Genomic DNA, 54937 nt, shown 5'->3' on the forward strand with positions numbered 1-54937 from the left:
CCCGGTAACGACCCTCGGCGTGAATCTGCTCAAGAGCGGTGCTGAACGCGGCCTTGTAATCCATCGACTTGAATTCCGGCCGCGCGCTCGACCATCTCGCGCCGCAACCGGTCCCCTTAGCTTCGCCGGGCTTATCGCGCCGCCCGACCCCGTTGTCTACAATCCGTCATGTCGCAAGACCGCACATTTCGTGAGCGTGCAGTCAGAGTTCGTGAACGGCGATAACCCGCCTCAGGGTAGATTGCCCCGGAAGAGCTGGAGGATCGCGCTGAAATCCTTGGCGCCGCCCCCCAGGCGATCGAACAGGGCGTACATCCCCTCGGCCTGAGCCCCCATCGGCGTAGCGGCCCCCGACCTGGCCGCAGCCTCCTGCGCCAGCTTCAAATCCTTCAACATCATCGCGGTGGCGAAACCGCCCTCGTAGTCGCGATTCGAAGGCGCCGCCGGCACCTGGCCGGGCCAAGGACTGTAGTTGGACAGGGACCAGCACTGACCTGACGACTTGGTGGCGATCTCGAAGAACCGGTCGGGGTCCAGGCCCAGTTTCTCGGCCAGGGCGAAGGCCTCGCACACCCCGATCATCGAGATGCCCAGGACCATGTTGTTGCAGATCTTGGCCGCCTGCCCCGCCCCGTGGTCGCCGGCCCGGATCACGGCGCGAGCCATGGGGGCCAGCGCCCCCTCCACCGCGGCGAAGTCGGCCTCGTCGCACCCCACCATGAAGGCGAGCGTTCCGCCCTCGGCCGCCGCTGTGCCGCCCGAGACCGGCGCGTCGGCGAACCGGAAGCCCAGGGCCTTGGCGTCGGCCGCCACGCCGCGCGCGCTTTCCACATCGATGGTGGAGCAGTCGATCAGCAGGGCGCTCTTGGGCGCCTTGGTCAGCACCTCGTCGACATAGACCGCCCGCACGTGGGGTCCGGCCGGCAGCATGGTGATCACGACCTCCGCGTCGCCGACGGCCTCCGCCGCGGAACCGGCCGCGCGGCAACCCGCCGCCACGGCCTTCTCCAGCGCCTGGGCCGACAGGTCGAAGGCCGCCACCTCGTGGCCCGCCTGCGCCTGGTTGGCGGCCATGCCGCCGCCCATGTTTCCCAGACCGATGAACGCGATCCGCGTCATGGGCGAAGCTCCCTTACTTGGGCCTGCGGAACTTGTAGATGAACTGGTCGGTGTGGCCGCGCAGGGTCGGATCGAAGACGCCCTTGGTGTGGTCGTCGGTGGTGTTGCGCAGCAGGGTGCTCTCGCCTTCGTAGACAAAGCCAGCCGCCGCCAGTTCGCTCTTCACGATGGCCGGATCGATGCGGTGCAGCTTGTCGGCGGTGTCCAGGGGGGCGCCCGCGACGGCGGCGTGGTCCAGCACGACATAGACGCCGCCCGGCTTCAGGGCCGCATAGACGGCCTTGTTGACCGCCGCCACGTCCAGGTTGAAACGGGCCAGATGCAGGTCGTGATAGTTCTGCGCCGTCCAGATCACGTCGGCCTGGGTCGGCAGGGCCAGGGTCTGGAAGCTGGCCTGCACCACCTTGATGTTCCCGTAGGCGGGATCAGCGGCCACCGCGAGGATGGGGTTGGGCTTGGCGTCGGGCGCCGGGTTCGGCGGCGGCGCGTTGATCACCGCATAGACCACGCCCGTGGGCCCGACGGCCTTGGAAAAGATGCGCGTGAAATAGCCGCCGCCTGGCAGGAAATCGGCCACGGTCTGGCCGGCCTTCACCCCGGCGAACTCCAGCATCTCGGCAGGCTTGCGGTCGGCGTCGCGCTTGGTGTCGGCCTCGGGGCGAGCCTTGTCGGCCACTGCGGCGGCGACCTCGCTGGAGGGCGCGGCCTGGGCGGCGCCGGCGGAAAGCGCCAGGACCGCGACGGCGGCCAGCAACAGATTGCGTGTCATCGGTTCTCTCCCAAGTTTCGTTGTCTTTCGGAACGCCATTCGGCGACCCAAGGCGTCTCGTTACAGTGGAGGTAGGGGCGACCAGGTCTCATCGGAAGGCAGGGGGGAGAAGATATCGTCCAGCATGGCCTCGGTGACCCCCTCCAGGGTGGCGGGGCTCCACTTGGGCGCGTTGTCCTTCTCGACGATGACGGCGCGCACGCCCTCAATGAAGTCGTGGCGCTGCACGACGCGGGCGCCGATCCGGTATTCCATCTCCATGTTCTCGGCGAAGCTCGCGGCCTTGCGGCCCAGCGCCAGTTGCCGGAAGGCCACCTTCAGGGTCTGGGGAGACTTCGAGGCCAGGGCCTTGAGCTGGTCGTCCGACCAGTCGGTGTCGGAGTGCTGCAACGCCTCGACGATGGCCTCGACGCTGGCCAATCCGAAGATGCGCTCGATCTCGTCCTGATGCTCCGCCAGGCGGGGCCTGCCCGCGTCGCCTTCGAACTCCGTCAGCAGGGTCTCGACGGCGGCGGGGTCGGCGATCAGGGCGCTCTTGAAAGCCTCGATCTGATCGCTCGGGATGTAGTCGGTGGCGATCCCCACCAGTTCGCAGTCGGCCGCCTTCAGACGCGCGCCGGTGAGCGCCAGCCACAGGCCGATGTGGCCGGGCATGCGCGACAGGAACCAGCCCCCGCCGACGTCGGGGAACAGGCCGATCCCGGTTTCAGGCATGGCGAAGGTGGTCCGCTCGGTAGCCACCCGGTACTGGGAGGGCGCGGCCAGGCCGACGCCACCGCCCATGGTCACCCCGTCCATGATCGCCACCACCGGCTTGGCGTAGCTGAACAGCAGGTGGTTCAGCCGGTACTCCTTGAAGAAGAACTCCCGGGCCGCCTTGCCGTCCGCCGCCCCGCTTTCGGCCAGCATGCGAATGTCGCCGCCGGCGCAGAAGCCGCGCTCGCCGGAATGATCCAGCAGCACCAGGGCTACGGCCGGATCATCCTTCCAGGCCAGCAGGGCCTCGGTGAGGATTTCGCACATCCGGGTGGTCAGGGCGTGCAGCGCCTGGGGCCGGTTCAATGTCAGGCGGCCGACGCGGCCCTCGATGCGGACCACAACTTCGTCATCACTCATTGGCGCAGCAGCTCCCGGGCGATGATCACCCGCATGATTTCGTTCGTGCCTTCCAGGATCTGGTGGACTCGCAGGTCGCGCACGATCTGTTCCAGGCGATAGTCTTTCAGATAGCCGTAGCCACCATGCAGTTGCAGGGCCTGGTTGGCGACCTCGAAACCGGTGTCGGTGGCGATCCGCTTGGCCATGGCGCAGTACTGGGTGGCCTTGGGATCGCGGTCGTCGAGGGCGGCGGCGGCCCGTCGGACCATCAGGCGGGCGGCGTCCAGCTCGGTGGCCATGTCCGCCAGCCGGAACTGCAGGGCCTGAAAGTCGGCCAGGGCCTGGCCGAATTGTTTGCGGGTGAGCAGGTATTCCCGCGCCGTATCAAGGGCGAGCTGCGCGCCGCCGAGCGAGCAGGAGGCGATGTTGATGCGCCCGCCGTCCAGGCCGGCCATGGCGAAGCGAAAGCCCTCCCCCTCCCCGCCGAGGCGGTTGGCTTCCGGCACGCGGACCCCGTCGAGGTTCACCTGAGCCGTGGGCTGGGCGTTCCAGCCCATCTTGCGCTCCTGGGCTCCGAACGAGACGCCCGCCTGGTCCTTCTCCACCACGAAGGCCGAAACACCCTTGGCGCCCGCCGCCCCGGTGCGGGCCATCACCAGATAGAGGTCGGAGCTCCCGGCGCCCGAGATGAAGGCCTTCGAGCCCGCCAGGACGTAGCTGTCGCCGTCCTTCTTCGCCGTGGTCCCCAGCGCCGCGGCGTCCGACCCAGAGCCGGGCTCCGTCAGGCAGTAGGAGGCGATCAGCTCCATGCTGGTCAGACGCGGCAGGTATCGCTGGCGCAGGTCGTCGGACCCGAACCGATCGATCATCCATGAGACCATGTTGTGGATTGAAAGGAAGGCCGCGGTCGGCACGTCGCCATAGCTCAGCTGTTCGAAGACGATGGAGGCGTCCAGTCGGCTCAGGGCCGAGCCGCCGACGTCCTCCCGCACATAGAGCCCGGCGAAACCGAGCCCCGCCGCCCTGCGCAGGACATCGACCGGAAAGTGCTTGTCCTCGTCCCAGCGGGCCGAGTGCGGAGCCAACTCCTCGGCCGCGAAGACACGGGCGGCGTCCTCGATCGCGCGCTGGTCTTCGTTGAGGGTGAAATCCATGATCTTGGCGGCCTTCGGAAGGGGTTAGCTTGAGGAACTCGCTCCGTAGGCGCAACCTGTCAACGACGCGCGGGGAGTCGGACGATGACGGATCAATTGATGGGACGAGGGCCAGAGGCGGCGCGAAACCTCGCCCTGGTCAACTATGGCCTGCTGTTCGCGTCGATCTTCTTCGCCGGCATCCCGGCCCTGATCGCTGTGATCATCGCCTATTCGCAGCGGGACGAAGCGCCGGTGGCCATCCGCTCGCATCACGATTTCCAGATCAGGATCTTCTGGGTGGCCTTTGGCCTGACCATGGCCGCCGGGGCGTGCGGACTTGGGGCGCTCATCAGCGGAGTCGGTGAACTGTTGGAGTTCACCCGGGTCAACGGTTGGGACGGCTTTTCCACCATCAATATCGACCTCTCCCGCATGGTTCTCGACGGGCGGATCGTCAGCCTCCTGGTGGCGGCCGTGGTGCTGTCGCTGCTGGCCGGGCTGTGGCTGATCGCGGCCCCGGCCATAGGCTTTATCCGGCTGGTCTCGGCGCGAGGGATTGGCCTGACCTCCCACCCGGCCTAGATAGCGGCCCATGAAAAACACCCATCTCGCCGCCTACCCCGCCCTGCGCCTGCGCCGTCTGCGTCAGGCTGACTGGGTCCGCCGACTGGTCCGCGAAAGCGTGCTGACTCCGGCCGACCTGATCTGGTCGATGGTGGTGCATGAGGGCGAGGGCGAGGTTCCAGTGGGCTCCATGCCTGGCGTGTCACGCCTCTCGGTGAAGGACTGCGCCAAGGCCGCGGTGGAGGCCCGCAGGCTTGGCATCCCCGCCATCGCGGTCTTCCCCCACATCGACGGGGCTAAGAAGGACGCCACCGGCAGCCTGGCCCACGATCCCAACGGACTGGTGGCCACGGCGGTCAAGGCCATGAAGGACGCCGCCCCCGAGGTCGGGATCATGTGCGACGTGGCGCTGGATCCCTTCACCGACCACGGCCATGACGGGCTGATCGAGAACGGCCGCATCCTCAATGACCCGACCATCGAGACCCTGGTCCGCCAGGGGATCATGCAGGCCGAGGCCGGAGCTGACATCCTGGCGCCCTCCGACATGATGGACGGCCGCTGCGGGGCCTTAAGGAAGGCCCTGGAAAGCGCGGGACTTCAGGATGTTATGATCATGTCCTACGCCGCTAAGTACGCCTCGGCCTTCTATGGCCCTTACCGCGAGGCGATCGGTTCCGGGAAGCTCGGAACCGGCTCGGTGGACAACCCGGGCGACAAGAAGACCTACCAGATGGACTTCGCCAATTCGGACGAGGCCCTGCGCGAGGTGGCCCTCGACATCGCCGAGGGCGCCGACATGGTCATGGTCAAGCCGGGCATGCCCTATCTCGATATCGTGCAGCGCGTGGTGGAGACCTTCGCCATGCCCACCTTCGCTTTCCAGGTCTCGGGCGAGTACGCGATGATCAAGGCCGCCACCCAGAACGGCTGGCTGGACGAGGAACGCGCCATCCTGGAGAGCCTGGGCGCCTTCAAGCGCGCGGGGGCCGCCGGCGTGATCACCTATTTCGCACCGGTCGCCGCCCGGCTCATGGGCGCGTGACCCAGCCGCTGATCCGCATCGTCGCGGCCGTGATCCGCGACGGAGCGGGGCGGCTGCTTACGGTTCGCAAGGCCGACACAACCGCCTTCATGCTGCCTGGCGGCAAGCGCGCTCCCGGCGAGGACGACACCGCTGCGCTGGCCCGCGAACTTGCCGAGGAACTGGGATGCATCCTGGTCGAGAGCCGCCCGCTCGGCGTCTTCAGCGCGCCGGCCGCCAACGAGCCCGACACCCAGGTGGAGGGCGCGATCTATCACGCGACGATCCGCGGCGAGGTCGCGGCCCAGGCTGAGATCGCCGAACTATTGTGGATCGATCCGACCACGCCGCCCGCGGTGCGCCTCGCTCCCCTACTGGAAACCCAGGTCCTGCCGCGGTTATTCTAGGCCCAGAGCCCCGATGGAGACGACCATGTCCAAATCCCTCGTCCGCGCCGTCATCGGCGCCTCACTGGCCCTGTCGTTCGCCGGCTCCGCCGCCGCCAGCTCCGACGACGCCTGGTTGGCGTTCCAGAAGGAGGTCGCCACCCGCTGCAAGGCGGCCGCCACAAAGGATTCGGGCGTGAAGACCTGGACCGTGGCGGTCTCGGCGTTCGGCAGCCAGAATTTCGGCATGGCCATCCTCACCGGCAAGGCCCAGGGCGGGGCCCCGGTGAAGTACGCCTGCGCCATGGACAAGAAGACCAAGGCCGCGGAAGTCGCCGGCGGCGAACCCTCCGGCTGGGCGCCAAACTAAGCGTCGGAGACGAAGTAGCGGCTCTCTCCGCCGTGGTCGGGCAGGTTGACCATCCCATCAAACGTCAGGCCGATCTTCTCCAGCACCCGGATCGACCCGTCGTTGTCAGGCTTGGTGATCGCCACGATCCGGCCCAGGCCGAGCGCCCTGCGGCCATAGGCCAGCACCGCCGCGCCAGCCTCCGAGGCGAACCCCTGGCCTGAGAACCGCGCCAGGAAAGCGTAGCCGATGTCGGGGTGATCGAGCACCTCGCGCTTGATCAGGCCGCAGATGCCGACCGGCTCGGCGGTGGCCTTCAGCCCCGCCCACCAGAGGCCGAAGCCGTGCCGGGCATAGCTGACCACTGGTCCTTCGGCGACATAGCGCCGGGCGCCCTCCAGGTCGCGCACCTGCCGGTCGCCGATGTTCTCCAGGAACCCAGGCTCGTTCAGCAGTTCGAGGATAAAGGCGTCGTCGTCGGGCGTCAGCTGGCGCAGAAACAGCCGCTCGGTCTGAAGCACCATCACCGACACCACGATCCTCCCCGCACTGTCGTTCTCCGCTTTGGGAACGCCCGACTGTACCTAGACGGCGCGGCTGAAGAACAGAGCAAACTCCCCCTCCGAGGGGGTGGCGTCATAGAGGGTGAGGTCCAGGCCAGTTAGGGAGAAGCCCAGGGCCTGATAGGCCGCAACACCTAGCTGATTCTGGTTGCTGGTCTCCAACCAGACATGACGCGCGCCCAGGGACCGCGCGTGGTTCAGCACCGCCTCCATCAGCCGCCGGCCGAGGCCCTGGCCGCGCCGGCCAGCGTCCACATAGAAGTGCCAGAGCACCAGCCGCTGGTTCCAGGCCTGGAAGCCCACGGCGGCGAACCCGATAATCTGCGACCCGTCGGTGGCCACCCAGGCGACGTCCCATGGGCGATCGGGATCCTCCAGGTCCTCCAGGGGGAAGACCTTCGTCACGGTCTGCGGAACTGAGCGCAGGACGATCCCCTCCGGTCCGGCGTTCGCCGCCAGGACACTGGTGCTCTGCACGGCCGTGTCGATCGCTGCGATCCTCTCCACGTCCCGCGGCAGGACGGCGGGCCGTATCACGGTCACGGCTTTTCAAGCCGCGCGACGAGGCTTGAGGTGTCCCAGCGGCGGCCGCCCATCGCCTGGACCTCGCGGTAGAAGCCGTCGATCAGGGCCGTGGCCTCAAGGGTCGCGCCGTTCGACGCCGCCTCGTCCAGCACCAGGCCTAGGTCTTTGCGCATCCAGTCCACTGCGAATCCGAAGTCGAACTTCCCCTCGGCCATGGTCTTCCAGCGGTTGTCCATCTGCCAGGATTGGGCCGCGCCCTTGGAGATCGCCTCATAGACTTCGAGCGGATCGAGCCCCGCCCGCTTGGCGAAGTGCATCCCCTCGGCCAGGCCCTGGACCAGGCCGGCGATCGCGATCTGGTTGACCATCTTGGTGAGCTGGCCTGCGCCGGCCTCGCCCATAAGCCGCACGGCCTTGGCGAACGCCATGATCACCGGCTCGGCCCGGGCATAGGCGGGCGGATCGCCGCCGCACATGACGGTCAGGTGACCGTTCTCCGCGCCGGCCTGCCCCCCCGACACCGGCGCATCTACGAAGAACCGGCCGTCCCGCGCCGCCAAGTCCGCCATCTCGCGAGCCACCTTCGCCGAGGTGGTGGTGTGGTCGACGATGATTCCCCCGGCCGCCATCGCCGGGAGGGCCTGGGACACGACGCCGCGGACGTCATCGTCATTCCCTACGCAAAGGAAGGCGATCTCGGCGTCGTGGGCGGCCTCGGCGACGGACGCTCCGGCGCGGCCGGCGTGGGCCTGAGCCCAGCGCTGCGCCTTCTCCGGGCTACGGTTGAACACCGCGATCTCGTGGCCGGCCTTGGCCAGGTGTCCGGCCATCGGGAAGCCCATCACTCCCAAGCCCACGAACGCGACCTTCATGTCCCCACCCTTCTGAACAAACTCAACGCCATCTTAACGAGCCTCACCGCACCTTGCGCTGGAATCAGCGTTAACCGGATTTGAATCATGGCCGTCGGCGAAGCCCCTATCCTGATCAAGAAAATCAAGAAGGGCGGCGGTCATGGACACCATGGTGGCGCATGGAAGGTGGCCTACGCCGACTTCGTCACCGCGATGATGGCCTTCTTCCTGCTGATGTGGCTGATCAACACCACCAGCCCGGAACAGAAGCGCGGCATCGCCGACTACTTCGCCCCCGCCAGCGTTTCAGAAACCACCTCCGGCGCCGGCGGTATCCTGGCCGGCACCGCCCTGGGCGAAGACGGGGCCAAGGGCGCGGGCTCCATGGCGATCATCGAGGAGATGTCTCCGGAGTCCAAGAATCCTGACGACGGCAAGGCCTCCGACGCTGCCAAGGCGATCGACTCCCAGGCCTCCAGCGAGGCCATGAAGGAGGCGCTGGAGAAGCGCGAGGAAGCCGCCTTCCAGTCGGCCGCCCAGTCCCTGCGCCAGTCGCTGCAGGACATGCCTGAGCTCGCCGAGCTCTCGAAGAACATCATCATCGACCAGACCCCCGAGGGTCTGCGCATCCAGCTCGTCGACCAGGAAGGTCGTTCCCTGTTCAACGAGGGACAGGTGCAACCCAATGACCGGGCGAAGCTGCTGCTGCGAGCTGTGGGTAAGATCGTCAACCAGCTGCCCAACCGGATCAGCATTTCCGGCCACACCTCGGCCAGCATGAACGGCCGCAAGGCCGACACTGACTGGGCCCTGTCCTCGGCCCGCGCCGACGCTTCGCGCCGCCTTCTACAGACCACCGGCGTGGATCCCGACCGGGTCTATCAGGTGGCTGGCAAGGCCAATTCCGAACCGCTGTATCCGGACGATCCAACCCTGCCCGGCAACCGGCGGATCGCCATCGTCCTGCTGCGCGAAGCCCCGGTGCTGCCGCCGAATAACGGGTTCTAGGCTGTGACTCTCGGAACACTTGCGCAACCCACCGGCATGACGCCTAATCGGGTTAGGCGCAGTGGTTCGAGAGCGATCGCAAGTCCGTGACGCAACATTTTCCGACCCGACAGCTCAGGTTCTTCCTGACGGCGCCGAGCCCCTGCCCCTATCTGCCGGAACGTCATGAGCGCAAGGTCTTCGCTCACCTGCCCCTGTCGGACGGCGCCACGGTCAACGACTCCCTGACCCAGGTGGGCTTCCGCCGCTCCCAGAACATCGCCTATCGCCCCGCTTGTGAGTCCTGCTCGGCCTGCGTCTCGGCCCGGATCCCGGCCGTGGACTACGTGTTCTCGCGTTCGGAGCGCAAGACCCTGGCCCGCAACGAGGACATCGAGCGCCACCTGGTGGAGGCCGAGGCCACCATGGAGCAGTTCGACCTGCTCCGGCGCTACCTGCTGACCCGGCACGCCGACGGCGGCATGGCCGAGATGACCTGGCCCGACTACGTGGCCATGGTCGAGGACACCGCGGTCCGCACCCACATCATCGAGTATCGCCTGCGCTCCAGGGATGGCGGCCCCGGCGACCTGGTGGCCTGCGCTCTCGTCGACCTGATGAGCGACGGTCTCTCCCTGGTGTACAGCTTCTACGATCCCACCGTGACCCGGCGCAGCCTGGGCTCCTTCGTGATCCTGGACCACGTGGTCCAGGCCGGCCTCACCGGCATGCCCTACGTCTATCTCGGCTACTGGGTCCGAGGCTCGGAGAAGATGGACTACAAGGTCCGCTTCTCCCCCATAGAGCTGCTTCGCCCCGAGGGCTGGCGCCTGATATCCGCCCGCGACCGGGTCGCCGAGGCGATCTGACCTGCTGGCTTCGGGCGCGCTGCGCCGGCAAGTTCGACGCCGCCGTGGGATGAGCCACGGCGGCGCGTACGCCTAGAACTCCGCTGAGATCGTGAACTGGATGGTCCGCCGGGGCCCCGGCCGGAAGCTCGCAGGCGTGTTGGTCGTGGTGTTGACCGTGCCCAGGTAGTCCTCGTCCAGGATGTTGTCGATATTGACCCGGGCCTTGATCTGCTCGAACGGCCCGGCCCCGAACCCGTCGCCCAGATCGACATAGGCGTTGTAGATCGTGTAGCCGTCGGTCTTCTCGCTGTTCACGAAGTTGGTGAAGCGCGAGCTGATGTGACGCGCCGAGATGTTGATCACAGCGCCCTCCACCGGCTCGAGGGTGACACCGCCGGTCCACAGCCATTCGGGGAAGTCAGGGACCCGCTTGCCGGCGATGGCGAAGGTGGCGAAGTTGTCCTGGAACTCGGCGATATTGTAGCTGAGGTTGGTGTTGAAATAGACCTTCCCGCCCAGGAACTCCGGCTTCCACTGTCCGCTGAACTCCGCGCCGTGGGCTTCCACGCCGCCGACGTTCTGGAAGAAGGTCTCGGTGGTCGTTGACCCTGGCACCACTGAGGCGAAGGACTGCAGCCGGTTCTCGAAGGTCGTCTTGTAGGCCACGATCGAGGCGTTGAAGGTCGGGCGGTTGGCGCGGTAGCCGATCTCCCAGTTCTTGGAGGTCTCGGCCTCCGGTCCCGGCGCCAGCGGACTGGCGGCCGAAAAGATGTCGTCGGCGCCGCGAGGCAGGGCCATGTTCTCCGAGTAGGACGCGAAGATCTGGTCGCGGCCGTTGACGTCCAGCACCGCGCCTACCTGCGGCAGGAAGTTGTCCTCCCAGGTCTTGGAGACCGAGGGCTGGCGGCGCGCGATGAAGTCGGCCGGATTGCGGTAGCCCGCGATGTTGTAGTCGACGCTCAGGCTCTTGAAACCCAGGTCGATCTTCAGCCGGTCGTCGAGCAGGCCGATAGTGTCCTTCAGGAAGAACTCCACGGTGTCACGGGTCGAGACGTAGTTGCGCTGCAGGTGGACCGGCTGGCTCAGCAGCGGCGCGCCATCCGGGCTGCCGCCCACCTGGTTATAGCGCTGCTGGGTGCGGTGATAATCGTCGTTCTCCACCCAGACGCCGCCGGAGATGTCGTGGTTGGCGATGCTCCAGGTCAGCTTTCCGGTCGCCCCCTGTCGCGTCCCGTCCACCGTCGACAGGCCGTACTGCAGGCCCAGGGGCGCGAACAGCCCAGGCACGATCAGCCGTTCGGCGTTGTAGTTGGTGAGTGAAGTCGCATAGGCCTCCGGCGAAACGCCATAGCCCTCCTTGGACTCGTAGTAGGCCCCAACTGTCAGCTTCAGGCTCTCGCCGATCGGGGTGTCGTAGGTCAGGCCGTAGAGGTGGTCCTGCCGGCTGTTGATGGCCTGCTTGTAGTACTGGTTATAGGCGGTGTTGGAGTAGGTGATCCCCGCCGCCGTCACCGGCAGCACCGGCACATAGCCCAGATAGGCGAAGCTGCGCCCCGAGCGACCGAAGATGTCGCCCGCCGTGCCGGCGTACTGGGCCTTGGTGATCGAGGGCGAGTCGAAGTCGAAATAGTCGTTGTGGACGGTCTGGAAGGTGATGGCGCCCTCGCCCACCTCGTAACGCAGCTTGGCCTCGTAGTGGGTGCGCTCGATGTCACCCGGCCCGCGCCACAGGTCGCCCTTGATCCACGAGCCGCTCACATAGCCCGAGAGGCCGCCATGCTCGCCCAGGTCGATGCGGGCGAAGGTGCGGCGCAGGTTGTCGCTGCCGAGGCTCTGGCTCACCACCCCGCCGAATTCCTCATCGGGGACCTGGGTCAGGTAGCTGACGATGGGGCCGAGGGAGGCGTAGCTGGGCAGGCTGACATCGCCTGAGCCCGCCGAGGCCGTGACCCGCAGCAGGTTCTCGTTGTCGACGTAACGATAGATCGGGCTGCCGCCGAACTGGTCGCTGCGGCCCATGGGGATGTTGTCCAGCAGGAAGCCGATCTGCTGGAAATTGAAGGCCCGGACCGAGACCGAGTTGCCGAACTCGTACATGCCCAGCGCGTCATTGGCCTGCACGTTGAACCCCGGCAGGGACTCCAGCATCTTCAGGCCGGTCACCCCCGCCGGCGCCGAAAGCAACGCCTCCCGGGTGATGGCGACGGTGGCGGTGGCCTGGTCGGTGCCGATGGCCACCGAGGCCTCCGAGACCCGGCTGCCGGTCACCACCAGCTCCTCCACGGTCCCCGGCCCCTGGGCCAGCGCCCAGGTCGGCGCGCTCAGGACCGTGGCCACCGCCGCGCCGGACAACAGCGCCGTGCGGCGCAGGTTCAGAATGTTCATCGAGCTATCCCCAGCTCACCGTTCTTGGTGCGGAGGAAAGCTGGCCTACCGTCCCGGCTGAAGACAGCGACAACTGGTCAAGCTCCGCATTATGCGGGCGATCGCCGGATCGGCGCGCAGACAGGCAGCTGGCTGCTCCCCAACGCGGCGCCGACCCGCGCCACGCGCGCCCCGCGGCGCCTCCCCTTGCAGCGACGCACCGTTCATCCCCAACTGCGCGCCCTGTTCACATCGACCCCGTGCGGCGCGGCAGGTAAGGTCGGCCCGTGACCGACACCGCCCCGAGAGACGCATAGTGCGACAGCTGCGCCTGAGCCTCAGGCGACCCGTGTCCTACGCGCGCCGCGAATTCAGCCAGGGCCCTTCCAACGCGCAGGCGATCGCGGCCCTGGATGCCTGGCCGGCATGGCATGGCGGCTGCCTGGTGCTGCTGGGTGCGCCCGGCAGCGGCAAGACCCACCTGGCCCAGGGCTGGGCCGCTCAGTCCCGGGCTCTGGTCCTGGACCGCGAGGCCACCGACATCGCCGCCGCCAATGGACGTCCGGTCCTGGTGGAGGATGTCGATCAGGGCATGGACGCCGAGACCCTGTTCCACCTGATCAACATGGCCGGCCACGATGGCGGCAGCCTGCTGCTCACCGCGCGCCTGGCCCCCTCCGCCTGGCCTGCCCAGCTCCCCGACCTACGCTCGCGTCTGAACGCCCTGCCTGTCGCCCTCATCGAGGAGCCGGACGACCAGGTTCTGGAAGGTGTATTGAGAAAATTCTTCCGAGAGCGGAGCATTCGGCCGCCCAAGGAGGTTTTCCCTTATCTGCTGCGGCGCATGGAAAGGTCGATCCCCGCGGCCCGCGAGATCGTCAGGAAGCTGGATGAGGCGGCCGACGAGGAACAGCGGCCCATATCGCGCGCGCTCGCGCGACAGATCCTTGAAGAGGATACGGACAATCTTGACCTTTTCGATGGATAACTTGAAGCCTCAAGTCGGTTGGGTCAGAAGAGGCTCGATCTCCAGCCTCGGGAATGCCCACCGATGACCTATGCTGCGCCCCTGCGATCCGACGGTGTCGAAATCGGGCGCGAACCGCTCACCCTGGACGCCGAATTGCTGAAGTCGCAAAGCCGGTTCTTCAATCGCGAGCTGTCCTGGCTGGCCTTCAACAAGCGCGTGCTGGGCGAGAGCCAGAACACGCGGCACCCCCTGCTGGAACGCCTGCGCTTCCTGTCGATCTCGGCCAACAACCTCGACGAGTTCTACATGGTCCGCGTGGCCGGCCTGAAGGCCCAGGTCCGCGAAGGCGTGCGGGTTGTCAGCCAGGACGGCCTGACCCCGGCCGAGCAGCTTGAACGGGTCAATTCCGAAGCCGCCGACCTCATGGCCGGCCAGCAGACCCGTTGGCGCGAACTGTGCGTCGAGCTGACCGGCGAGGGTCTGCATGTCGTGGGTCCGCAGGATGTGACCGCCGCCGAGAAGGAAGCCCTCAAGGACACCTTCGCCAGCCGCCTGTTCCCCGTCTTGACCCCTCTGGCTATCGACCCCGCGCACCCCTTCCCCTTCATTCCGAACCTGGCCTTCTCCCTGGCCCTGAAGCTGCGGCGCCAGTCGGACGGCCGGCGGCTCTACGCCCTGGTGCCGATCCCGGCGCAGGTGGCGCGGTTCTGGCCCCTGCCGGCGGTTCCATCGCGCCGGCGCAAGCCCGAGCGGCGGTTCATCTCGCTGGAGAACATGGTCTCCCTATTCCTCGACCATCTGTTCCCCGACTGCGAGATCGAGGCCCAGGGTGTCTTCCGGCTGATCCGCGACAGCGACATCGAGATCGAGGAAGAGGCCGAGGACCTGATGCGGGAGTTCGAGGCGCGCCTGAAGCAGCGCCGCCTGGGCTCGGTCGTCCGGGTCGAGATTGAACAGGCGATGCCCGAGGAGCTGCGGGTCTTCATCGTCAGCAACCTGCACGCCCGCGAAGACGACATCCTGATGGTCGACGGCCTGCTGGGGCTCGACGAACTTTCCCAGCTGATTCCGCCCGACCGCCCCGACCTGAAGTTCAAGGCTTTCGAACCCCGCTTCCCGGAGCGGATCCGCGACCATGCCGGGGACTGCTTCGCCGCCATCCGCGAGAAGGACATCCTCGTCCACCACCCCTTCGAGAGCTTTGATGTGGTGGTGCAGTTCCTGCGCCAGGCCGCCCGCGACCCCAATGTCCTGGCGATCAAGCAGACCCTCTATCGGACCTCGTCCGACAGCCCCATCGTGGCCGCCCTGATCGAGGCCGCCGAGAACGGCAAGAACGTCACCGCCCTGGTGGAGATCAAGGCCCGCTTCGACGAAGAGGCGAACCTGAAGTGGGCGCGCGATCTCGAACGCGCCGGGGTCCACGTCGTCTTCGGCTTCGTGGAGTACAAGACCCACGCCAAGCTCTCGATCGTGGTCCGCAAGGAAGGCGACACCCTGCGCACCTACTGCCACTTCGGCACCGGCAACTACCACCCGATCACGGCGCGCATCTATACCGACCTGTCGCTGTTCACCACCGACCCGGCCCTGGCCCGCGATAGCGCCCGGCTGTTCAACTACATCACCGGCTACGCCACGCCTGACCGGCTGGAGAAGCTCTCCTTTTCGCCGATCACCATGAAGACCGACCTGCTGACCCTGATCGGCCGCGAGGTGAAAAACGCCCGGGCCGGCAAGCCCTCCGGCATCTGGTGCAAGCTCAACTCCATCGTCGACCCCGTGCTGATCGATGCGCTCTACGAGGCCAGCCAGGCCGGGGTCGCCATCGAGCTGGTGATTCGCGGCATCTGCTGCCTGCGCCCCGGTGTGCCGGGCCTGTCGGAGAATATCCGCGTCAAGTCCATCGTCGGCCGCTTCCTGGAGCACTCTCGCATCGTGGCCTTCGCCAACGGTGCGGCCATGCCCTCGGCGGAGACCCGGGTGTTCATCTCCTCGGCCGACTGGATGCCGCGCAACCTGGACCGCCGGGTGGAGTGCCTGACGCCGGTGGAAAATCCCACGGTGCACCAGCAGGTACTCCAGCAGATCATGGTCGCCAACCTGAAAGACGAGGCGCAAAGCTGGACGCTGGACGCCGAGGGCCGCTATACCCGCGATCCTTCGTGGGACCACCCGGGCGCCTTCTCCGCGCACGAGTATTTCATGACCAATCCCAGCCTGTCTGGCCGGGGACAGAAGGTTAAGGACATGCCGCGCGCGATCGATCATGTGGCCACGCACGGATAGTTCGCCCGGTCGCCAGGCCGCCGTCATCGACCTGGGCTCCAACTCCGTACGTCTCGTCATCTACCGGCTGGAAGGCCGGGCGATCTGGACCATCTTCAACGAAAAGGCCCTGGCTGGCCTTGGCCGCGACCTGCCGACCACGGGCCGGCTATCGCCAGACGGCATAGAGACCGCCATCGCCGCCATGCGCCGCTTCCGCGCGGTGCTGGACGGGCTGCACGCCTCGGAAATCATGGTGGTGGCCACGGCCGCCGCCCGCGACGCCGTCGATGGCCGGGACTTCCTGGCTCGGGTTCAGGAAGAGACGGGCCTGCAGGTCCGCATCCTGACCGGCGAACAGGAGGCGCGTTACGCCGCCCTTGGCGTGATCGCCGGACAGCCCGACGCCAAGGGCGTGGTGGGCGACCTGGGCGGGTCCAGCCTGGAACTGATCCGCCTGCAGGAGGGACGGTCCGGCGACGGCGTCACCCTGCCCCTGGGCCCCTTCTCCCTCGGCGCCCCACGGCCGCTGGACGTCGACAAGACCCGCAAGCGGATCGACGCGGCCCTGGCCCCCATGGGGGAGCGCTTCGCCACGTCGCAGTTCCAGGCCGTCGGCGGCGCCTGGCGCAACTTGGCGCTGCTGCACATGATCATGGCCGACTACCCCCTGCGCGTCGCTCACCAGTATGAGATGACCCGCGCGGACGCCCAGGACGTGGCCCGCTTCGTCAGCCGACAGTCCCGCGGTTCGCTCGAACGTATCCAGGGCCTGTCGAAGAAGCGTTTCGACACCCTGCCCTATTCGGCCCTGGTCCTGGACGCCCTGATCGAACGGCTGGGGGTCGAGAAGGTCGTGATCTCGGCCTATGGCCTGCGCGAGGGCCTGCTGCTGGAGGCCATGTCCCCGGAGGAACGCGCGCGAGACCCGCTGATCGAAGGCTGTGAGGCCCTCACCGCCGTTCGCGGCCTTTCCCAGGACCTGGGCCTCGCCCTGGAGACCTGGCTGACCCGGGCCTTCGCTACCCTGCCGCCGGTGTTCGGCGAGCGCGACGCCGTCCTCACCGCGGCCGCCTGCCGGCTGGCGGACCTCGGGGCCCGATTGCACCCCGATCACCGGGCCGATCTGGCCTTCGACCAGGTCCTGCGGGCTCCCATCGCCGGCATGACCCACGCCGAGCGCGCCTTCCTCGCCTGCGTCGCCTTCGCGCGCCACTCGAGCGCGCCTGTCACGCCCGAGCCCGAGACCGTGGCCAAGGTGCTCTCGCCCGAGCGCCGCCAGAGGGCCCGCGCCCTGGGGGCCGCCGTCCGCCTGGGCTGCGACCTCTCCGGCCGCAACGCCACCCTGCTGCCCCACGCCAGCCTGGTGATCAGCGGCGGCCGCCTCACCCTGGGCGCCGAGCCGGACTGGTGCGACATGCTGCTGGGCGAACAGACCGCCAAGCGCGCCACCACCCTGGCCCAGGCGCTGAAACTCAAACTCGAAATGGTCTGACCGATGCAGCTGCTGCTCTCCGCCACCGCCTATGAGCGCGTAAAGGCCCGTATCGCCCCCTTCGTCGGCGAGCTGGACATCGTCACCGTGACCGGGCCCGACAGCTTCCAGCGCAACGGCCAGGATATCAGCGTTGAAGAGGTCGATCCCGAGATCGTCTGGACCACACTGGACGCCTATGGCGGCGGCCTGCTGCCCACTCTCATGGGCCGCATTCTCAAGGGCTCGAAGACCCAGTGGATGCAGACCTTCAACGCCGGCCTCGACGCGCCCATCTTCAAATCGGTGATGGCCAAGGGCGTGCGGCTGTCCAAGAGCAACGCCCAGGCCGTGGCCATTGCGGAATACGTCCTTGCCCATGCGCTCGCCCTCATCGCGCCGATCGCCGCTCAGCGCGACCTGCAGGCGAGGAAAGAGTGGAAGTCGACGCCCTATCGGGAGATCAGCCAGACCCGCTGGACCCTGGTGGGCGCGGGCGCCATCGGCACGGAGATCGCCCGGCGCGCCAAGGCCTTCGGCGTCCACCTGACCGTCGTGCGCCATAGCGACAAGCCGGCCGAGATGGCCGACGACACCATCACCATGGCCGGCCTGCCCCAGGCGTTGCCGCAGAGTGACGTGGTGGTCCTGGCCTGCGCCCTGAACGACGACACCCGCGACATGGCTGACGACGCCTTCTTCGAGGCCATGAAGCCTGGAGCCATCCTGATCAATATCGGCCGCGGCGGCCTGGTGGACGAGGACGCCCTCAAGCGCGGCCTCGACACCGACAAGCCTGGCTATGCGGTGCTGGACGTCTTCCAGGTGGAGCCCCTGCCGGCCGACAGCTGGATGTGGGACCACCCCAATGTCCGGATCAGCGCCCACACCTCCAACTCCGGCCAGGGGACGCCCGCGCGGGGCGACCAACTGTTCGTCGACAATCTGCAACGCTTCCTGGCCGGCGAGCCGCTGATCAACGAAGCCTCGCCCAGCGAGGTGGGGCTCTAGAGGTAGGCCAGCAGCCGCGCGACCAACTCCGGTTGCCGGCGGACCCCAGCCTTGGCCATCACGCTCTTGACCTGGTTGCGGACCGTGGCGACCGCTGCGCCCCGCGCGGCGGCGATATCCCGCAGATTGGCGCCGGTGCAGAGCATGGCGCCAACCGCAGCCTCGGCGGTGGTGAGCCCGAACTCATCGGCCAACACCCGGGTGACCGCCGCCTGCCGCAGCTCCTGCGCGCCTAGCACGCTTTCGCTCAGGGCCCGCATGATCGGATCGTCGCCATCCAGCGCCAAGAACAGACGTTCGGCGGCGTCCGGATAGATCTTGCTGTAGGCCGCGACGGCGCCGTCGCCGATAACAAGTTGTCTGAGCCGATCCTTGTCCGCCATAGTGAAGCTAATGGCATCGGTGGCGTTGTTTGAACAGTCCCGCGCGGGACGCGTGCGTACGGAAGTCGTGGCGAGCCGCGGCGACGCCAGGGCGTGGTCTTTGACCGCCCAGACGATCAAGAACCGCTTCTTTCAATGGGCCTTCGACCGCGGCATAGCCCGCGAGGTTCATCTGGTGGAGGGCGGCGGCGAGCGCTTGCGGCGGTCGGTCGAGCGCCTGCGCCGCGCCTATCTGCGCCACGACCGGCCGGTCGGCCCGTTGGCCCGGGTCGAGGCCGAGGCCTGGAGCGGGCCGCCTTCACCGCCCTCGCCGGCCCCCATCGCGGCGACCTGGTTCCGACCCTCCAAGGGAGAGGACCGCGGCTTCGTCTTCTACGTGCATGGCGGATCCTTCGTCTGCGAGAAGAGCCCCCGGGTCACCCGCATGATCGCCAAGCTGGCCGCCGCGGCCGGCGCCAGGGTGTTCTCCCCCGACTATCGACTGGCGCCCGAGCATCCATGCCCCGCCGCCATTGAGGACGTCGTGGCCGCCTGGGACTGGCTGGCGGCGACCTATCCTGATGAACCGCTGATCGCGGTGGCGGAGTCCTCCGGCGCGGCGATCCTGCTGGCGGCCCTGTGCCAGGTGCGCGACCAGGGCGGTCGTCTGCCGGAAGGGGTGCTGCTGTTCTCGCCCTGGGTGGACCTGTCGCTGCAGAGTTGGTCGGTGACGGCGGCCTCGCTGGCGGGGTCCACGCCCTACAGCATGGCCTCGCTTGGCGTGATGAGTCGCCTTTACCTGCAGGGACGACCCGCCACCCATCCGGTGGCCTCGCCCATCTTCGGCGACCTCTCGGGCCTGCCGCCAATCCTGGTGCACGCCAGCCAGACCGACATCGTCTTCGATGACGCCAAACGCCTGGCCGACGCCGTCGAGGCCACGGGCGGTGAACTGACCCTGCGGGTGTGGCGCGGCCAGACCCACGTGTGGGAGCGCACCGAGAGCGCAGAGGCCCGCCAGTCCCTGGAGCTGGCGGCCGCCTTCATCGAGGCCCACGTGAGCGCCGCGGCATAGTCCATAGCAAGAGGGCGACACGTCGGTCGCCCGACATGCCGCCCTCTCATCCAGATCCCTTGCGGGAGCTGCGCTTCTAAGGTCAGTCGCCGCGTCGGTTTGCAGGTCGCCCTGCGCCGCTTCGCCTTCGACCGGTGTCGCCCGGGCTGGTTGCTGACAGGTCGCCCCGTCAGCCCCTTGCCTGGAACCTCCTGCCCGCCTGGTGGTCCGGTTTCCCGGGCCGCCCGCGCCGCAGTCCCTCTCGGCCTCATGAGGGTCCGCCCATCGCGCCAAACCCGCAAGCGCCGTTTGGCCGCCACCGGTGGGTCAGCGGTGCATAAACGGTGCGTGACGGGTGGACGGCGGCTCGCAACCCGCATCGCCCTAAGGCGCACGAACTATCCACCGCTTTGTGAGGGGGTCAGACCTCGACGACCTGTTTGCCGACCGGGGCCAGGGAGATCAGGGCCAGTTTCACGTGCTGCAGGGCGAAGGGGATGCCGATGATGGTGACCGCCAGGCCAAAGGCCATGATCAGGTGGCTGAGCGCCAGATACCAGCCCCCCAGGACGAACCAGACCACGTTCATCACGAAGCCCAGCGGACCAGTGCCCAGATCCTCGCGGCCGGTGTGCAGGTCGCGTGACACCACCTGGCGCCCGAACGGCCAGGCGCTGAATCCGGCGATGCGGAAGGCTGCGAACGCCCAGGGCAGGCCGACGATGGTGATGGCCAGCAACACCCCAGACAGCAGCCACAGCAAGCCTGCGACGAACCCGCCCAGCACGAACCAGAGGATGTTGAGGAGCAGGCGCAACATCACTCCGCCGCGTTCGCCTTAGGCGCGCGTCGCACCTCGACCACCCGCACGCGCGTGCCGTCCAGCACCAGGGCCAGTTCGCCGCGCTTCAGCTTCAGGGCGTCCTCGCCGAACGCCTCGCGGCGCCAGCCCACCAGGGCCGGGGTCTTGGCGTTGTCGTCATTGGCGATCTGCTCCAGGTCCGAGACCGTGGCGATCAGCTTGGACGCCACGCCGGAATCCTCGGCTCGCGCCTTGAGCAGCACCTTCAGCAGCTCCACCACTGCGCCCGCGGCCGGCGAGGCGGCGATCTTGCTGCGCTCGATGACCGGCGCGTAGGCGTCGGGGTCCTTGAGAGCTTCCTTGATGGCGTCCAGCAGGTCGGGTCCGAACCGCGAGCCCGAGAACCCCTTCGGAACCGACCGCAGGCGATCGACCGCGGCGGCGTCGGTGGGCGCCTGGGTCGCCAACTCGTCGATGGCCTCGTCCTTCAGGATGCGGCCGCGCGGCTGGTCACGCTGCTGGGCGGTGCGTTCGCGCCAGGCGGCGACGGCCTTGTAGACCGCGAGATATTTCGACGTATGCCGGCGCGGCTTGAGCCGCTTCCAGGCGTTCTCCGGCTCCACGTCGTAGACGGCGGGATCGCAGAGGTTCTGCATCTCGTCGTGCACCCAGCCCAATCGGCCTTCTTTTTCCAACCGCGCCTTCAGCATCGGATAGAGGGCCGCCAGGTGGGTCACGTCGGCCAGCGCATAGGTCAGTTGGGCCTCGGAAAGCGGCCGCCGGGCCCAGTCGGTGAAGCGGCTGGACTTGTCCAACTCGATCTTCAGCATCTGGCGCACAAGGGCGTCATAGGCGATCTGCTCGCCATAGCCGGCCGCCATCCCCGCCACCTGGGTGTCGAAGAGAGGCTTGGGCATCGCCTTGAGATTGTTGAAGATTTCAACATCCTGACGGGCGGCGTGGAACACCTTCTCGATGCTCTCGTCGCGCAGAATCTCCAGGAACGGCTCGAGGTCCAGGCCCTCGGCCAGGGGATCGATAACGCACTCGGCGTTGGGGGCGGCGGCCTGGATCAGACAGAGCTTGGGCCAGTAGGTCGTCTCGCGCATGAACTCGGTGTCCACGGCGACGAAAGGCTGGCCTTTGATTTTGTCACAGTACGCCGCCAGTTCGGCGGTGGTTGTAATCGGCGTCATCAATTAGCTATAGCCCCGCGCACGCCCGAGTCTGCAACCCCGGCGGCGAATTTCTTGAGGCCTATTTCTCCATGACCGACCGTCCGAACGGCCTCACCTATGCTCAAGCCGGTGTCGACATCGACGCGGGCAACGCCCTGATCGAAGCCATCAAGCCCCTGGCCAAGGCCACCCGCCGCCCCGGCGCGGACGCGGCGCTCGGTGGGTTCGGGGCCCTCTTCGACCTGAAGGCCGCCGGCTACGCCGATCCTTTGCTGGTCTCCACCACCGATGGTGTCGGCACCAAGCTCAAGGTAGCCATCGACACCGGCATGCACGACACCGTCGGCATCGATCTGGTGGCCATGTGCGTCAACGACCTCCTGGCCCAGGGCGCCGAGCCCCTGCTGTTCCTGGACTACTTCGCCACCGGCAAGCTCAACGTCGAGGAAGCCACCCGCGTCGTCGGCGGCATCGCCGAGGGCTGCCGCCAGGCCGGCGCGGCCCTGGTGGGCGGTGAGACCGCCGAAATGCCGGGCATGTACCGCGAGGGCGACTATGACCTGGCCGGCTTCTCCGTCGGCGCGGTTGAGCGTGGCGCGGTGCTGCCGCGCCTGGACGACCAGCGGGCCGGCGACCTGATCATCGGCCTCGGGTCCAGCGGTCCGCACTCCAACGGCTACTCCCTGGTCCGCCGCATCGTCGAGCGCTCGGGCCTGGCCTGGGCCGACCCGGCGCCCTTCGCCGAGGGGCAGACCTTGGCTCAGGCATTGATGGCCCCGACCCGCATCTACATCAAGAGCGTCCTGCCTCAGATCAAGGCCGGCCTCGTTAAGGGATGCGCCCACATCACCGGCGGCGGGCTCATCGAGAATCCGCCCCGCGCCGTCGCCGAGGGCCTGACGGCCAATTTCGACTGGAACGCCTGGACCCTGCCCCCGGTGTTCGCCTGGATGCAGCAGGTGGGTGGCGTGTCGGACCACGAACTGCGCCGCACCTTCAACTGTGGCGTGGGCCTGATCCTGATCGTGGCGCCCGGCGACGCGCCCGCCGTGCTGGAAGCCCTGCTGGCGGCCGGCGAGGACGCCTTCGTGTGCGGGCAGCTCGCCGCCGCATAGCGCCCATCTTCGGCCACACAACCGCCGGATCAAGGCCAAGCTACCGAAAATAAAGGAAGTTTTTTCGGAACGGCCCTTCGCCTCGCGCCTTTTCCACCTGGAATTGAGGATGCGATGACCCGGGAGCAACAGATCGAGCAGGAGGCGCGCGACCTCTGGAAGGCCATGAAGGAAGGGTCCCCACCCTGTGGCCTGCACGGATCAGACTTGATCGACGCCCTGGTGAGGGGATCGGAGGCGCCCCCCTACGAACGCCTCCACTCGCCCTTCCTCCGCGACAGCCAGATCCGCCGCCCGCGCTAGAGACCTCGGAAGTTGGGCGTCCGCTTCTGGTTGAAGGACGCCACGCCCTCCCGGCGATCCTGCGTGGTGAAGAGCTGGTTGTAAGCGTCGAGCTCAAGAGCCATCGCCTCATCCAGCGGCAGCACCGCCCCTCCCCGCACCACCCGCTTCAGCGCCCGCACCGAGAGCGGCGCCTTGGACGCGATGAGGTCGGCGCGCTCGAGAACCCTCGGCAGAAGATCCTCCGCCCCGCACACCCGATTGACGATCCCGATCGCCAGGGCCTCGGCCGCATCGATGGGCGCGCCCGACATCAACAGCTCCGACGCCCGCCTTTCCCCGACCGCCCGGGTCAGCAGCTGGGTGCCGCCCAGGCCGGGAATGATCCCAAGCCCCGCCTCCGGCAAACCGATCCGCGCGGTCTCCGAAGCCCAGGCGAAATCGCAGGCCAGGGCCATCTCCGCCCCGCCGCCCATGGCCGCGCCGTTCACCGCCGCGATCACCGGGAAGGGACAGGCCAGCTGGGCGCGGATCATGTCCTCGAACAGTCGATGCTGCTCGGACCAGGCCGCGTCGGACATGCCGTCGCGTTCCTTCAGGTCGGCGCCAGCGCAGAAGAACCGCCCCGCCCCGGTCAGGACCACGGCGCGCACCTGTTCGTCGTCGGCGATCCGCATCCACAGGGCCAGCAGTTCGCGCCCCATGGCGGTGTTCAGGGAATTGGCGGCCTCAGGTCGCGACAGGGTGACGACCAGCAGGCCGGGGCCCGTCTCCTCGACGGCGATGGTCTGGTTCATTTGCTCTCCGGTCCGGCGATGATCTTGGCGTCGTGCAGCCTGGCGATCTCGACCCCGGACATGTCCAGGAGTTCCGCCAGCACCTCGTCGGTATGCTGGCCCAGCTTCGGCGCAGGACGCACGTCGCCGCGGTCGTCCTGGGGAATGGTGGCCATGGCGCCCGGCGCCGGATAGTTCAGCCCGCTCGGGTGGCGCACATCCTGGAACACCGGGTTGGCCTTGAAGAGACGCGGGTCCTCCAGCGCCGCCTCCAGGGTCTGGTAGGCGCCCCAGGTCACCCCGCCGGCGTCGAAGGCCGGGGTCAGCTCGGCGGCGGTCCTGGCCGCGAACGCCCGCTCGAACAGCGGATAGAGCCGCGCGCGGTGGGTGAACCTCAAGCCCTCGTCGGTGGCGAAGGAGACACCCAGCTCGGCCTCGACGGCGGCGGCCTCGGCGACGATCCCGAGCGTCTCCAGGGCCTTGCTCCACTGCTTGGGCGTGATCGCCAGCAGCATCAGCTTCTGGCCGTCCTTGGTGGTGAAGTCGCGACCGAAGGCGCCGTAGATGTCGTTGCCCATGCGCGGCCGCTGGTGGCCCGCCAGCAGGGTCTCTGCGGTGAATCCCAGATTGGCCATGGTCGCCGCCCCGATGTCCGACAGCGGCGCGCGGATCTCCCGCCCCCCCTGGCCGCGCATCCGCGCCAGCAAGGCTGAGACCAGGGCGAAGGCGCAATAGGCTCCGGTCAGCAGGTCCCAGGCCGCCAGGACATGATTCACCGGCCGATCGTCGCCCACCGGCCCGGTCATCAACGGCAGGCCGAGCGCCGAGTTGATCGTGTAGTCCATGCCCTGGGAGCCGTCGGCCCAGCCCATCACCCGAACGCAGATCAGATCGGCCCGGATGGCGCTGAGCTTTTCGTAAGAAAGGAAGCCGTCCACCGGGAAGTTGGTGACGAACAGCCCGCCGTCCTCGCCCGGCGCGGCAGCCAGCCGCTGGGCCAACTCCCGGCCCTCGGGGCGGGCCAGGTCCAGGGCCACCGACTTCTTGCCCTTGTTCAGCCCCTCCCAATAGAGGCTGTCGCCCCCCTCGGAGAGCGGCCAGCGCCGAAAGTCGGGCCCGCCGCCGATATTGTCGAAGCGGATCACCTGGGCGCCCATCTGGGCCAGGTAAAGCCCACAGGTCGGCCCCGCCACGAAGGCCGAGCCCTCGACGACGCGAAGGCCTTTCAGCAGGTCATACATTCAGTGCTCCTGGCCGGAGGCCGAAGGGATATTGAACCACGAACCTCACGAACCCACTCAAACGCTTTCCGGGAAGGCTCGGCCAGCTCCGCCCGTTCGTGTGGGGTCGTGAGGTTCGTGGTTCAATATCTTGATAGCTCCGCGGTCCGATCGTCTAAGGCCTTCGCCGGGTCAGAAACTCTTTGGCATGCCGAGCACGTGGGTGCCCACGTGGCTCAGGATCAGGTTCGTGGAAATCGGCGCCACCTGGTAGAGCCGCGTCTCGCGGAACTTGCGCTCGATGTCGTACTCCTCGGCGAAGCCGAAGCCGCCGTGGGTCTGCAGGCAGGTGTCGGCGGCGAACCAGGAGGCCTCGGAGGCGACAAGCTTCGCCATATTGGCCTCGGTCCCGCAGGGCTCGCTGGCGTCGAACATCATCGCGGCCTTGTCCACCATCAGAGAGGCCGCGGTCATCTGGACGTAGGCCCGGGCGATGGGGAACTGCACCCCCTGGTTCTGGCCGATGGGCCGTCCGAACACCTCCCGCTCGGTAGCATAGGCGCTGGCCCGGTCGATGAAGAACTTGGCGTCGCCGATGCACTCGGCAGCGATCAGGATCCGCTCGGCGTTCATGCCGTCCAGAATGTAGCCAAAGCCCTTGCCCTCCTCACCGATCAGGTTGGCGGCGGGCACTTCCAGATTGTCGAAGAACAGCTCGGTGGTGGCGTGGTTCAGCATGGTGCGGACCGGGTTGATGGTCAGGCCGCGCCCGACCGCCTCGCGCATGTCCACCAGCAGGACGCTCATCCCGGCCGTCGGCTTGGCGGCATCTTCCCGCGCGGTGGTCCGGCACAACAGGATCATCAGATCGGAATGCTCGGCGCGGCTGATCCACAGCTTCTGGCCAGTAACGAAATAGCTGTCCCCCTCACGCCGAGCGAAGGTCGAGATGCGGGTGGTGTCGGTGCCCGCGGTGGGCTCGGTCACCCCGAAGGCCTGCAGGCGCAGGTCCCCGCTGGCGATCTTCGGCAGATAGGCCTGCTTCTGCGCCTCGCTCCCGTGCCGCAGCAGGGCGCCCATGGTGTACATCTGGGCGTGACAGGCGCCCCCGTTGCAGCCCGAACGGTGGATCTCCTCCAGCACCGCCGTGGCCGCCGCCAGGCCCAGCCCGGACCCGCCATAGGCCTCGGGGATCAGCACCGACAGGAAGCCGGCCTCCGTCAGGGCCGTCACGAACTCGGTGGGATAGATGCGGTCGCGGTCCAGCGCCCGCCAATAGGCTCCCGGGAACTGGGCGCAGAGGCGGCGCACCGCCTCGCGGATCTCGGGGAAGGTCTCACCCGCTGCTGCGCCCACGAAAAAACCCTCCCTGCGACCAGCCTTGGCTAGCGCATGGAGGGCTCCTTGGAAACGGTGACGCGGCGTCCGGCGAGTGGGATGAGGAAAAGTGGGAACCGGTTTTCCGCCCGCATCCCGCTCCACTCAAACCTGGATCACCCAGGGTGATCTAGACGCCAGGCCGCTTAGCCAACGATGTCTTCGTCCTTGAAGAACTGGGCGATCTCGATCTTGGCGTTGTCGACGGAGTCCGAACCGTGCACCGAGTTCTCGCCGACGTTAAGGGCGAACAGCTTGCGGATGGTGCCCTCGGCGGCTTGCTCGGGATTGGTGGCGCCCATGACTTCGCGATAGCGGGCCATGGCATTGTCGCCTTCCAGGACCTGCACGACCACGGGGGCCGAGGTCATGGTCTCCACGAGTTCGCCGTAGAAGGGACGCTCGGCGTGCACTTCGTAGAACTTCTTGGCTTGGGCTTCGGTCATCTGGATCCGGCGCTGGGCGACGATGCGCAGGCCCGCGTCTTCGATCACCGCGTTGATCTTGCCGGTCAGGTTCCGCTTGGTGGCGTCCGGCTTGATGATCGAGAAGGTGCGTTCAGTCATGGTCTTTGGCTTGTTCTTTGTATTCGGGGCGCGGCCGTCCGCGCCGAAGGGTGCGGGCTTATAGCCGCCGGAGGTGACAGCGCCAAGGCAGGTTACGCGCGACTGCGGCGCCGACCTCTGTTATGGAGCCCGCGTCATCGAGAGACGGGCTCCTAGTCAACGCCGCGAGCGACGACATCTGCGGCGGCCGCACGGCGACGCTTTTCTCTCATCCTGCTTTGTAAGTTCGACTCCCATGCTTCAGATCCACGAACTCGTCTTTGACTCCTGGGGCCGTCGCTTCTTCGACGACGCCACCATCAGCCTGCCCGTGGGCTCAAAGGTCGGCCTGGTGGGCCGCAACGGCGTGGGCAAGTCGACCCTGTTCAAGCTGATCCTGGGTCAGCTTCACCAGGGTTCAGGCGAGATCGGCTATCCGAAGGCCGCCCGCATCGCCTCGGTGGACCAGGAGCACCCGGCCACCCCGGTGACCCTGATGGACACCGTGCTGGCCGCCGACGTCGAACGCGAGACCCTGATGGCCTCGCTGGACACCGCCGAGCCCGAGCACCTGGGCGAGATCTACGCCCGGCTCAGCGACATCGGGGCTGACCGCGCCCCCAGCCGGGCGGCGGAAATCCTGTCCGGCCTGGGCTTCTCCCACGCCGACCTGGCCCGCCCGATGGCGGAGTTCTCAGGCGGCTGGCGGATGCGCGTGGCCCTAGCCGCGGCCCTGTTCGCCGAACCCGACCTGCTGCTGCTGGACGAACCCACCAACTATCTCGACCTGGAAGGCGCGCTCTGGCTTGAGGCGCGGCTGAAGAAATATCCCAACAGCGCCATCATCATCAGCCACGACCGCGAGATCCTGAACAATTCGGTGGACCACATCCTCCACCTGCATTCGGGTAAGCTCGACCTGTATCCGGGCAACTACGACAACTTCGAAACCCAACGCGCCGAGCGCGCCCGCCTGCTGGAATCCAACAAGTCCAAGATCGACGCCCAGCGCGCCCACCTGCAGGCCTTCGTCGACCGCTTCCGGGCCACCGCATCCAAGGCCACCCAGGCCCAGTCCCGCCTGAAGCAGCTGGCCAAGCTGCCGCCGGTCTCGGTCGTCGCGGCCGAGCGCACCGCCCCCTTCATCCTGCCCTCCCCCGAGCGCCCCGTGCCGCCGCCCCTGATCCGCCTGGAAGGCGCCTCGGCGGGCTATGACGGCTCTCCGATCCTGCGCAACATGGACCTGCGGCTCGACTTGGACGACCGGATTGGCCTGTTGGGCGTCAACGGCGCCGGCAAGTCCACCTTCGCCAAGCTGATCGCCGGCGCCCTGCCGGTCATGCACGGTGACCTGCGCCGCGACCGCCGCCTGAAGGTGGGCTGGTTCCACCAGCATCAGATCGAGGCGCTCGACCCCTCCGACACCCCGCTGGAGATCATCCGCCGGGCCATGCCCGAGGCCAGCGACGCGGCGCGCCGCTCGCGCCTGGCCCAGTTCGGCATGGGCGTGCAGAAGGTCGAGACCACGGTCGCCAACCTGTCGGGCGGCGAACGGGCCCGCCTGCTGTTGAACATGGTGGCCATGGAGGCTCCTCACCTCCTGATCCTCGATGAGCCCACCAACCACCTGGACATCGACAGCCGCCGCGCCCTGCTGGACGCGCTGAACGAATATGCCGGGGCGGTCATCCTGATCACCCACGACCGCTCGCTGATGGAGCTGGTGGCCGACCGTCTGTGGCTGGCCGCCGACGGCACCATCGCGCCCTTCAACGGCGACATGGACGACTACGCCAAGCTGGTGATCGACCGCGCCCGCCAGGCCGCCAAAGGTCCGTCGCAGGTTCCGCAGGCCGCAGCGCCCCCGCCGGCCAAGGCCGCCCCCAAGGCCAAGGTCCCCACCGGCACTGCACGCCGCCGCGCCGAGCAGGCCGAAGCCGCGCTGGGCCGCGCCACCGCGGCCGTCGCCGACCTCGACAAGGCTCTCACCGATCCCACGGTCTTCACCAAGGATCCCGGCAAGGCCGCCCGCCTGGGCGCCGACCGCGCCAAGGCCCAGGCCGCCCTCGACGCGGCCGAGCAGGAGTGGATGGCGGCCGTGGAGGCCTACGAGGCGTTGAAGGCCGACGCCTGAGGCCGCTCGCGAGTTCGGCAACCGGACGGGAAGCCCGAGCGTCAACGGAAACTGCGCGGTTAGGGTTTACATCCGCTCACCTTCTTTATTGTCCCTATCGCAAGGGGGCCTGCCCATAACTGGCTGATAGTTCGAAGCTATTAGCACCAGAGGCGGGGCATGCGGCTCGTTACAATCGGCAGTCTTGGCGCCTCGGTCGCCCTTGGCCTCGGCGCCATCATCGTGGCCCGCGTCGCCTTGCCGGACACCGGAAAGGTGCAGGCGGCGCAGGTTGTCGTCTCCCCCATGGCCAACGCGGTTTCGGTGGTCGTGGCGTCCCGCGACATCGCCTATGGCGAACGCCTGGAGGCCGGTCACCTGAAGCTGATCCGCATCCCCAAGGACGGCGCCCCGGTTAACGCCTTCGGGTCCGTGGCCCAGGTCCTGGCGCAGGATCACGGGGGCGCCCCGGTCGCCCTGACCCTGATCGCGGCCCGCGAGCCCCTGCTGCCGGCCAAGCTATCCGGACCGGGGGCCCGCCCCTCGGTGGCCGCCGAGCTGGAACCTGGCATGCGCGCCTACGCCATCGGCGTGAACGACATCTCCGGCGTCGGCGGCCACGCCCTGCCCGGCGACCGCGTGGACGTGGTGATGATGCGCAACCTGACCCCCAACGGCCCGAACAAGGTGCTGACCTCCCAGCTGGTGGTCCAGAACGTCCGCGTCCTCGGGGTTGATCTCAACGCCGACCCCACCTCCACAAAGGCCGAGAAGCCCTCGACCACGACCCTGGAGGTCAGCGTCAAGGACGCCCAGAAGCTCGCCATGGCCGCAGAGCTGGGCTCCCTCTCGCTCGCGCTGCGCCCGCTCGGCGCCTCGGATGTCGAACCCGTGGCCGAGCTCTCGGCGGCGGCGGCGCCCCGCGCCCGGGCCCCTGCCCGCCGCGCCTCGGCGTCCGGCGCCGCCTCGGGCGGCCGCATCACCATCGTCGAAGGCGAGAATTCCGCCCCGGCCGCCAGCCCCAAGCCCGCGGCCTAAGGACACCACAGCCATGCTCCGATCCCCCCTCATCGGCGCCCTCGCCGGCGCCCTGGTTCTCGGCGCCGCCTTGCCCGTCGCGGCCGAACAGTTCTCCAGCGAGGCCGCCCGGTCTCGCGTCATCAGCGTGCCGCGCAACAAGTCGGCCTCCTTCCGGCTGGACAGCCCCGCGAGCAAGATCGTGGTGGCCCAGCCCGAGACCGCCCAGATCGTCGCCACCACCGACCGCAGCTTCTATGTGCGCGGCAAGGCCCTGGGCTCCACCAACCTGCTGATCTACGGCGCGGGCGGCGCCCTGCAGGAGGTGGTGGACGTCCGGGTCGGCTACGACGCCGAAGCCTTGCAGGAAGACCTAACTGCCGCCCTCCCCGGCGAGATGATCCAGGTCCGCAATCTCGGCGAAGGCCTGCTGCTGGCGGGCGACGTCTCCACCACCGCCGCGGCGGCCAAGGCAAAGGGCCTGGCGGAGAAGTTCGCGCCTGGCTCGGTCACTTCGGCCCTGACCGTGCGGGCCTCCCAGCAGGTGATCCTGGAGGTCCGGGTCCTGGAGGCCAGCCGCTCCTCGCTGAAGGACATCGGCTTCAACATCAACGCCAGCAACGGCTCCACCTTCGCCCTGCAGACCGGCACGGGCCTGATCGGCAACACCGCGCCCCAGGGCGGCCTGTCACTCCGGGGCTCGATCGGCAGCGCCACCATTGACGTGGTCCTGCGCGCGCTGGAGGAGAAAGGCGTCATCCGCACCCTCGCCAAGCCGAATCTGGTGGCGCTGTCTGGCGAAAAGGCCAGCTTCCTGGCCGGCGGCGAATTCCCCTTCCCGGTCCCCAACGGCCGCGACAGCGTCACTATCGAGTTCCGCCCCTTCGGCGTGACCTTGGACTTCCAGCCCACCGTGCAGGACAACGGCCTGATCCGGCTGCAGGTGGCCCCGGAGGTCAGCCAGCTCGACAGCCGCACGCCCCTGAAGCTGAACGGCATCGAGATCCCCAGCCTGGTGGTCCGCCGCGCCAACACCACCGTGGAGCTGCGCTCAGGCGAGAGCTTCGCGATCGCAGGCCTGTTCCAGCAGGACTACTCCAACGCCGTGCGCCAGCTGCCTGGGGTCGGCGACGTCCCGGTCCTGGGCAGCCTGTTCCGCTCCTCGCGCTGGAAGAAGGCCGAGACCGAGCTGGTGATCATCGTCACCCCACGCATGGCCGGCGAGGAGGACTATCGCGCCACCTCAACCATCATGGCCGGCAATGAGGCCACCGCCATCGACCTGATCCTCAATGGCCTAGCCCTCGACAAGCCCCTGGCCAAGGTCGAGGGCTCGGCCAAGACCGGGGCGCCCACATGAGCAACTGGAGCCTTCTGGGCCGCCGGGTCCTGGCGATCGGCGACAGCCTCGCCCCCCTGGCGCGCGGCCCCCTGTTCGGCGCGGCCATGGAAGTCGCGGGCCTCAACCGTCTCTCCGACCTTCGCCCCGGGATGACCGACCTCATCCTGATCGACGCCGACAACGCCGAGCCGGCAGCCCTGGCGGCCGCGGTGGGGACCCTGTCTCAGGTCGTCGACCTGCCGCCGACCCTCTTCCTCGGCGGACACCTGCCGGCCGGCCTGGTGCGCGCCCTGATGCGCCTGCCCCACGCCGACGTGGTGGAGACCCCCTTCACCCACGAACAGTTGCAGAACGCCATCTACGCCCTGCTCGACCAGGCCGCCGCCCAGGCGCCGAGCGCCCAGGGGCACCACTCCCGGTGCTGGTCGGTGATGGGTGCGGTCGGCGGCGCCGGCGCCACCATGGCCGCCATCGAGATCGCCAGCGCGCTCGCGGCCAGGTCCTCTCGCGCAAACAGCGTCTGCCTCATCGACCTGCACCTGGCCGACGGCGCCTGCGCCCCCTATCTCGGCGCCACGCCCTCCATGGGCCTGGCCGAGTTCGGTCCCGCCGCCGAGCGCATGGACGCCGCCCTGCTGGCCGCCTTCGCCACCCCGGTCGGCAAGGGCCTGGACCTGCTGGCCTGCCCCCGTGATCCCACCGCCTTCAACGCCATCTCCCGCGAAGCTGTCCTGCGCATCCTGGAAATCGCCTGCGAAGCCTACGACCACGTGGTCCTCGACATGCCCCGGCACCGCCATTCCTGGACCCTGGACGCCCTGGCCGGCTCCGACGAGGTGGTCGTGGTCTCCGAGCTGACCGTTCCGGCGCTGCTGGCCGCCCGCGCTCTGTCCGACGAGGTGGAGGCCGCCGCGGGTCTGCGCCCCCGCATCGTGCTCAACCGGCTCGCCAACCGCATGTTCGGCCCCGCCCCCTCCACCGCCGAAGCCGAGAAGGCTCTGCAACGTAAGGCCGATGGCGCCATCGCGTCCGACTGGGACGCCGCGGCGGCCTCGGTGAACCTCGGCGGCGCCATCAGCCAGCACCGGCCCAAGTCGAAGATCGTTCGCGATATCGCGTCCCTGGTGGACCGTATGCTTGCCGACCGCGGCCGCCGCGCGCCCCAGCCGGTTCCCGCCGCCACCTCCTCGCGAGCCGCCTGATGGGACGCTTCAGCCCCGCCAAGCCCCTCGCCTTGGAAGTCATCGAGACGCAAGAGCCAGGGCCCGCGCCGGAACGCGCCCCGCCACCGCCCGCCGCCAGCGCGATGGCCGAGAGCCAGATGCTCGACATCAAGCTCAAGTTGCACGCTCAACTGATTGAAGAGCTTGATCTATCCAAGCTTGAATCGGTTGGCGAGAAGGAACTACGCCGCCAGGTGATGGTGCTGGTGGGCGACTTCGCCCGCGCCGAGCGCCTGGTGCTCAACACCGCCGAACTCGAGGACCTGGGTTCCTCAGTCTATGACGAGATGATGGGTCTGGGCCCCCTTGAGCCCCTGCTCAAGGATGACAGCATCAATGACATCCTGATCAACGGACCCTTCCAGGTCTATGTCGAGCGCCGCGGCGAGCTGGAGCCCACGGCCGTCCGCTTCCGCGACAACGATCACCTGCTGCGCATCGTCAACCGCATCGTCGCCGGAGTCGGCCGCCGCATCGATGAGAGCCAGCCCATGGTCGACGCCCGCCTGCCCGACGGCAGCCGGGTCAACGCCGCCATCGCCCCCATCGCCATCGACGGGGCCTGCGTCTCGATCCGCAAGTTCTCCAAGAAGCCCTACACCCTGGAAAAGCTGGTGGACGTGGGCGCCATGCCCCAGTGCGTCGCCGACTTCCTGCACGGCGCCATCAAGGCTCGGGTCTCCACCGTGATCTCCGGCGGCACCGGCTCAGGCAAGACCACCCTGCTCAACGCGCTCTCGGCGGCCATCAGCCACAAGGAGCGGCTGATCACCATCGAGGACGCCGCCGAGCTCCAGATGCAGCAGCCGCACATCGTGCGCCTGGAGACCAGGCCCCCCAATATCGAGGGCAAGGGCGAGATCCGTCAGCGGGAGCTGGTGAAGAACGCCCTGCGCATGCGCCCCGACCGGGTGATCCTGGGCGAAGTCCGGGGCGAGGAAGCCTTCGACATGCTCCAGGCCATGAACACCGGCCATGAGGGCTCCATGGCCACCATCCACGCCAATACCCCCCGCGACGCCATCACCCGCCTGGAGCAGATGGTGGCCATGTCGGGGATGAAGCTGTCGCCTGAGGCGGTGCGCGGCCAGATCGCCTCGGCGGTGGGCCTGATCATCCAGATCATGCGTCTCTCGGACGGCAAGCGGAAGCTGATGAGCGTCACCGAGATCACTGGCATGGAAGGCCAGGTGGTGCAGATGCAGGAGATCTTCTTCTTCAACCGCCTGCACACCACCGCTGACGGCGTGGTGCACGGCGAATTCCGCGCCAGCGGCCTGCGGGCCCGCTGCCTGGACGAGATGACCCGTCGCGGCATCGCCTATGACACCGCCAACTTCGACCCGTCGCGGGTGCTGGGTTGATGGGGTTCGACGCCAAGAGCGCCTATCTGGTCCTGGTCTTCGCGACCGTCTTCGCCGCCGGCCAGGCCTGTTTCGGCCTGCTGGGAACCGCCAAGGTCAAGCGCAAGGTCAATCAGCGCCTGAAGGTCTCCGAGCGTATCGGCGGCATCCAGGAACTGGTGGTGGAGTTGCGCAAGCAACGCGGGCTCACCGCCGCAGGCGACCTGCGAGCCGGGGTGAAGTGGCTAGCCGAGCTGATCGTCCGGTCCGGCGTGCCCTATGACCCCAGGAAGTGGCTGATGGCGGTGATCGCTGCGGCGGTCGCAGGCGCCGTCCTCCTGGCCTTCTTCACCCACAGCCTGCTGATGGCGCCGGTGGGCGCGATCGTGTTCGGCGGCGCGGGGCCCATCTTCTTCCTGAGGTTCATGGCCGGCCGCCGGTCCAAGGCCCTGGGTCACCAGCTGCCCCAGGGCCTGGAGATCATTGTCCGCAGCCTTGAGGCCGGCCATCCGGTCCCCACCGCCATCCAGCTGGTGGGCCGCGAGATGGCTGATCCCATCGGCTCGGAGTTCGGCATGGCCGCCGACGAGATCGCCTATGGCGCCACCCTCGAACAGGCCATCGGCCGGATGTCCCAGCGCTGCCAGCACCCCGATGTCGACCTGTTCGCCGCCACCGTGCGGCTGCAGGAACGGGCCGGCGGCAACCTGACCGGCCTGCTGAAGCTCAACGCCGCCACCGTGCGCGAGCGCCACCGCATGCGCCTGAAGATCAAGGCCGCTTCGGCCGAGGGGCGCATCTCGGCCCTCATCCTCACCGCCGCCCCCTTCATCGCCGGCGGCGCCATCCACCTGATGTCGCCCGACTTCTATGGCGAGGTCCTGGGGGAGCCCTTCATCCAGACCGGCCTGATCGCCATGGGCATATGGATCGCCATCGGCAACCTGATCATGCGCCGCATGGTCGATATGCGGATCTAGGCCATGGATTTGCAGACCCTCATCCTCTGGTTCGGCCTGGCCTTGGTCGGCCTCGGCGTGGCCGGCGGCGGCGTGCTGGTCATGGGCGAGCTTCGCGTGCGCGCCCTGCGCAAGGCCCGCTTCCAGGACCCAGCCGGCCCTGCGATCGAGGCGAACCGGGGCGACGTGCGCATCCTGGGCCAGGTCACCGCCAGCGTGCGCCGTCTGGGCCAGCAGGCCGCCGTCCGCGATCCGTCCAAGGTCTCGGACGTCCGCATGCGCCTGGTCCGCGCCGGCTTCTTCGGCCGTGAAGCCGCCATCTACTATCTAGGCGCCCGCGCCGCCGCCTTGGCCGCCGCCACCCTGGGGACCATTGTCCTGCTGCCCTTCGCCCTGAAGCCGGGCCACGGCATGGCCCCGGTGCTGCTGGCCGCGATCCTGGCCCTCATCGCCCTGCTCGGCCCCGACCAGGTCCTCTCCATGCGCCAGAAGGACCGGGAGCGGGAATATGCCGACGGCTTCCCCGACCTGCTGGACCTGCTGGTGGCCTCCGTCGAGGCGGGCCTCTCCCTCGACGCCGCCGTCGGCCGGGTCACCGACGAGCTGGCCCGCCGCTATCCGCGCCTGACCATCCACCTGCGCATGCTGACCCTGGAACTCCGCGCCGGCAAATCTCGCAAGGAGGCCTGGACCGCCTTCGCCGACCGCCTGGGCATCGACGACGCGCGCGCCTTCGCCACCATGCTGCGCCAGGCCGAGGACATGGGCACCAGCCTGGGCGAGACCCTGTCGGTCTTCTCCCAGGACATGCGCCAGAAGCGGATGCTGCGGGCCGAGGAAAAGGCTCTGGCCCTGCCGGTGAAGCTCACCGTCCCCCTGATCCTGTTCATCTTCCCCTGCCTGCTGGGGGTGCTGCTGCTGCCCGCCGCCTTCCGGCTGACCCAGGTCTTCAACTAGGCGCAGGAACCTTGGCCGCCTCGTCCAGCAACCAGTCCCGGAACGCCGAGGCCGCCGGCCGCGCGGGCCCGGGCGGAAGGATCAGGTAGAACTGGGCGGGCGTCCGCACGAAGCCCACCGGCGCCGCCAGCCGCCCCGCCTCGATGTCCGCCGCCACATAGACGAAGGGGCTAAGCCCCACGCCCAGGCCCGCCACCGCCGCCTCCAGCATGTAGAACAGGTGCTCGAACTCCCGGTTCTGCGCCACCTCGGGCAGGGAGAGCCCGGTGTGGCTTTCCCACTCCGACCAGGCCTGCAGGTGGGGCCGGGTGTGCAGTCGCGGCAGGCTGGCGAAGGCCTTTACCCCCGGCGTCGCGCCGGTCAGCTGCGGCGCGGCCACCGGGCCGTGGAAGTTGTCCAGAAAGGCGATGGCCTCCCCGCCGTGGGCCGGCACGTGTTCGGTCAACCTTATGGCGGCGTCATAGCGCTCGCGGGCGAAATCGGCCGGCGCGAAGCTCTCGGTCACCCGCACCCGCAAGCCCGGATGCCGGTCATGGAACGACCCGAGCCGCGGGATCAGCCAGCGCATGGCGAAGGTGCCCAGGCAGGACAGGTGCAGCTCGGTGTCGGCCGCTGACGTCAGGTCCGCCAGGGTCCGCTCAACCCGGTCAAAGGCCCCCGACAGCGACGCCGCCAGCCGCTCGCCGGCGTCGGTCAGCTTCAGCCGGTGCCGCGGCCCTTCGGTGAGCGCCAGGCCCACCGACTCCTCCAGGCTGCGGATCTGCCGGCTGATCGCACCGTGGGTGACGCACAGCTCGTCGGCCGCCGTGGTCATCTTGCCCAGCCGCGCGAACGCCTCGAAGGCGCGCAGGGCGGTCAGGGGCGGAAGCGAACGTCGTGTCATCGCCGGCTCTGTGATCTCAGCTCACAAGAATAGCACCGTTATATCGTTTGTTGCGATGCATCAATTTCTCCCATCCTGGCGCGAGGTCACCGACCGAGGGACAGGCTGATGAGCGACACCGCCACATTCGATTGGACCCCGGCGCCCCCCGCCCCTTTCCGACCGGCCATGCCTGAGCGCCCCGAGGACTGGCTGCCGGTGTGGCGGATCTTCGTGGACAGGGAGGCTCAGAACGCTCTCAACGGCTGGCCGAAACAGGCCTTCGACGACCACTACAAGGCCCGCAAGGTCCTCACCCTGAACTACCACTTCATCAGCGACCCGGCCGCCATCCAGCACGTCCTGATGGACAAGCTCGGCAATTATCAGAAGCCACCGCTGGTCAATAAGATGCTCAGCGTCGCCCTGGGCCAGGGGCTGCTCACCACCGACGGGGAGGCCTGGCGCGAGCAGAGGCGGATGATGGCCCCAGTCTTCACCCCGCACATGGTCACCGAGTTCACCCCGACCTTCGTCGCCATCGCCCAACAGACCGGCGACCGCTGGGCCACCGGCGACAGTGACGTCATCGACGTGGCGGCCGAAAGCCTGCGCACCACCTTCGACATCATCAACGCCACCCTCTTCTCGTCGGCCGCCGGCTTCACGGCGCAGGAGGCGTCCGGCCACATGGCTGCGGTGATGAAGGCCCTGACTCAGTACCGCATCGGCCCGATCGTCGGCATGCCCTGGCTCGACCAGAACCCCGTCCAGTGGCGCGGCGCGGCGGGCCGGCGCTTCATCATCGACCGGCTGGCGGCGTTCATCGCCCGGCGGCAGGCCGACCCAGTCCCGCCCCAGGACTTCATGACCCGGGTGATCGACGCCTTCAGCGCCACCCATCCGCCCAAGGAGGCCGCCAGGCTGGCCCTCGATAACGCCGTCACCTTCCTGGGGGCCGGCCACGAGACCACCGCCAACGCCCTGACCTGGGCCCTCTACCTGCTCAGTCGCGACCGTCAGGCCCAGGAATGGGCCGGCGAGGAGGCGCGCGCCGCCTGGGACGCCGGGGGAACCCCCGAGGAGGTCCTGGCCCGCCTGCCCTATCTGAAGATGGTCTGGGAGGAGACCCTGCGCCTCTACCCGCCGGCCGTGCGCATCGACCGCGAGGCCCTGGTCGACGATGAACTCTGCGGCCACCGGGTGCGCAAGGGCGACCAGATTTCGATCTGGCCCTGGATCGTCCACCGCCACCGCCGGCTATGGAACGACCCCGACGCCTTCAATCCGGAGAACTTCCACCCGGAGGCCAAGGCCGCGCACCACCGCTTCCAGTACATCCCCTTCGGCGCCGGCCCGCGGATCTGCATCGGAGCGGCCTTCGCCCAGGCCGAGGGCCTGCTGGTGCTCTCCCACTGGCTGGCTCGCTTCCGCTTCCGCCCCGTCGCCGGCCACACCGTCGAACCGACCGGCGACATCGCAATCCGCCCGAAGGGCGGCCTGCCGCTGATCGTGGAGCGGGTGTAGCTCTCCGTCATCCCGGCCGCAGCGAAGCGGAGAGCCGGGACCCAGGGGCGGAGCGCTCGGCCCCTGGGTCCCGGCTCGGCCTGACGGCCGTCCGGGATGACGTGGAAATGGGATCACCTCCCGCTAGATATCCGCCCTGAAACAACAAACTCCGCTGTTCTCCGGGTTTGGTCCTAGTCCTTTCCGCCGCTGGCGCGTTAAGAACATCGGCGATGCTGAAAACACCTTCTCCTCCTGTGGGCGTCTCCGAGACGCGCGTCCGCTCCGGGACGCTCGATCAGCCGCCGCTGCGCATCGCCTTCCTCTCCTACCGGTCCGATCCCCGCGTTGGCGGCCAGGGCGTCTATCTCAGCCAGGCCGCCGCGGCCCTCGCCCGCCGGGGCCACCAGGTCGATATCCTGTCGGGCCCGCCCTACCCCGACGTGCCCGAAGGCGTGCGCCTGATCACCCTGCCGTCGCTGGACCTCTACAATCAGCCGCACAACGGCCACCGCGCCCTGCGCTGGAAACACCTGCTGAGCTGGACCGACACCGCCGAATATTTTGGCCACTGGGCCGGCAAGTTCATGGAACCCTGGACCTTCGGACGCCGCGCGGCGAAGTACCTGCGCGCCCACCGCCGCGACTATGACGTGGTGCTGGACAACCAGTCCCTCAGCTCCGGCCTGCTGGCCATCGAGCGCGCCGGCCTGCCCGTGGTCGGCGTCATTCACCACCCGATCCGCCGCGACCTGGAACTGGCGCTGGCCGCCGAGCCCCAGTGGGGCATGCGCCTGCTGACCCGCCAGTGGTATTCGTTCCTGAAGATGCAGGAGAAGGTCGCCCCGCGCCTGGCCGAAGTGATCCTCGTCTCCGAGGCGGCCGCCACCGATGTCACCGCCTGCCTCAAGGTCGACCGCCGGGCCATGAGCGTGATCCACCTGGGCATCGACCAGGACACCTTCAAACCCCAGCCCGACATCCGCCGCCGCGACAATCGCCTGCTCACCACCGCCAGCGCCGACGTGCCGCTGAAGGGTCTGAAGCACCTGATCGAGGCCTATTCCAGCCTGCTGGAGCGCTATCCGCGTCTCGAACTCGTGGTCATTGGCAAGCTGCGCGAGGGCCCCACCGCCGAGCTGCTGGACGACCTCAACCTGCTGGACCGGGTGAGCTTCATCCACGATCTCAGCAATGACGAGATGGCCGAGCAATATGCCCGGGCCACCATCTGCGTGACCCCGTCCCTCTACGAAGGCTTCGGCCTGCCCGCCGCCGAGGCCATGAGCTGCGGCGCCCCCGTGGTGGTCACCGATGGCGGCTCCCTGCCCGAGGTCGTCGGCGACGCCGGCGTCGTCGTGCCCAAGGGCGACAGCGCCGCCCTGGCCCGCGCCATCGCCGCCCTGCTGGACGATCCGGCCCGCCGCGCCGACCTGGGCGCCGCCGCCCGCCATCGCGCCCGCAAGGCCTTCTCCTGGGACCGCGCCGCCGAAACCTATGAAGCGGTCCTGCGCCGCGCCATCGCCCGCAAATGCTGACCGTCCGGCTGGAGACCCTGGGCCTCAAGGCCGGCGACTGGGTGCTGGACCTGGGCTGCGGCGAGGGCCGCCACGTCCACGGCGTCCACATGATCCCCGGCGTCAATGTCGTGGGCCTGGATCTCGACATCCCCAGCCTGGTGAAGGCCCGCGAGGGCCTTGACCACCTGCCGCCCGTGACCGACGGCGCCGCCACGGGGTTCCTGTCCGGCGACGCCTACCGCCTGCCCTTCGCCGACAACGCCTTCGACGTGGTGATCTGCTCCGAAGTGCTGGAGCATCTGCACGAATACGACCGGGCGCTCGCCGAAATCCGCCGCGTGCTGAAGCCCGGCGGCCGCTTCGTCCCCACCGTGCCCCGCGCCTGGCCCGAGCGCATCTGCTGGGCCCTGGCGCCCGGCAAGGACGGCTATGCCGACCAGCCCGGCGGCCACGTCCGAATCTTCCATGAGCCGGACCTGCGCAAGTCCATCAGCGACCTCGGCTTCTCCTATCGCGGCAAGCACTATGCCCACGCCCTGCACAGCCCCTACTGGTGGCTGAAGTGCGCCTTCTGGGACCGCCGTGACGACCATCCGCTGGTGAAGCTCTACCACCGCTTCCTGGTCTGGGACCTGATGGACCGTCCCGCCCTCACCCGCGTGCTGGAGGCCATCGCCAATCCCTTGGCCGGCAAGAGCGTGGCGCTCTATTTCCGTAAAGGCCTCGCATGAGCCTGGCCTTCGACCGCGTCGGCGGCCCCCTCGCGCCCTTCACCGGGGCCCTGGACGTCATCCTGGCGCAGCAGACGCAGAACGGCGCCATCCCCTGGTTCGACAAGGGCCCCTGGGACCCTTGGAACCACGCCGAATGCCTGATGGCGCTCGGCGCCATGGGCGAGTTCGAGGCGGCCGATCGCGGCTTTGAATACCTCGCCTGGTCTCAGGAAGCCTCGGGCGCCTGGCTCGGCGAATACGGCAACACCCTGCCCATGGCCGATCGCCTGCACATGGCCCGCACCCCGGCCGCCGCCTTCCGAGACTCCAACTTCGCGGCCTATCCCGCCGTGGCCCTGTGGCACCGCTACCGGCTCGACAACGACCTGACCTTCGCCCGCCGCTACTGGCCGATGGTGAAGTCAGCCATCGACTTCGTCCTGACCCTGCAGCACCCGGAGGGCGATATCTCCTGGAGCCAGGAAGCCTTCGGGACCGGCGCCGACGACGCGGTCCTGGCCGGCAACGCCTCGATCTTCAAGAGCCTCGACTGCGGCCTTAAGCTGGCCGACCTGCTGGGCGAACCCCAGCCCGCCTGGCGCCTGGCCAAGGACCGGCTCAGCTGCGCCATCCGCAACGCCCCACACCGCTTCGACCGGCTGCAGGACCGCTCCGACTTCGCCATGGACTGGTACTATCCGGCCCTGGCCGGGGTGCTGTCGCCGGGCGCGTCCTTCGCCCGCCTGGAGGCCCGCGCCCCGCGCTTCGCCGTCCTGGGCCGCGGCTGCCGCTGCGTGGCCAGCGAGCCCTGGGTGACGGTGGCGGAGTCCTGCGAACTGGCCATGGCCCTGCTCAGCCTCGGCGCCCGGGCCGCCGCCTGCGCCCTGCTCGACAGTCAGCTCAATCACCGCGACGGCGACGGCGCCTTCTGGATGGGCTGGCAGTTCGCAGAACAGATCGTCTGGCCCCGCGAACGCCCCACCTGGACCCAGGCCGCCGCCATCCTGGCCTTCGACGCACGGCTTGGGGCGTCAGCGGCGTCGGACGTGTTGATCTCGCGCACCTAAGTCGAGCGAGTTGGCCAACCATGCGGACGCTTCCGGTTGATGTCTTGGCGGGCGACTTGGTGATCGGCGCAGCCAATCTCACGCCTGTTGATCCGTCGATGGGTGTCGTCGGCGCAGTCTTCCAACCCAACAGCGCTTACATTCCATCGCGCCACTCCAGATCGATGGAAGATACCGCTCCTCCCACCGAATTGAGCGTGCGCGAGACGAATGGGCGGCTTCTCCGTTGCGCGGGTGTTGACCTGATCGATCTATCGAGTGAGGTCGGCGACGAAGGCCGGGAGCTACATGTCCTTGGGCTTGAAGACTACGGACGCTACTTTGACGAGAGACAACTGTAGCCTTCGGGCAGCCTGCCTAGCTCCGTCGAGCCTAGTTCAAACCCGCCGCAAAACCCGCAAACTCTTCACCGCCGCCACCTCTTCGAACAGGTCCGACGCCAGGGCCCGCTGGTAGATCTCGAAGGGCGGCCGGCCACCGTCCGCCGGATCGGGAAACACGTCGTGGATCGCCAGGGTCCCGCCCGCCATCAGGTGCGGGGTCCAGTGCCGCCAGTCGCCGAGCGCGTGCTCCATGGTGTGGCCGCCGTCGATGAACAGGAAGCTCAGCGGGGTCGCCCAGGCCTTGGCGATCAGGGCCGAGCGGCCCACCACCGGGAACACCACATCCTCCAGCCCCGCGCGGCGCAAGGTCGTGCGCAGGAAGGGCAGGGTGTCCATGGCGTTCGCCGCGTCATCCCACAGCTCGGCGTCGTGATACTCCCAACCCGGCTGGTTCTCCTCCGAGCCCCGATGGTGATCGACCGAGAACAGCACCCCGCCCGCCGCCTGGCAGGCGCTCCCCAGATAGACCGCCGACTTGCCGCAATAGGCGCCGATCTCCAGGCACGGCCCACGCGGCGCGCAGGCCAGGGCCGCCTCGTAGAGGGCCGCGCCCTCGGCCGGATCCATGAAGCCTTTGACGCTGTCGATATCGATCGGGAGTTTCATGGCCGCTCTCCTAGCAGAGGCGGGGCGGCTGGCGTAACAATCGACACAGGTTTTCGAAGGTCCCCCATGCGCCCCATCCTGCTGACCGCCCTCCTCGCCTTCCCCCTGCTCACCGCCGCCGCCAAGCCGCAGCCCGAGCTGGTCCAGATCGCCAAGGGGGTCCAGCAGTCGCGTCTCCACGCCACGGTGGCCAAGCTGGTCAGCTTCGGCACCCGCCACACCCTGTCGGACCGCACCTCCGAGACCCGCGGCATCGGGGCCGCCGAGCGCTGGACCGCCGCGGAGTTCGAGGCGATCTCGAAAGAATGCGGCGGCTGCCTGACGGTGGCCGTCCCCAAGCAGACCTTCACCGGCCGCCGTGTGCCCAACCCCACCGAGATCGGCGCCATCCTCGCCATCCAGAAAGGGACCACCGATCCGGATCGGGTGATCGTCATCTCCGGCCATATTGACAGCCGGGTCTCCGATGTCATGGACGCGACCTCCGACGCCCCCGGCGCCAATGACGACGGCTCCGGCGTGGCCGCCGTCATCGAGGCCGCCCGCGTGCTCTCCAAGCACAAGTTCCCCGCCACCCTGGTCTTCGCGGTGCTGGAGGGGGAGGAACAGGGCCTCTACGGCGGCAAGGTGCTGGCCGCCTACGCCAAGGCGCAGGGCTGGCGGGTCGAGGCCGACCTGAACAACGACATCATCGGCAACACCCGCGGCGCCAGCGGCGTCCACAACGATCGCCAGGTCCGCGTCTTCTCCGAGGGCACCAAGGCGGTGGAGACCCAGGAACAGGCCAACAGCCGCCGCTATAACGGCGGTGAGGTGGACTCGCCGTCGCGCAACCTGGCCCGCTTCGCCGACGGCCTGGCCGACACCTATCTGAAGACCCTCGACGTGGTGATGGTCTACCGCACGGACCGCTATGGCCGTGGCGGCGACCAGGTGGAGATGCTCAACGCCGGCATCCCCGCCATCCGCGTCACCGAGGCCGCCGAGCACTATGACCGCCAGCACCAGGACCTGCGCACCGAGAACGGCCGGGTCTATGGCGACACCATAGAGGGCGTGGACTTCCCCTACCTGGCCAAGGTCACCCGGCTGAACGTGATCATGATGGCGGCGCTGGCCAACGCGCCGGCCCCGCCCGAGGGCGTGAAGATCGAGGGCGCGGTCTCCCCTGACACCAAGCTATCCTGGACCGCCAGCCCCGGCGCGGCGCGCTACCGGGTCCACTGGCGCGAGACCACGGCCCCGCGCTGGCAGCACGCCAAGGACACCACGGCCACGGCGGAAACCCTGAAGAATGTCGTCATCGACGACTGGTTCTTCGGGGTCTCGGCGATCTCCGCCGACGGCTACGAGAGCCCGGTGGTGTTCCCCGGCGCCGCCGGATCCTTCAGCGTCACCAAGTAGGACCGCTCTACGGCGCGTAGCTCGACCGCGCCTTAACGCCCCAGTGGCCGTCTTCGCGCGTGATCACATAGATCGAATCGAACCCGCCGATCACGCCGCCGTCCTTGCGATAGCGGGTGAAGCGGGTGTCGATGTGCACCTTGTCCGCGCCCGCGTGGATCACCTCGCGCCGTTCCCAGGCCGAGTGATCCCACTCCGCCAGGGCGCCCTTGTCGAACATGCCCGGCTTGTGGTCGCCCGCCTGCAGGATCACCAGGGTCCCTGAGGCCAGCCTCACGCTCGGGAAGTTGAAGGTGGCGTCCCAGCGCGCCACGTCGCGGGCGTTGAACCCGGCCATGAACTCGTCCAGCACGCCCTGGGCGGCGGCGATCTCGGCGGTGAAGTCAGCCATCGTCTTCTCCCTCTTTGCTGCTAGCATCGCCCTGAAATCCAGGGAGGCAAGCATGAACCGGTTGATCCTCGCCGGCGCCGCGGCGCTCGTCGCCACGGGCGCACTCACCACCACGGCGGTCGTGGCCAAGGAGAAGTCCAAGACCACCTTCTTCATCACCAGCGTGGGCCCCGGCAAGGGCGGCGACCTGGGGGGCCTGAAGGGCGCCGACGCCTGGTGCCAGAAGCTGGCGACGCAGGCCGGGATCGGCGACCATGCCTGGCGCGCCTACCTCTCGGCCACCGACGCCAAGGGCAAGGCGATCCACGCCCGCGACCGCATCGGCAAGGGCCCGTGGTTCAACGCCAAGGGCGTGCAGATCGCCTCCAGCCTGGATGACCTGCACAGCGAAGGGGCGCTCACAAGCAAGGCCAATTCCCTTGATGAGAAGGGAAACCCCGTCAAGGGCCGCGGCGACAGCCCCAACCAGCATGACATCATGACCGGCTCGCTGGCCGACGGCCGCCTGGCCCCGCCGGTGGCCTCGCCCCTGCCCGCCAACGCGCCCGCCGGAACCCCGGCCCCGGTCGCCCCGCCGAACCTGACCTGCAACAACTGGACGTCCTCGGGCGAGAGCCGGACCATGGTCGGCCACCACGACCGCATCGGCGGCGGCCAGAACCCCACCTCCTGGAACTCCGCCCACCAGACCCGCAGCTGTTCGCAGCCCGACCTGGTGTCGACGGGCGGCGCGGGCCTCTTCTACTGCTTCGCGGCTAAGTAGGCGGCAGGCTCGCGAGGAACGCCTTCAGATCGGCCGCCGAGCGGTCCGGGATCTGCTCCATCGGCACGTGGCCGACGCCAGGATAGGTGATGAGCTTGGCGCCCGGGATGGCGCTGGCCAACCCACGTCCGGCGGCCACGTCGATCACCGTGTCGGCCTCGCCGTGCATCACCAGGGTCGGGGTCTTGATGGTGGCGAAGACCGACCGGTCGACCCTCCGCTGCGGGCCGTCGCGGCCCGACGTCAGGATCGCCCGGTGACCCGGCGCGAGCGCCAGCTCCACGTAACGGTCGACCACGGCCGGCGTCACGACGGCCTCGTCCACATAGGCCGACTTCAGCCCCCGCGTGGCCAGCGGCCGAGGGTTGATGTTGCGCAGCAGGGCGCGGCCGGCCGGATTGCCCAGCAGCTTGAACACCACCGGCGGCTTCTCATTTCCCTTGTCCTCACGCGGCCAGCCGGCGGCGTCCACCAGCACCAGCCCGTTCAGCCGCTCGGGATGGGCCAGCGCATAGGCCCAGGACACCCCGCCCCCCATGGAGTTTCCGACGATCACGAACCGGTCGGCCTTCAGGCGCCGCGTCAGTTCGTCCACCACCGCCACATTGGTCGCCTGGGCCGCCACATAGCCCTCCGGCGCCCGCGTCAGTCCGTGGCCGGGCAGGTCCAGGCTGATGACCCGGTAGTCGGGCGCCAGTCGCGTCACCCACGGCTCCCAGGTGTGAAGCGAGGCCGCGAACCCATGCACCAGCACCACGGCCGGCCCATCGGCCCTGCCCTGGTCGCGGTAGTGGACGCGCAGCTCACCGGGCAGGTCCATGTAGTGCGAGGCTGGCCCGCCATACTTGGCCTCCAGCACCGGATAGGGGATGTCCTTGGCGGTCAGGGCGCATCCGGCCAGGGTCAGGCCTGCCGCGACCACCACCAGTATTCCGACAACCCACTTCATGCCTGCCTCCCCGTTTCGGGCAGCAGGCCAGATTGACCCCTGGTCAGGTCAACGCCCCTAGAGCGCGTCGGGGTTAAGTGGACGCCGGTTAACCCGTCCGACGCGCTCTATCTTTGGATTAGAGCCCTTTTTGAACGGGTCAGATGATTCCATCTGACCCTAAATGGCTCTAGCCGCACCTAACCTCTTTCACGATGCCGGTCTGGGCGTCGTAGTAGAAGTTCAGCCGCCGGGCGCTGTAGTCCATGGTCACCGGGCAGGTGGTGCAGGCCACCCGCTGCAGGGCCGGCAGCACCGGGATCGGAATCTCGCTGCGCGGACGCCCGACATACTTCTGCGCCTCGGCCGCCCCGCACTGGTCGGCGGGCGGCGGCGGGGGCGGCGGCGGACGATAGGACGGCGGCGGCGGAGACGGGGCTGGCGCGTCGCTGGCGCAGGCGCTCATCAGCAGCAGCGCGGCCGCGCCCGCCAGGATCTTGATCTTCATGCCTGTTTCTCCCAACCGCGAGCCTGCTGCTTCCAGTACGACGCCGGCAGGCCCTTGGCCTTCACCGACTTCCATTGGCGGCGCGCCGTAGCCAGGGCCTCCTCGTCGCCGCCGTCGAACAAGACCACGCACCGGGTATAGTCGCCAAGCTCGCCCGGTTCGGCGCCGTCCACGAGGAACAGGGCGTCGGCCGCGTTCAGGTTCTCGTCGCTGGTGGTGAGCAGGATCGGCTGCCGCGCCGCGCCCGGCTCATCGGCGGGCGCATGGGGCAGGAAGCTCTCGTCGCGATAGGCCCACAGCCAGCCGTCCAGATGCTCCACCCGCTCGCTCCTGGTGGCCCGCACGATCGCCTTCCAGCCTCGCGCCAGGGTCTTTTCCAGCAGCTCGGGCAGGGCCTGGTCCAGGCTCGTGCGCTCCAGGTGATAGAACCAGACCTCGCAGGGATCAGCCATGGTCGCCCCGCACCAGGTTCACCAGGGCGCTCGCCACCTCGTCGGCATGGGTCATCATGGCCAGATGATGCCGCGCCAGCCGCAGGGTGGGAATACCCTGCTCGCGGGCGACCCGCGCCTCGTCCTCATAGGCCTTGGAGAGCCGCAGATAGGCCCAGCCGACGCCGTCTGGCAGGTCCAGGTCCGGCGCGGTCTCTTCCAGATAGGCCAGCGGCGTCGGGGTCAGTTCGGAAACGAAGCGCTCCCGCGTCTCGCCCTCCGGCAGGGTCGCCGCCAGGGCGCCGGGCGGGAACCACTGGTCCCAGGCCGGAACCTCCCCGTCCGTCACCTTGGCCCGCAGCGAGTCGCCAAGCACCGGAGAGGCGGTCTCGAACCAGGTCCGTCCCGGATGCGGCAGGATGGCGTCCACGAAGATCACCTGGCTCACCCCGCCCTTCGCCGACGCAACCACGGAGGCCGCCAGCGACCCCGCGCCGGAGTGGACCACCAGCACGACGGGATGCATCTGGGCGATCTGCTCGGCCACCCTGGCCGCCAGGGCCGGATAGTAGGGCGGCTCGGCCGCGCCCCAGGCCGGCAGCCTCGGCGCCGCGGCCCAGATTCCCCGCGCCGCGAAATCCCCCACCACGGCCCGCCAGCAGCTCGCGCCCACCAGCGGGCTATGCAGCAGCGCGAACCGCACGGCGGGTGATCAGCCTTCGTACTTGTCCGCCACCATGCGGTTCAGCAGCCGCACGCCGAAGCCTGTCGCGCCGTCGGGGATGGTGGGGATCGTGGACGGCTTCTTCCAGGCGGTGCCGGCGATGTCCAGGTGGGCCCATGGCACGCCGTTGACGAAGCGCTGGATGAACATGGCCGCGGTGATGGAGCCGCCGGCCCGGCCGCCGGTGTTCTTCATGTCGGCGATCACCGAGTCGATGTTCTTGTCGTAGTGGGCGGGCAGCGGCATCCGCCACAGCGGCTCGGCCTCGCCCTCCGACGCCGCCATCAGGTTGGCGGCCAGTTCGTCATTGTTGCTGAACAGGCCCCCGACGTCGTCGCCGAGCGCGATGATGATCGCCCCGGTCAGGGTGGCCAGGTCGACCATGAACTTCGGCTTGAACCGCTGCTGGCAGTACCAGACGGCGTCGGCCAGCACGAGGCGGCCCTCGGCGTCGGTATTGATGATTTCGATGGTCTGGCCGGACATGGAGGTCACCACGTCGCCCGGTCGCTGGGCGTTGCCGTCCGGCATGTTCTCCACCAGGCCCAGGATGCCTACCGCGTTGACCTTGGCCTTGCGCGCGGCGAGCACGTGCATAAGCCCCGACACAGCGGCCGCGCCGCCCATGTCGGTCTTCATGTGCTCCATGTTGTCGGCGGGCTTGATGCTGATGCCGCCGGTGTCGAAGCAGACCCGCTTGCCGATGAAGGCGACGGGCTGGGCGTTCTTGTCGGCCGCGCCGTTCCACTTGAGGATGGCGAGCTGGCTCTCGCGCACGCTCCCCTGCCCGACCCCCAGCAGCGAGCCCATGCCGAGCTTGGCCATCTCGGCCTCGCCCAGGATCTCGACCTCCAGGCCCAGTTCCTCCAGCTGCTTCACCCGCTTGGCGAACTCGGCGGGGTAGAGGACGTTCGGCGGCTCGGAGACCAGGTCGCGGGCGAAGGCGATGGCGTCGGCCAGCGCCGCCAGGTCGGCGAAGGCCTGGATGGCGCCGTCCACGTCGGTGGTGACGATCTCGGCCCGGGTGAGCGAGGGCTTCTTCTCGGCGGCTTCCTTGGTGCGGTACTGGTCGAACCGATAGGCGGCCAGCCGCACGCCGAAGGCGGCCTTGGCCGCCTGGGCCGCATCACCCGCCAGTTGCACCCGCAGCGTGGTCAGACCCGAGGTCTTCAAGGTGCCATAGGCGCTCGCCGCGGCGTTCTCCGCGCCCAGGCCGTCGAAGCCGTCGGCCTTGCCAGCGCCCACCAGCAGCACCCGGGCGGCGGCGGAGCCGGCCGGCGCGATCAGGTCCAGGGTCTGGCCCTTGGCGCCGGTGAAACGGCCGCCCACCAGCGCGGCGGCGAAGGCGCCGCCCTGGGCGGTGGCGGCCTCGCCTTCGAACACCACGATCGCCAGGGCGCTCTTTTCACCAAGCGCGGCGTCGGGCGTGACGAACTGGATATCCATGGAATTCTCTCAACTTAGCGACCCGGCGCAGCGCGCGCCCTGAACCCATCCCAGCCTGACCGTTCGTGCGGCGGTTGTGTGGCGGGGCGACGCATGGTTTAGAGCAGCTTCCCGTTGCGGGCGCGGCAAATTTGTCGGCCCGCCCTATATTTCTTGCCGATGCGCCTGATCGATCGATACCTGCTCCGTCAGCTCTTGGGGCCGACCGTCATGGCGACGGCGGCGCTGACGGCGGTCGCCTTGCTGTCCACCAGCCTCTCGCAGCTCGACATCATCGTCAGCCAGCGCCAGAGCGCCCTGGTCTTCCTGCAGGTGACCCTGCTGGCCATGCCCCAGCTGATCAACATGGTCATGCCCATCGCCCTGCTGGTGGCCGCCCTGGTGGCGCTCAACCGCCTGCACGTGGAGCAGGAGATCGTCGTCTGCTTCGCCGGCGGCATGAGCCGCTGGCGGGTCATCGCCCCAGCCCTCCGGCTGGCCGCCGTCGTCACCCTCATCGCGCTCTTCATGAACCTCTGGGTCCAGCCGGCGGCCTCGCGGCAGATGCGCGAGACCCTGTTCCAGGTGCGCACCGACCTGGCCTCGACCCTGGTCCGCGAGGGCGAGTTCACCGAGCCGGCCCCCGGCCTGACGGTCTACGCCCAGTCGGTGGACAACGGCGGCCTGATCCACAACCTGTTCATCCACCAGACCAAGGACGACGGCGGGGCCACCACCTACACCGCCGACGAGGGCCGGGTGGTCAAGCGCGGCGACAAGCCGGTTCTGTTGATGCGCAAGGGGTCGAACCAGGAGTTCAGCCGCACCGGTGTGCTCAACTTCCTGTCCTTCGACGAGTACGTCTTTGACCTCTCCACCTTCCTGGCGAGTGACGAACTGATCCACTACAAGCCGTCGGACCGCTACCTGCACGAGCTGTTCTTCCCGGACCTGGAGCAGGCCTGGGAAAAGCAGAACCGCGACAAGATGCTGGCGGAGGGCAACGCCCGCCTGACCACGCCGCTGTACAACCTCACCTTCATGAGCTTCGCCCTCCTGGCCATCATTGGCGGCGGCTTCTCGCGCCTCGGTTACGGCCGGCGCATCGCGGTCATTGGCGGGGCGGCGGTCGCAGTCCGCATCCTGGGCTTCATCGTCCAGGCCGCCAGCGAGTCCGAGCCCTGGGTCAATGTCCTGCAGTACGTCGTGCCCCTGGGGGCCATGGGCCTGGCCCTGCGGGGCATCTTCAAGCAGCCGGTCAGCCGCTACATCGACATGCGCAAGCGCCCCGCCTCCATCGCCGGGCTGAAGACCGCATGATCGGGACGGGCCGCCTCGAACGCTACGTGCTGCTCCGCACCTTCACCGGCGTCGGCGCCGCGCTCGCCGTCATCTCGGCGGTGATCCTGCTGGTGCAGTTCGTCGACCTGTCGCGCTCGGTGGGGGTCCGCGCCGATGTCGGCGTGGCCCAGCTCTTCGGCCTCACCCTGCTCAAGGCGCCGGCCCTCATCCTGCTGCTGCTGCCTTTCGTCTTCCTGGCCGGCGGCATCAGCGCCTATGTCGGTCTCAACCGCTCCAGCGAACTTGTCGCCATGCGGGCCGCGGGGATTTCGGCCTGGCGCTTCGTCCTGCCCTCGGCGGCGGCGGCCTTCGTCGTCGGCGTCTTCGCCGTCACCGCCTTCAACCCCCTGGCCTCGGCCCTCAGCGCCCGCTTCGAGGCCGACCGCGCGGGCCTGATGGAAAACTACCTGACCGACGCGCCCAAGGAGGTCTGGCTGCGCCAGGGCGACGACCGCAACCAGATCGTCATCCACGCCAAGGCGCGCGAGGCGGTGGCGGGAAGGGTCTTGCTCAAGGGGGTCTCCCTCTTCGTCTACCAGAAGAACAAGGACGGCCTGCCCGAGTTCAAGCGCCGGCTGGAGGCCGCCGAGGCCGAGCTGCTGCCGGGCTTCTGGAAACTCACCGATGTGCGTGAGGCCACGGCGGGCGAGAGCTCGGTGCGGTCCGACTCGCTGTCGATCCGCTCCACGCTGGATTCCGAATCGGCCATGGAGCGGTTCGCCTCCCCCGACGCCATCGCCTTCTGGCGGCTTCCCGCCGCTATCAACCAGACCGAGCAGGCCGGCTTCTCCGCCGATGGCTATCGGCTGCGCTTCCAGCAGCTCCTGGCCACGCCCCTGCTCTTCGCCGCCATGTCGGTGCTGGCCGCCGCCTTTTCCCTCAGGCTGGCCCGCCTGGGCGGGCTTGGCGGCCTGGCCGGGGCCGGAGTGGCCATCGGTTTCATCTTCTTTTTCTTCAACGAATTCTCCGGCGCCCTGGCCGATGCGGAGATCATTCCGCTCTACGCCGCCGCCTGGGCGCCGCCCGTGGTCGCCCTGCTGTCCGGGCTGACCTTGCTCTGCTACACCGAAGACGGTTGAATCGTTGGCGTTCCCCGCTATCCATCCGCCAACAGTCGCCCGGAGGGGGTTTCCTAGCTTCATGAGTCGCGGTCGCCGTCCCGTCTCCGTTAAGCGCGGCCTGTTGGCCAGTGTGGCGGTCATCATTGTGTCGATGGCGGCGCAGGCCCATGCCCAGTCGCCGGCCAAGCCGTCGGCCGATGGGCTCGAGGCGGGTCAGCTCTATATGGAGGCCGACCTCGTCATCCGTGACGACAAGAACAAGATCACCACCGCCCGCGGCCAGGCCGAGGTCCGCTACGAGGGCCGCACCCTGCGCGCCGACGAGCTGGTCTATGACGAGACCCGCGGCGTCGTCACCGCCAAGGGCCAGGTCCAGATCATCAACGAGGACGGCAGCGTCGAATACGCCGACGAGCTGACCCTCGATGATCAGATGAAGGCCGGCGTCGCCACGGGCTTCGCCGCGCGCATGGCGCCCGGCATCAAGATCGCCGCCGCCTCGGCGGTCAAGCGTAGCGACCGCGTCAATGAACTCAACCGCGCCATCTACACGCCCTGTGAGATCTGCGCGCCGGACGGCTCACCCAAGACGCCTACCTGGTCGATCAAGGCCGACAAGGTGGTCCAGGACCGCGACCGGCAACTGGTCTACTACCGCAACGCCGTGATCCGGGTGTTCGGCGCCCCGGTGCTGTACCTGCCGCTGTTCTGGCACCCCGATCCCCAGGCGGTCCGCAAGTCCGGCTTCCTGCCGCCGAAGCTTGGCATCTCCAACCGTCGGGGCCTCAGCTACGAGCAGCCCTATCTCCAGGTTCTCTCGCCGTCTTCAGATATCACGCTAAGCCCCCAGATTAACACGAAAGTTAATCCGTTCCTGAACGGGCACTACCGCAAACGGTTCTACTCTGGCTCCGTGGACGCCCGGTTCGGCTACACCTACGACACCGACTTCGACGGCAAGGGCGACGGCTTCGGCGACAACACCAGCCGCAGCTACATCCTGGCCGCGGGCCAGTTCGCCATCAACGAGAAGTGGGACTGGGGCTTCACCGCCGAGCGGACCTCCGACGACCTGCTGTTCGACAAGTACGAGGTCAGCGACGTCTACGCCACGCGCGGCCCCTACCTGGCCGACGATCGCCGCCTGATCTCCCAGGTCTACGCGACCCGCCAGGACCAGCGCTCCTACTTCTCGGCCGCGGCCCTGTCCTTCCAGGGTCTGCGCCCCGAAGACAATGAGCGCACCTTCCCCATCGTCGGCCCGCTGATCGAGGCGCGTTGGGAGCCGGAGGCCAATATCGCCGGGGGCCGCCTGCGCCTGCTGGGCTCGGCCGTGGCCCTCACCCGCGACCAGTCTCCTGTCGGGGCTCCGCCCCTGCGCCTGGCGGGTCTCGACAGCCGCCGGGTCACCGGCGAGGCCGACTGGCGCGCCACCTACACCGCCCCCGCCGGGGTCAGGATCTCGCCCTTCCTGAACATCCGCGGCGACGCCTACAGCCTCGATGACCTCAACGGGGTCGCAGACACCTCCAAGACCCTGTCTCGCGGCCTCCTGGTGGCTGGCGCCGACATCTCCTGGCCCTTCGTGCGCCGGTTCTCGGAGTCCACCGTGATCCTGGAGCCCATCGTTCAGGTCGCGGCTTCCCCCGACGCCAAGCAGGTGGTTGTGGCGACCTCGGCCACGGGCGCGCCGGTCTATTTGAACGAAGACTCCATCGCCTTCCAGTTCGACGAGACCAACCTCTTCCGGGCCAACAAATTCCCAGGCTACGACCTCTATGAGGACGGCCTGCGCGTGAACGCCGGCGGTCGGGCCTCGGTATTCTGGGACGATGGACGCCGCGCCAGCCTGCTGGTGGGCCGCAGCTTCCGCAACGAGAGCAACGACGTCTTCTCGCCCCAGAGCGGCCTGCGCCAGACCCGGTCCGACTGGATCGTCTCCGCCGACGCCCAACCGATCAAGGGTCTCTCATTCTTCGCCCGTACGCGGTTGGATTCAGAAGACTTTTCGGTCCAGCGCGCAGAGGCGGGCGCCAACCTCTCCACGAAGCGCGCCAATGGCTATTTCCGTTATCTGCGTGACCGCGCCGACATCAACGGGACCAAGGTGGAGAACCTGGACCTGGGCGGCGATCTCTACCTCACAGAGCATTGGGGCGTCACCGCCTATGGCAACCGCGACCTGGTCCAGGACGCCTGGGTGATCCGCGACCTCGGCATCACCTATCGCGACGACTGCACCCGCGTGGACATCATTTATCGGCGCGAAGACACTGTAATCGGAAGACTAGGTCCGACGGAGTCTCTCGCCATACGCCTCACCCTCGCCACATTGGGCGGACCGTTGTATGCGAACTGAAAATCGCCACCGAATTGGCCCTTCGCATCGACCTGCCCAGGGCCATCGCCTCCAAGGAAACCTTCCACCCATGATGCGTGCGCGTAATGTCACGGGCCGTTCGGCGCGCGGCGCCGCCCTGGCGATCGCCCTGGCCACCACGGCCCTGCCGCAGGTCCTCTGGGCCCAGGACGCCGCACCTGTGGAGGCGCCTGCCGCCCCGGTGGCGCCGGCCGGGATCAACGAGTCCGTGGCCGCGGTCGTCAACGACGACATCATCTCGACCTACGATCTGGCTCAGCGCATGCGCCTGCTGATCGCCACCTCCGGCGTGCAGCCGACCCAGCAGAACCTGCCCCAGTTCCAGCGCGAGGCCCTGGTGGGCCTGGTGGACGAGCGCCTGCAGCTGCAGGAACTGCGCCGGGTCGAGCGCGACCAGAAGATGGAGATCATCGCCACCGACGACGAGGTCACCGAGGAACTGGCCGAGATGGCCAAGGGCAACAACATGTCCCTGGAGCAGTTCCTGGGCAATCTGAAGGTCCAGGGCATCGGCGAGGAGACCCTGCGCCAGGAGGTCCGCTCCAACACCAGCTGGCAGCGCTGGATTCGCGGCCGCTACGGCTCGCGCCTTCGCATCGGCGACGATCAGGTCAAGGCCGTGCAGCAGCGTCTGGCCGCCGCGGCCTCCAAGCCCCAGTACCAGATCAGCGAGGTCTTCATCGACGCCAACCGGGTCGGCGGCATGGACACCGCCCTGACAGGCGCCGGCCAGTTGATCACCCAGATGCAGCAGGGCGCGCCCTTCCCCGCCGTGGCCCGCCAGTTCTCCGCCGCCGCCACCGCCGCGGCGGGCGGCGACGCCGGCTGGATCACCGCCGGCGAGATGGCGCCCGAGATCGACGCCGCCCTGGAGCAGATGCGTCCCGGCCAGTTGTCGCGCCCGATCCAGGTCAAGGACGGCGTCTACATCATCTATCTCCGTGAGA

At 68.4% G+C, this 54937-nt stretch carries 54 protein-coding genes (1 of these 54 cut by a window edge); 31 read left to right on the forward strand and 23 right to left on the reverse strand.

What is annotated here, in order from left to right; translation table 11 throughout:
• Window positions 1-231: 231 nt before the first annotated feature.
• From mmsB to Q8N10_RS11705, 4 genes are read right to left on the reverse strand one after another with little or no spacing between them, the layout of a single operon-like run.
• The gene (gene mmsB, locus Q8N10_RS11690) at window positions 232-1119 is read right to left on the reverse strand and encodes a 3-hydroxyisobutyrate dehydrogenase (RefSeq protein ID WP_304783270.1); all 888 of its coding nucleotides are present in this window, start codon (window positions 1117-1119) and stop codon (window positions 232-234) included.
• Between the two features lie 13 nt (window positions 1120-1132).
• Window positions 1133-1888 carry a class I SAM-dependent methyltransferase gene (locus Q8N10_RS11695; protein ID WP_304783273.1) on the reverse strand — a complete coding sequence of 252 codons (756 nt, stop codon included), beginning with the start codon at window positions 1886-1888 and terminating at the stop codon, window positions 1133-1135.
• 60 nt (window positions 1889-1948) lie between these two features.
• Window positions 1949-3004, reverse strand: coding sequence for an enoyl-CoA hydratase/isomerase family protein (locus Q8N10_RS11700; RefSeq protein WP_304783276.1), 1056 nt, complete (start codon window positions 3002-3004; stop codon window positions 1949-1951).
• Complete coding sequence (locus tag Q8N10_RS11705) at window positions 3001-4140, reverse strand: isobutyryl-CoA dehydrogenase (protein WP_304783279.1); 1140 nt, start codon at window positions 4138-4140, stop codon at window positions 3001-3003. Before Q8N10_RS11705 ends, Q8N10_RS11700 begins: the two co-directional genes overlap by 4 nt.
• A gap of 84 nt (window positions 4141-4224) precedes the next feature.
• Between Q8N10_RS11705 and Q8N10_RS11710 the strand changes: the two genes are divergently transcribed.
• Genes Q8N10_RS11710 through Q8N10_RS11725 form a run of 4 tightly spaced genes read left to right on the forward strand, consistent with a single transcriptional unit; the run spans window position 4225 to window position 6466 of the window.
• Window positions 4225-4704 (forward strand): hypothetical protein, encoded by a 480-nt coding sequence (locus Q8N10_RS11710; RefSeq protein ID WP_304783282.1) that lies wholly within the window; start codon window positions 4225-4227, stop codon window positions 4702-4704.
• A 10-nt stretch (window positions 4705-4714) separates the two neighbouring features.
• The gene (gene hemB, locus Q8N10_RS11715; protein ID WP_304783284.1) at window positions 4715-5731 is read left to right on the forward strand and encodes a porphobilinogen synthase; all 1017 of its coding nucleotides are present in this window, start codon (window positions 4715-4717) and stop codon (window positions 5729-5731) included.
• Entirely contained in the window at window positions 5728-6117 is a 390-nt protein-coding gene (locus tag Q8N10_RS11720) for an NUDIX domain-containing protein (RefSeq protein WP_304783287.1), read from the forward strand. The genes hemB and Q8N10_RS11720 overlap by 4 nt, the downstream gene beginning before the upstream one ends.
• A 25-nt stretch (window positions 6118-6142) precedes the next feature.
• On the forward strand, window positions 6143-6466 hold the full coding sequence (locus Q8N10_RS11725) for a hypothetical protein (RefSeq protein WP_304783290.1): 324 nt from the start codon (window positions 6143-6145) through the stop codon (window positions 6464-6466).
• Here Q8N10_RS11725 and Q8N10_RS11730 read toward each other — a convergent pair.
• The 3 genes from Q8N10_RS11730 to Q8N10_RS11740 are packed head-to-tail and all read right to left on the reverse strand — an operon-like array spanning window position 6463 to window position 8405.
• Complete coding sequence (locus Q8N10_RS11730) at window positions 6463-6969, reverse strand: GNAT family N-acetyltransferase (protein ID WP_304783293.1); 507 nt, start codon at window positions 6967-6969, stop codon at window positions 6463-6465. The genes Q8N10_RS11725 and Q8N10_RS11730 overlap by 4 nt on opposite strands.
• 60 nt (window positions 6970-7029) lie before the next feature.
• Window positions 7030-7551, reverse strand: coding sequence for a GNAT family N-acetyltransferase (locus tag Q8N10_RS11735; RefSeq protein WP_304783296.1), 522 nt, complete (start codon window positions 7549-7551; stop codon window positions 7030-7032).
• Window positions 7548-8405 (reverse strand): NAD(P)-dependent oxidoreductase, encoded by an 858-nt coding sequence (locus tag Q8N10_RS11740; RefSeq protein WP_304783299.1) that lies wholly within the window; start codon window positions 8403-8405, stop codon window positions 7548-7550. Before Q8N10_RS11740 ends, Q8N10_RS11735 begins: the two co-directional genes overlap by 4 nt.
• A gap of 87 nt (window positions 8406-8492) precedes the next feature.
• On the opposite strand from Q8N10_RS11740, the gene Q8N10_RS11745 reads away from it, so the two are divergent.
• Together Q8N10_RS11745 and Q8N10_RS11750 are read left to right on the forward strand one after the other, a co-directional pair.
• Entirely contained in the window at window positions 8493-9395 is a 903-nt protein-coding gene (locus Q8N10_RS11745; RefSeq protein ID WP_304783301.1) for a flagellar motor protein MotB, read from the forward strand.
• Window positions 9396-9481: 86 nt separating this feature from the next.
• A complete protein-coding gene (locus Q8N10_RS11750; RefSeq protein WP_304783304.1) occupies window positions 9482-10243 on the forward strand; it encodes an arginyltransferase in 762 nt (253 codons plus the stop codon).
• Between the two features lie 72 nt (window positions 10244-10315).
• Here Q8N10_RS11750 and Q8N10_RS11755 read toward each other — a convergent pair whose 3' ends face one another.
• Window positions 10316-12610: a TonB-dependent receptor gene (locus Q8N10_RS11755; protein WP_304783307.1), complete on the reverse strand. Its 2295-nt coding sequence runs from the start codon at window positions 12608-12610 to the stop codon at window positions 10316-10318.
• A gap of 328 nt (window positions 12611-12938) precedes the next feature.
• Between Q8N10_RS11755 and Q8N10_RS11760 the strand changes: the two genes are divergently transcribed.
• The 4 genes from Q8N10_RS11760 to Q8N10_RS11775 all read left to right on the forward strand — a co-directional run bounded on the left by Q8N10_RS11760 (window position 12939) and on the right by Q8N10_RS11775 (window position 18312).
• Window positions 12939-13577 (forward strand): DnaA/Hda family protein, encoded by a 639-nt coding sequence (locus Q8N10_RS11760; protein WP_304783310.1) that lies wholly within the window; start codon window positions 12939-12941, stop codon window positions 13575-13577.
• A 63-nt stretch (window positions 13578-13640) separates the two neighbouring features.
• Entirely contained in the window at window positions 13641-15848 is a 2208-nt protein-coding gene (locus Q8N10_RS11765) for an RNA degradosome polyphosphate kinase (protein WP_304783313.1), read from the forward strand.
• The gene (locus tag Q8N10_RS11770; protein ID WP_304783316.1) at window positions 15829-17322 is read left to right on the forward strand and encodes a Ppx/GppA phosphatase family protein; all 1494 of its coding nucleotides are present in this window, start codon (window positions 15829-15831) and stop codon (window positions 17320-17322) included. The genes Q8N10_RS11765 and Q8N10_RS11770 overlap by 20 nt, the downstream gene beginning before the upstream one ends.
• A gap of 3 nt (window positions 17323-17325) precedes the next feature.
• On the forward strand, window positions 17326-18312 hold the full coding sequence (locus Q8N10_RS11775; RefSeq protein ID WP_304783319.1) for an NAD(P)-dependent oxidoreductase: 987 nt from the start codon (window positions 17326-17328) through the stop codon (window positions 18310-18312).
• Here the strand turns inward: Q8N10_RS11775 and Q8N10_RS11780 are convergent.
• A complete protein-coding gene (locus Q8N10_RS11780; protein ID WP_304783321.1) occupies window positions 18309-18815 on the reverse strand; it encodes a helix-turn-helix transcriptional regulator in 507 nt (168 codons plus the stop codon). The genes Q8N10_RS11775 and Q8N10_RS11780 overlap by 4 nt on opposite strands.
• Between Q8N10_RS11780 and Q8N10_RS11785 the strand changes: the two genes are divergently transcribed.
• The gene (locus Q8N10_RS11785; protein WP_304783326.1) at window positions 18796-19749 is read left to right on the forward strand and encodes an alpha/beta hydrolase fold domain-containing protein; all 954 of its coding nucleotides are present in this window, start codon (window positions 18796-18798) and stop codon (window positions 19747-19749) included. The two genes, Q8N10_RS11780 and Q8N10_RS11785, sit on opposite strands and share 20 nt — an antisense overlap.
• A gap of 400 nt (window positions 19750-20149) precedes the next feature.
• On the opposite strand, the gene Q8N10_RS11790 is transcribed toward Q8N10_RS11785, so the two are convergent.
• Window positions 20150-20548 (reverse strand): YccF domain-containing protein, encoded by a 399-nt coding sequence (locus Q8N10_RS11790; RefSeq protein ID WP_304783329.1) that lies wholly within the window; start codon window positions 20546-20548, stop codon window positions 20150-20152.
• On the reverse strand, window positions 20548-21726 hold the full coding sequence (gene rnd / locus Q8N10_RS11795; protein ID WP_304783332.1) for a ribonuclease D: 1179 nt from the start codon (window positions 21724-21726) through the stop codon (window positions 20548-20550). The genes Q8N10_RS11790 and rnd overlap by 1 nt, the downstream gene beginning before the upstream one ends.
• A gap of 71 nt (window positions 21727-21797) precedes the next feature.
• Here rnd and purM point away from each other — a divergent pair, with 71 nt between their 5' ends.
• Together purM and Q8N10_RS11805 are read left to right on the forward strand one after the other, a co-directional pair.
• Window positions 21798-22823: a phosphoribosylformylglycinamidine cyclo-ligase gene (purM, locus tag Q8N10_RS11800; RefSeq protein WP_304783335.1), complete on the forward strand. Its 1026-nt coding sequence runs from the start codon at window positions 21798-21800 to the stop codon at window positions 22821-22823.
• Between the two features lie 114 nt (window positions 22824-22937).
• On the forward strand, window positions 22938-23126 hold the full coding sequence (locus tag Q8N10_RS11805; protein ID WP_304783338.1) for a hypothetical protein: 189 nt from the start codon (window positions 22938-22940) through the stop codon (window positions 23124-23126).
• On the opposite strand, the gene Q8N10_RS11810 is transcribed toward Q8N10_RS11805, so the two are convergent.
• From Q8N10_RS11810 to ndk, 4 genes are all read right to left on the reverse strand, one after another.
• The gene (locus tag Q8N10_RS11810) at window positions 23123-23902 is read right to left on the reverse strand and encodes an enoyl-CoA hydratase/isomerase family protein (protein WP_304783341.1); all 780 of its coding nucleotides are present in this window, start codon (window positions 23900-23902) and stop codon (window positions 23123-23125) included. The genes Q8N10_RS11805 and Q8N10_RS11810 overlap by 4 nt on opposite strands.
• A complete protein-coding gene (locus Q8N10_RS11815) occupies window positions 23899-25122 on the reverse strand; it encodes a CoA transferase (RefSeq protein WP_304783344.1) in 1224 nt (407 codons plus the stop codon). The genes Q8N10_RS11810 and Q8N10_RS11815 overlap by 4 nt, the downstream gene beginning before the upstream one ends.
• 171 nt (window positions 25123-25293) lie before the next feature.
• Window positions 25294-26457, reverse strand: a complete 1164-nt coding sequence (locus Q8N10_RS11820; RefSeq protein ID WP_304783347.1) for an acyl-CoA dehydrogenase family protein — start codon at window positions 26455-26457, stop codon at window positions 25294-25296.
• 167 nt (window positions 26458-26624) lie between these two features.
• On the reverse strand, window positions 26625-27044 hold the full coding sequence (gene ndk, locus Q8N10_RS11825) for a nucleoside-diphosphate kinase (RefSeq protein ID WP_304783349.1): 420 nt from the start codon (window positions 27042-27044) through the stop codon (window positions 26625-26627).
• 235 nt (window positions 27045-27279) lie between these two features.
• Between ndk and Q8N10_RS11830 the strand changes: the two genes are divergently transcribed.
• The 7 genes from Q8N10_RS11830 (at window position 27280) to Q8N10_RS11860 (ending at window position 35977) form a co-directional block, all read left to right on the forward strand.
• The gene (locus tag Q8N10_RS11830) at window positions 27280-29157 is read left to right on the forward strand and encodes an ABC-F family ATP-binding cassette domain-containing protein (RefSeq protein ID WP_304783352.1); all 1878 of its coding nucleotides are present in this window, start codon (window positions 27280-27282) and stop codon (window positions 29155-29157) included.
• A gap of 159 nt (window positions 29158-29316) precedes the next feature.
• Window positions 29317-30174 (forward strand): Flp pilus assembly protein CpaB, encoded by an 858-nt coding sequence (gene cpaB / locus Q8N10_RS11835; protein WP_304783355.1) that lies wholly within the window; start codon window positions 29317-29319, stop codon window positions 30172-30174.
• A gap of 13 nt (window positions 30175-30187) precedes the next feature.
• Window positions 30188-31513: a type II and III secretion system protein family protein gene (locus Q8N10_RS11840; protein WP_304783359.1), complete on the forward strand. Its 1326-nt coding sequence runs from the start codon at window positions 30188-30190 to the stop codon at window positions 31511-31513.
• Window positions 31510-32697: a hypothetical protein gene (locus Q8N10_RS11845; RefSeq protein WP_304783362.1), complete on the forward strand. Its 1188-nt coding sequence runs from the start codon at window positions 31510-31512 to the stop codon at window positions 32695-32697. The genes Q8N10_RS11840 and Q8N10_RS11845 overlap by 4 nt, the downstream gene beginning before the upstream one ends.
• Window positions 32697-34082: a CpaF family protein gene (locus Q8N10_RS11850; protein ID WP_304783365.1), complete on the forward strand. Its 1386-nt coding sequence runs from the start codon at window positions 32697-32699 to the stop codon at window positions 34080-34082. The genes Q8N10_RS11845 and Q8N10_RS11850 overlap by 1 nt, the downstream gene beginning before the upstream one ends.
• Window positions 34082-35041, forward strand: coding sequence for a type II secretion system F family protein (locus Q8N10_RS11855; protein WP_304783368.1), 960 nt, complete (start codon window positions 34082-34084; stop codon window positions 35039-35041). Before Q8N10_RS11850 ends, Q8N10_RS11855 begins: the two co-directional genes overlap by 1 nt.
• Before the next feature lie 3 nt (window positions 35042-35044).
• Window positions 35045-35977 carry a type II secretion system F family protein gene (locus Q8N10_RS11860; RefSeq protein ID WP_304783371.1) on the forward strand — a complete coding sequence of 311 codons (933 nt, stop codon included), beginning with the start codon at window positions 35045-35047 and terminating at the stop codon, window positions 35975-35977.
• Here the strand turns inward: Q8N10_RS11860 and Q8N10_RS11865 are convergent.
• Window positions 35970-36860 (reverse strand): LysR substrate-binding domain-containing protein, encoded by an 891-nt coding sequence (locus tag Q8N10_RS11865; RefSeq protein ID WP_304783374.1) that lies wholly within the window; start codon window positions 36858-36860, stop codon window positions 35970-35972. The genes Q8N10_RS11860 and Q8N10_RS11865 overlap by 8 nt on opposite strands.
• Before the next feature lie 108 nt (window positions 36861-36968).
• On the opposite strand from Q8N10_RS11865, the gene Q8N10_RS11870 reads away from it, so the two are divergent.
• The 5 genes from Q8N10_RS11870 (at window position 36969) to Q8N10_RS11890 (ending at window position 41986) form a co-directional block, all read left to right on the forward strand.
• Window positions 36969-38366: a cytochrome P450 gene (locus tag Q8N10_RS11870; protein WP_304783377.1), complete on the forward strand. Its 1398-nt coding sequence runs from the start codon at window positions 36969-36971 to the stop codon at window positions 38364-38366.
• Between the two features lie 212 nt (window positions 38367-38578).
• Window positions 38579-39883 carry a glycosyltransferase family 4 protein gene (locus Q8N10_RS11875; RefSeq protein ID WP_304783380.1) on the forward strand — a complete coding sequence of 435 codons (1305 nt, stop codon included), beginning with the start codon at window positions 38579-38581 and terminating at the stop codon, window positions 39881-39883.
• Window positions 39877-40596: a class I SAM-dependent methyltransferase gene (locus Q8N10_RS11880; RefSeq protein ID WP_304783383.1), complete on the forward strand. Its 720-nt coding sequence runs from the start codon at window positions 39877-39879 to the stop codon at window positions 40594-40596. Before Q8N10_RS11875 ends, Q8N10_RS11880 begins: the two co-directional genes overlap by 7 nt.
• Window positions 40593-41645, forward strand: coding sequence for a hypothetical protein (locus tag Q8N10_RS11885; protein ID WP_304783386.1), 1053 nt, complete (start codon window positions 40593-40595; stop codon window positions 41643-41645). The genes Q8N10_RS11880 and Q8N10_RS11885 overlap by 4 nt, the downstream gene beginning before the upstream one ends.
• Window positions 41646-41665: 20 nt before the next feature.
• A complete protein-coding gene (locus Q8N10_RS11890; protein ID WP_304783389.1) occupies window positions 41666-41986 on the forward strand; it encodes a hypothetical protein in 321 nt (106 codons plus the stop codon).
• Window positions 41987-42022: 36 nt separating this feature from the next.
• Here Q8N10_RS11890 and Q8N10_RS11895 read toward each other — a convergent pair whose 3' ends face one another.
• A complete protein-coding gene (locus Q8N10_RS11895) occupies window positions 42023-42634 on the reverse strand; it encodes a class I SAM-dependent methyltransferase (RefSeq protein ID WP_304783391.1) in 612 nt (203 codons plus the stop codon).
• Between the two features lie 66 nt (window positions 42635-42700).
• Here Q8N10_RS11895 and Q8N10_RS11900 point away from each other — a divergent pair, with 66 nt between their 5' ends.
• Entirely contained in the window at window positions 42701-44038 is a 1338-nt protein-coding gene (locus Q8N10_RS11900) for a M20/M25/M40 family metallo-hydrolase (RefSeq protein WP_370690269.1), read from the forward strand.
• Window positions 44039-44045: 7 nt separating this feature from the next.
• Here the strand turns inward: Q8N10_RS11900 and Q8N10_RS11905 are convergent, their stop codons facing one another.
• A complete protein-coding gene (locus tag Q8N10_RS11905) occupies window positions 44046-44429 on the reverse strand; it encodes a hypothetical protein (protein ID WP_304783393.1) in 384 nt (127 codons plus the stop codon).
• A gap of 52 nt (window positions 44430-44481) precedes the next feature.
• Here Q8N10_RS11905 and Q8N10_RS11910 point away from each other — a divergent pair, with 52 nt between their 5' ends.
• Window positions 44482-45192, forward strand: a complete 711-nt coding sequence (locus tag Q8N10_RS11910; protein WP_304783396.1) for a hypothetical protein — start codon at window positions 44482-44484, stop codon at window positions 45190-45192.
• On the opposite strand, the gene Q8N10_RS11915 is transcribed toward Q8N10_RS11910, so the two are convergent.
• The 5 genes from Q8N10_RS11915 to Q8N10_RS11935 all read right to left on the reverse strand — a co-directional run bounded on the left by Q8N10_RS11915 (window position 45185) and on the right by Q8N10_RS11935 (window position 49229).
• Window positions 45185-46141 (reverse strand): alpha/beta fold hydrolase, encoded by a 957-nt coding sequence (locus Q8N10_RS11915; RefSeq protein WP_304783399.1) that lies wholly within the window; start codon window positions 46139-46141, stop codon window positions 45185-45187. The genes Q8N10_RS11910 and Q8N10_RS11915 overlap by 8 nt on opposite strands.
• 169 nt (window positions 46142-46310) lie before the next feature.
• The gene (locus Q8N10_RS11920; protein WP_304783402.1) at window positions 46311-46628 is read right to left on the reverse strand and encodes a peptidase inhibitor I78; all 318 of its coding nucleotides are present in this window, start codon (window positions 46626-46628) and stop codon (window positions 46311-46313) included.
• Window positions 46625-47080, reverse strand: coding sequence for a DNA polymerase III subunit chi (locus Q8N10_RS11925; RefSeq protein ID WP_304783404.1), 456 nt, complete (start codon window positions 47078-47080; stop codon window positions 46625-46627). Before Q8N10_RS11925 ends, Q8N10_RS11920 begins: the two co-directional genes overlap by 4 nt.
• Window positions 47073-47762, reverse strand: coding sequence for an alpha/beta fold hydrolase (locus Q8N10_RS11930; protein WP_304783407.1), 690 nt, complete (start codon window positions 47760-47762; stop codon window positions 47073-47075). Before Q8N10_RS11930 ends, Q8N10_RS11925 begins: the two co-directional genes overlap by 8 nt.
• Window positions 47763-47771: 9 nt before the next feature.
• A complete protein-coding gene (locus tag Q8N10_RS11935) occupies window positions 47772-49229 on the reverse strand; it encodes a leucyl aminopeptidase (protein ID WP_305663926.1) in 1458 nt (485 codons plus the stop codon).
• Window positions 49230-49388: 159 nt separating this feature from the next.
• On the opposite strand from Q8N10_RS11935, the gene lptF reads away from it, so the two are divergent.
• The 4 genes from lptF to Q8N10_RS11955 all read left to right on the forward strand — a co-directional run.
• Window positions 49389-50528, forward strand: coding sequence for an LPS export ABC transporter permease LptF (gene lptF, locus Q8N10_RS11940; RefSeq protein ID WP_304783413.1), 1140 nt, complete (start codon window positions 49389-49391; stop codon window positions 50526-50528).
• A complete protein-coding gene (locus tag Q8N10_RS11945) occupies window positions 50525-51628 on the forward strand; it encodes an LptF/LptG family permease (protein ID WP_304783416.1) in 1104 nt (367 codons plus the stop codon). The genes lptF and Q8N10_RS11945 overlap by 4 nt, the downstream gene beginning before the upstream one ends.
• A 61-nt stretch (window positions 51629-51689) precedes the next feature.
• On the forward strand, window positions 51690-53969 hold the full coding sequence (locus Q8N10_RS11950; protein WP_304783419.1) for an LPS-assembly protein LptD: 2280 nt from the start codon (window positions 51690-51692) through the stop codon (window positions 53967-53969).
• A gap of 70 nt (window positions 53970-54039) precedes the next feature.
• Window positions 54040-54937, forward strand: partial view of a peptidylprolyl isomerase gene (locus tag Q8N10_RS11955; protein ID WP_304783422.1) — the 5' portion only. It continues 443 nt past the right edge of the window; the window shows 898 of its 1341 coding nt (coding positions 1-898); it begins with the start codon at window positions 54040-54042; the stop codon falls past the right edge of the window.

Source organism: Phenylobacterium sp., assembly GCF_030693625.1.
In the GTDB taxonomy this organism is placed as follows: domain Bacteria; phylum Pseudomonadota; class Alphaproteobacteria; order Caulobacterales; family Caulobacteraceae; genus Phenylobacterium; species Phenylobacterium ferrooxidans.

Excerpts from the sequence above, each read along its gene's own strand:
- mmsB (WP_304783270.1), bottom strand. The coding sequence starts at position 1,119 with ATGACGCGGATCGCGTTCATCGGTCTGGGAAACATGGGCGGCGGCATG.
- Q8N10_RS11695 (WP_304783273.1), bottom strand. The coding sequence starts at position 1,888 with ATGACACGCAATCTGTTGCTGGCCGCCGTCGCGGTCCTGGCGCTTTCC.
- Q8N10_RS11700 (WP_304783276.1), bottom strand. The coding sequence starts at position 3,004 with ATGAGTGATGACGAAGTTGTGGTCCGCATCGAGGGCCGCGTCGGCCGC.
- Q8N10_RS11705 (WP_304783279.1), bottom strand. The coding sequence starts at position 4,140 with ATGGATTTCACCCTCAACGAAGACCAGCGCGCGATCGAGGACGCCGCC.
- Q8N10_RS11710 (WP_304783282.1), top strand. The coding sequence starts at position 4,225 with ATGACGGATCAATTGATGGGACGAGGGCCAGAGGCGGCGCGAAACCTC.
- hemB (WP_304783284.1), top strand. The coding sequence starts at position 4,715 with ATGAAAAACACCCATCTCGCCGCCTACCCCGCCCTGCGCCTGCGCCGT.
- Q8N10_RS11725 (WP_304783290.1), top strand. The coding sequence starts at position 6,143 with ATGTCCAAATCCCTCGTCCGCGCCGTCATCGGCGCCTCACTGGCCCTG.
- Q8N10_RS11730 (WP_304783293.1), bottom strand. The coding sequence starts at position 6,969 with ATGGTGCTTCAGACCGAGCGGCTGTTTCTGCGCCAGCTGACGCCCGAC.
- Q8N10_RS11740 (WP_304783299.1), bottom strand. The coding sequence starts at position 8,405 with ATGAAGGTCGCGTTCGTGGGCTTGGGAGTGATGGGCTTCCCGATGGCC.
- Q8N10_RS11745 (WP_304783301.1), top strand. The coding sequence starts at position 8,493 with ATGGCCGTCGGCGAAGCCCCTATCCTGATCAAGAAAATCAAGAAGGGC.
- Q8N10_RS11755 (WP_304783307.1), bottom strand. The coding sequence starts at position 12,610 with ATGAACATTCTGAACCTGCGCCGCACGGCGCTGTTGTCCGGCGCGGCG.
- Q8N10_RS11765 (WP_304783313.1), top strand. The coding sequence starts at position 13,641 with ATGACCTATGCTGCGCCCCTGCGATCCGACGGTGTCGAAATCGGGCGC.
- Q8N10_RS11770 (WP_304783316.1), top strand. The coding sequence starts at position 15,829 with ATGTGGCCACGCACGGATAGTTCGCCCGGTCGCCAGGCCGCCGTCATC.
- Q8N10_RS11775 (WP_304783319.1), top strand. The coding sequence starts at position 17,326 with ATGCAGCTGCTGCTCTCCGCCACCGCCTATGAGCGCGTAAAGGCCCGT.
- Q8N10_RS11790 (WP_304783329.1), bottom strand. The coding sequence starts at position 20,548 with ATGTTGCGCCTGCTCCTCAACATCCTCTGGTTCGTGCTGGGCGGGTTC.
- rnd (WP_304783332.1), bottom strand. The coding sequence starts at position 21,726 with ATGACGCCGATTACAACCACCGCCGAACTGGCGGCGTACTGTGACAAA.
- purM (WP_304783335.1), top strand. The coding sequence starts at position 21,798 with ATGACCGACCGTCCGAACGGCCTCACCTATGCTCAAGCCGGTGTCGAC.
- Q8N10_RS11805 (WP_304783338.1), top strand. The coding sequence starts at position 22,938 with ATGACCCGGGAGCAACAGATCGAGCAGGAGGCGCGCGACCTCTGGAAG.
- Q8N10_RS11810 (WP_304783341.1), bottom strand. The coding sequence starts at position 23,902 with ATGAACCAGACCATCGCCGTCGAGGAGACGGGCCCCGGCCTGCTGGTC.
- Q8N10_RS11815 (WP_304783344.1), bottom strand. The coding sequence starts at position 25,122 with ATGTATGACCTGCTGAAAGGCCTTCGCGTCGTCGAGGGCTCGGCCTTC.
- ndk (WP_304783349.1), bottom strand. The coding sequence starts at position 27,044 with ATGACTGAACGCACCTTCTCGATCATCAAGCCGGACGCCACCAAGCGG.
- Q8N10_RS11830 (WP_304783352.1), top strand. The coding sequence starts at position 27,280 with ATGCTTCAGATCCACGAACTCGTCTTTGACTCCTGGGGCCGTCGCTTC.
- cpaB (WP_304783355.1), top strand. The coding sequence starts at position 29,317 with ATGCGGCTCGTTACAATCGGCAGTCTTGGCGCCTCGGTCGCCCTTGGC.
- Q8N10_RS11840 (WP_304783359.1), top strand. The coding sequence starts at position 30,188 with ATGCTCCGATCCCCCCTCATCGGCGCCCTCGCCGGCGCCCTGGTTCTC.
- Q8N10_RS11845 (WP_304783362.1), top strand. The coding sequence starts at position 31,510 with ATGAGCAACTGGAGCCTTCTGGGCCGCCGGGTCCTGGCGATCGGCGAC.
- Q8N10_RS11850 (WP_304783365.1), top strand. The coding sequence starts at position 32,697 with ATGGGACGCTTCAGCCCCGCCAAGCCCCTCGCCTTGGAAGTCATCGAG.
- Q8N10_RS11855 (WP_304783368.1), top strand. The coding sequence starts at position 34,082 with ATGGGGTTCGACGCCAAGAGCGCCTATCTGGTCCTGGTCTTCGCGACC.
- Q8N10_RS11860 (WP_304783371.1), top strand. The coding sequence starts at position 35,045 with ATGGATTTGCAGACCCTCATCCTCTGGTTCGGCCTGGCCTTGGTCGGC.
- Q8N10_RS11865 (WP_304783374.1), bottom strand. The coding sequence starts at position 36,860 with ATGACACGACGTTCGCTTCCGCCCCTGACCGCCCTGCGCGCCTTCGAG.
- Q8N10_RS11870 (WP_304783377.1), top strand. The coding sequence starts at position 36,969 with ATGAGCGACACCGCCACATTCGATTGGACCCCGGCGCCCCCCGCCCCT.
- Q8N10_RS11875 (WP_304783380.1), top strand. The coding sequence starts at position 38,579 with ATGCTGAAAACACCTTCTCCTCCTGTGGGCGTCTCCGAGACGCGCGTC.
- Q8N10_RS11880 (WP_304783383.1), top strand. The coding sequence starts at position 39,877 with ATGCTGACCGTCCGGCTGGAGACCCTGGGCCTCAAGGCCGGCGACTGG.
- Q8N10_RS11885 (WP_304783386.1), top strand. The coding sequence starts at position 40,593 with ATGAGCCTGGCCTTCGACCGCGTCGGCGGCCCCCTCGCGCCCTTCACC.
- Q8N10_RS11890 (WP_304783389.1), top strand. The coding sequence starts at position 41,666 with ATGCGGACGCTTCCGGTTGATGTCTTGGCGGGCGACTTGGTGATCGGC.
- Q8N10_RS11895 (WP_304783391.1), bottom strand. The coding sequence starts at position 42,634 with ATGAAACTCCCGATCGATATCGACAGCGTCAAAGGCTTCATGGATCCG.
- Q8N10_RS11900 (WP_370690269.1), top strand. The coding sequence starts at position 42,701 with ATGCGCCCCATCCTGCTGACCGCCCTCCTCGCCTTCCCCCTGCTCACC.
- Q8N10_RS11905 (WP_304783393.1), bottom strand. The coding sequence starts at position 44,429 with ATGGCTGACTTCACCGCCGAGATCGCCGCCGCCCAGGGCGTGCTGGAC.
- Q8N10_RS11910 (WP_304783396.1), top strand. The coding sequence starts at position 44,482 with ATGAACCGGTTGATCCTCGCCGGCGCCGCGGCGCTCGTCGCCACGGGC.
- Q8N10_RS11915 (WP_304783399.1), bottom strand. The coding sequence starts at position 46,141 with ATGAAGTGGGTTGTCGGAATACTGGTGGTGGTCGCGGCAGGCCTGACC.
- Q8N10_RS11920 (WP_304783402.1), bottom strand. The coding sequence starts at position 46,628 with ATGAAGATCAAGATCCTGGCGGGCGCGGCCGCGCTGCTGCTGATGAGC.
- Q8N10_RS11925 (WP_304783404.1), bottom strand. The coding sequence starts at position 47,080 with ATGGCTGATCCCTGCGAGGTCTGGTTCTATCACCTGGAGCGCACGAGC.
- Q8N10_RS11935 (WP_305663926.1), bottom strand. The coding sequence starts at position 49,229 with ATGGATATCCAGTTCGTCACGCCCGACGCCGCGCTTGGTGAAAAGAGC.
- lptF (WP_304783413.1), top strand. The coding sequence starts at position 49,389 with ATGCGCCTGATCGATCGATACCTGCTCCGTCAGCTCTTGGGGCCGACC.
- Q8N10_RS11945 (WP_304783416.1), top strand. The coding sequence starts at position 50,525 with ATGATCGGGACGGGCCGCCTCGAACGCTACGTGCTGCTCCGCACCTTC.
- Q8N10_RS11950 (WP_304783419.1), top strand. The coding sequence starts at position 51,690 with ATGAGTCGCGGTCGCCGTCCCGTCTCCGTTAAGCGCGGCCTGTTGGCC.